Here is a 54,400-nt window from a genome sequence, read left to right as displayed (position 1 = left end):
GGCCAGTCCCAGCTGGGCTGCACCGGCCATCTCGCGTCCATCTGCGGCGCATCAAAAGAGTCCGGGCATGAAAAAACCCGGCCGGGGCCGGGTTTCGGGCTGCTGACTGATGCTCTCAGTGTTGCAGGATCTTGGACAGGAACTGGCGGGCACGTTCGGAGCGGGCATTGATATCGCCGAAGAAGGCGTCCTTCTCGCAGTCCTCCACGATGGCACCCTTGTCCATGAAGATGACGCGATGCGCCACACGACGGGCAAAACCCATTTCGTGGGTTACGCACATCATGGTCATGCCTTCCTGGGCCAGCTCGGTCATCACGTCCAGCACTTCGTTGATCATTTCCGGGTCCAGCGCACTGGTGGGCTCGTCAAACAGCATGGCAATCGGGTCCATCGCCAACGCACGGGCAATGGCCACGCGCTGTTGCTGACCACCGGACAACTGGCCGGGGAACTTGTGCGCATGGGCTTTCAGGCCAACCCGGTCCAGCAGCTTCAGGCCCTTGTCGCGTGCTTCTTCCTGACTGCGGCCCAGTACCTTGACCTGGGCAATGGCCAGGTTTTCGGTAATGGACAAGTGCGGAAACAGCTCGAAGTGCTGGAACACCATGCCGACACGGCTACGCAGCTTGGGCAGATCGGTTTTCGGGTCGCCCACCGAGATGCCGTCGACAATGATTTCACCCTTCTGGAAGGGTTCCAGTGCATTGACGCACTTGATGAGGGTGGACTTGCCGGAACCGGACGGGCCGCACACCACCACCACTTCGCCTTTTTTCACGCCAGTGGTGCAATCGGTCAGCACCTGGAAATCGCCATACCACTTGCTTACATTGTTGATGCTAATCATCGCGCTCATACCGCCAACCTTTTTTGCAGACGCTTCACGCATTGCGACGCGCCAAAACTGATCACGAAGTATACCGCTCCGGCAAACAGCAGGAATTCATGCGGCAAACCCACGATATCGCCCTTGGAACGGGCGGTGTTGAGAAAGTCCATCAAGCCTACCGCATACACCAGCGAGGTGTCCTGGAACAGGATGATACTTTGCTGCAACAGCAGCGGCATCATTTTGCGAAAGGCCTGCGGCAGGATCACCAGCCGCATGGCCTGGCTGTAGGTCATGCCCAGTGCGTAGGCGGCATTGATCTGCCCGCGCGAAATGGACTGGATGCCGGCACGGACAATTTCGGAGAAATACGCCGCCTCGAACATCACGAAGGCCACCAGGCAGGAGGTGAATGCGCCGACCGGGGTCAAATCGCCGGTAATCCAGCTGAGCACCATGGGCACCACCAGGTAGAACCAGGAAATGACCAGCAGCAGGGGGATGGAACGGAAGTAATTGACGTACCACTTGGCCAGCCGCGACAGCAACAGGTTGTCCGACAGACGTGCCAATGCCAGCAGGGTACCCAGCACCACGCCGCCGCCCACTGCCATCACCAGCAGTTTGAGCGTCAGCGCCATGCCATCGGCCAGGCCAGGCAGGGCGGGGATGATCTGACTGAAATCGAGAGCCATTATTTGCTACCTCCCATCATGCCGGGAATGCGTACCCGCTTTTCCACCCAGGCCATGAAGCCCATCAGGCTCATGTTGAGGACAAAGTAGATCAGCGTTGCCAGGGTGAAGGCTTCGAAGATGTTGGCGGAAAACTCGGCGGTCTGCTTGGTTTGCGCCAAGAGCTCCATCAGGCCGATCAGCGACGCCACCGAGGAGTTCTTGAAAATGTTCAGGAACTCGCTGGTGAGCGGCGGAATGATCACGCGGAAAGCCTGCGGCAGCAGCACGAAGCGGTAGGTCTGCGCAGTGGTGAAGCCCATGGCCAGCGCAGCATTGTTCTGGCCGCGCGGCAAGGCCTGAATGCCGGTACGCACCTGTTCGCACACCCGTGCTGCGGTAAACAGCCCCAGGCACACCACCACCGACAGATAAGCCGAAGTTGCCGGGCTGATGCCCTGCTTGAACCACATTTCCAGCGGCGTGGGCAGCAAGTCCGGTACCAGGAAGTACCAGATGAACAGCTGCACCAGCAGCGGTACGTTGCGGAACAGTTCGACATAGGCGGTGGCAATGGCGGGCAACAGCTTGCCCGGCAAGGTGCGCATCACGCCCAGGACCGAACCGAGTGCGAGGGCGATGATCCAGCCGGCCAGCGCCACGGCGATGGTCCAGCCCAGACCGGACACAAACCAGTTCAGGTAGATTTCGCTGCCGACACCGGTGGACTTGAAGAAAATGCCCCAGTCCCAGTGGTAATTCATGTTTTTCTCCTGATGCAAGCAGACGCAAGCGTCCGCTGCCGACAGCCGCATGCCTCCCGGTTGCGGGAAACACTGGCAGTCGGATGAAGTCCCTGCCTGCCCTTGGGCAGACAGCAAAGGCAGATGCACTGCCGCCACCCGTTTTGCCGTTATAGCCGTTGGCAAGGCAGGAGAACAGGCAGCAGCAATTGAGCCGGCATCTGCCGGCTCATCATCTGCACTACAGGAAGGAATCGCTTATTCGGCGGCCTTGTCGGTCGGCTTGGCGATCAGTTCCTTCACCACTTCGGACATCGGGAAGTTCAGGTTCAGGCCCTTGGGCGGAACCGGGCTGGTGAACCACTTGGCGTAGATCTTGTTCACTTCGCCGGACTTGTAGGTGGCCTTGATGGCATCGTCCACCACCTTCTTGAAGGCAGCGTCGTCCTTGCGCAGCATGCAGCCGTAGATTTCGAAGGACTGCGGCTTGCCGGTCACCACCCAGTTGGCGGGGTTCTTGGCCTTGGCCATTTCACCGTACAACAGGGCGTCGTCCATCATGAAGGCAACGGCGCGGCCGGATTCCAGCATCAGGAAGGATTCGCCATGGTCTTTGGCGGAGATGATGTTCATGCCCAGTTGCTTCTCGGCATTCATGGCCTTGAGCAGGCGTTCGGAGGTGGTACCGGCAGTGGTCACCACGTTCTTGCCCTTGAGGTCGGCAAAGTCTTTCACGCCGGAAGTCTTGGCGGTCAGCAGACGGGTGCCGATTTCAAAGATGCCCACCGAGAAGGCCACTTGCTTCTGGCGTTCCACGTTATTGGTGGTGGAGCCACATTCCAGGTCGACGGTACCGTTTTGTACCAGCGGAATACGGGTTTGCGAGGTCACCAGATTGTACTTGACCTGCAGGTTCGGCATTTTCAGCTCTTTCTTCACTTCTTCGACAACCTTGTTGGCAAGGTCTACCGAGTAGCCAACCGGCTTCTGGTTATTGTCGTAGTAGGAGAAAGGGATGGAGGCGTCACGGTTGCCCAGCACGATGACACCGGTTTCCTTGATTTTCTTCAGGGTGCCGGTCAGTTCGGCGGCCATGGCCGGGGTGCTGGCCAGAGCGGCCAGGGTTGCTGCGCAAATGAGACGGGTGCAAAGCTTCATAATCAGTTTCTCCTGGGGTCCTTGATCGATTCACTGCCCTCAGCCATCAGGCCGCAGGCACTGCTGTTATAGGCTGGATTAACCAGCGACAGGAACACGCTTGTGACTGGCGGGTACCTGCGGCAAACCCCCGTTTGCCATCCCGTCAGCCCGTCACGGGCCTCCTGCTTACAGTCACCGCCTCTTGAGATGGGCGGCTCTCCCTGTATTTATCCCCCCGTATCGGTCGGGGGTGAAAAGTTTGCGATTCTGCTGCCAGTGGGCGGCAGAATGCAAGTGGCACTGCAACAAGGGCAGCTGGCAGCAGCCCCTTTGTCAACTTGTTGCGACAGTTCAGTCTGACAGACGGTTCGCCATGCGGACAAAATCTTCCACGCTCAGGTTTTCCGGCCGCAGGCCCGGGTCTATGCCCAGCGCTTCGAAATCGGCCAGTTCCAGCACGCCCTTGAGGTTGTTGCGCAAGGTCTTGCGGCGCTGGGAGAAGGCCTTGGTGACCAGTTCTTCCAGTTGTTGCTCATCCTTGGCCACACCACAGCGGCCCGGAGCCGGAATCATGCGTACCACAGCGGAATCCACCTTCGGTGGCGGCCAGAAGGCGTCCGGCGGCACGTTCAGCACCAGTTCCATTTCAAAGCGGTACTGCAGCATCACTGTCAGGCGACCGAAATCGGCCGTTGAAGGTTCGGCCAGCATGCGGTCCACCACTTCTTTTTGCAACATGAAATGCATGTCGGTGACACGCTGGCCAAAGCTGGCCAGGTGAAACAGCAGCGGGGTGGAAATGTTGTAGGGCAGGTTGCCGACAATCTTGAATGCACCATCGGTGATGGAGCCGAAGTCGAACTTGAGCGCATCGCCTTCGTGGATGGTCAGGCGTTCCGGCGGGAATTCCTTCTTCAGCCGGGCAATGATGTCGCGGTCGATTTCTGCCACGTGCAGATGGGGCAGGCGATCCAGCAGCGGCTTGGTGATGGCCCCCAGGCCGGGGCCGATTTCGATGACCACATCGTCCGGCTGCGGGTTGACCGCATGCACGATGTTTTCAATCACGCTGGCGTCTTGCAGGAAGTTCTGGCCAAAGCGTTTGCGGGGAATATGTTGGCTCATGGAAGCTCTTGATAAGTAATGGCCGAATTGTAAACCCTCAGGCGCAGCCAGCGCCAACCCCTTGTTTCCACTCAGGCCAATGCCACCACGCCCCAGGCCAGCACCAGATAACGCGCGGCCTTGCCCACGGTCAGCCAGCACAGGCTGGCAGTCCACGGCAAACGCAGCCAGCCGGCGGCCAGCGGCAGGGCATCACCAATCACCGGCACCCAGGACAGCACCAGCACCGCCGGGCCAAAGCGGGCAAACCAGCGCTCCAGCCTTGGTGACAGTTCCTTGCGCGGGGCGCGGTAGCCCAGCCACAGACTGGTGGCGCTGCCTGCGGTGTTGGCCACGGTGGCCAGCAGCAGGGCAGGCCACAGCCAGTCCGGCCATTTGTACAGAAAAGCCGCCAGCACCAGTTCGGAATTGCCGGGCAGGATGGTGGCCGAGGTAAACGCGGAAAGCACCAGCCCGCCCAGCGCCAGCCAGACGGCTTGCATCAGATGTCCAGCTCCAGATCAGGCTGGCCGCAGGCCTCAGCTATGGCGCGGCGCAGGGTGGCAAAGAATTCGGCACCGTCACGGGTGGCCAGCCACTGGCCGTCCTTGCAGGCAAAGTGATAGCCACCGCTCTTGGCGGCAATCCACAGTTCCTGATTGGCGGCATGACGGTTCACCACGATCTTGCCGCCATCGTCGAATTCGATTTCCAGCACATTGCCATTGGTGACGAAGTCGGCATCCAGTCCGGCATCATCAATGGCATCTTCGATTCGGCTGAAAATGCGGTCGGTCACATCCAGAAATTCGCTTTCGTTCATGTCGTCTCTTCCTTGAATTGCGGTGTGCTAGACTGCCGATTTTGCCACATCGGACTACATTTCATGCTGCGAACCCTGCTTACCTGTGTTGCGCTGAGTCTTGTCGTGACTGCCTGCGGCTACAAGGGCAACCTGTTTCTTCCCAAACAGCAGCCGGGTCATGCCCAGGCATCCGCTCCGGCGGCACAGGCCCGTCCGGCGCCGTAAAGTCCGGCTTTGCGATTTTTTACCTGTCTGTCTGCCAAAGCGGAAAATGCAGGCACTACACTGCGCGGCCATTGATACCGGCTTTGCCGTTTGCTTGCTATCGTTAGCAGACAAGCTGATTTGTCCACCTGATGAACACATCTAGAATGGGCTGCCCGAAGGACGAAAATCTGCCATGACCCGTTTTGCCCGTCATCTGGAACACCACACCATCGTCAACCCGTTTCCCGGCATCGTGAAGCTGGAAACGGCGTTGGGCCACCGCATCAAGACCCGTATCGGCTCGAATGAAAGCCTGCCCGACCCGGTATCGCCGCTGGCCGGTGAACTGGGCAAGGCCCTGGCGGAAATGGCCAGACTGTATCCGGACCCGTACGCGCATGCCTTGCGCGAGCGCGCGGCAAGACTCAATGGCGTGAGCCCGGATGAAGTGCTGTTCGACACCGGTGCTGACAGCCTGATCCTGCTGGCACTGCGCCTGACCTGCAATCCGGGCGATGCCGTCGTCACCACCGCAGGCACCTATCCCACCTTCCGCTACTTTGCCGAAGGGGTAGGGGCCCGCGTGCTGGAAGTGCCGTATTGCCAGCGCGGTCAGCACTTGCAGCCCGACCTGGCACGGCTGGCGGAAGTAGCCCGCGCCGAGCATGCCTCGGTGCTGTATCTGGCCAACCCGGATAATCCCACCGGCCACTACTGGCAAGCAGAAGACATCCGCACCCTGCGTGCGGCGCTACCGCCGCACACCCTGCTGCTGCTGGACGAAGCCTATGTCGACTTCTGTACCGATGCCGCTGATGCGCCGCCTGCCGGCATCCTGCCGCATACGCTGCGCCTGCGCACCCTGTCCAAGGCCTATGCGCTGGCCGGCCTGCGGGTTGGCTTTGCCATTGCCAGTGCCGACATCATTGCCAAGGCCGACCAGATCCGCCCGCAATACGCGCTGTCCAGCATTGCCCAGGCGGCGGCCCAGATCGTGCTGGACGACCCGGACTACTCGCGCAAGCTGGTGGCGCAAACCATCACCCTGCGCCATCACCTGAGCCATGCACTCTACGACCAGGGCCTGACGCCACTGCCATCGCACACCAATTTTGTCTGCGTGGCCTACCCGGACGCCTTGCAGGCCGAGGCCATCCAGCGTCATCTGCTGCAAAGCGGGGTGGCCATTCACCGCCCGCAACACCCGGCGGTCCGCCACATGCTGCGCATCACCGCGCATCCGCAAGCCACCAGTGCGCGGGTGCTGGCCGCGCTGGCCGGTCAGCTGGACTAGTAGCTGCACTGCCACCTGCCTTGACCGCCCACAGCCACCGCCAGCCGGTGGCTTTTTTGCACCCAGACCCAAGCAGGGTGCGCGACATGCCATCACTTTCTACTGGCTAATTTCATGGTCCTGCTGCGGAACCTTGGTGCCTGCGAGCCATCCATCCACATATCATAAATATTCCAGCAGGAGCACACCCATGCCGTTTACCGCTGAAGAACGCCAGCAACTGCTTGCTCTCAAGGGGGTTGGCCCGACAGTCATCGCCCGCCTGGAACAGATCGGCTTCAGCAGTCTGAGTCAGTTGGCGGACCAGGATGCCGCCGACATCACCTGGCAAGTGGCGCAGGCAATTGGCTCCAGCTGTTGGCATAACAGCCCACAAGCACGGCAGGCCATCACCAGCATCATCACACTGGCGCGGGAACAGCTACCTCGCCCCACCTCCGGAAAGGAAGCAGAATGAAATTTGCCTACACCATTGTTTATGTGGCGGATGTCGCCAGTTCCCTGGCCTTTTTTGAAACAGCCTTCGGCTTCTCGCGCCGCTTTATCACCCCGGAAGGCGACTATGGCGAGCTGGATACCGGCGACACCACCCTGTCTTTCGCCAGCAAGGCGCTGGCCCTGAGCAATCATCCGGCAGGCTTTCGCTTTGCCGATGAAGGTGCACTGCCGGTGGGAGTGGAAATCGCCCTGGCCACCGATGATGTGGCTGCGGCACACCAGGCAGCACTGGCGGCCGGTGCCGAGGAGCTGGCGGCACCACAAGTCAAACCCTGGGACCAGACGGTGTCTTTCCTGCGTTGTCCGGACGGCATGCTGCTGGAGTTGTGCAGCCCGCTACCCCACTGAACAAGAGCCAAACCCGGGCGTCTGCCATCGCTCCGTCAACTGCAGCCAGGCCACCGTCACGCAGTATCTGTCCGTCAAAATGCTTCAATTAAAGTCATGACGCTTGAAACCGGGCTGGCTTTGACGGATTCTCCCTGTCTATATTGACAGCTCGGGGACGAGATGGCGGAGAAATGGCATGAATCTAGAAGATGCCCTACTGCTGCATTTTGAAATGAAACTGCAATTGCGCATGGCCATGCTGGAAGGCAGAAAGCTGGACTGCGCACAGATAGCAGATGACTGCGGCTGCGAACTGGGCCGCTGGTTGCAGGAAGAAGGCCGGATCAACTGCTGTCACTATGCGGCCTACCAGCAGCTGGTGGATAACCACCGCGAATTCCATCGGGAAGCGGCACGGGTGGCAGAACTCATCAACCGGGGAGAGTTTGATGCCGCCAGCGAAGCACTGGCGGTCGGGCCATCACACTACAGCCGCCTGTCGTCTGCAGTGGGCAGCGGCATTGCCGAACTGCGCAAGCGGCTGTTCCAGCAGTTCAGCCACTAGCGGCCATGGTGCTTGGGGCGGCTGACAGAATGGCGTCGTCCCCTGGGGTCAGAACGACTGCAACAGCGCCAGCAGTGCCTCGCCATCCAGTCTGGCCGCCAGATCACCACCTTCCAGCAGGCTGTCGGCCAGTGCGCGTTTTTCCGCATGCAGGGCGACGATTTTCTCTTCGATGGTGTTTTCCGCCACCAGCCGGTACACGGTAACTGGCCGCTGCTGGCCCATGCGGTAGGCGCGGTCGCTGGCCTGGTCTTCCACCGCCGGGTTCCACCACGGGTCCAGATGAATCACATAGTCAGCTGCGGTCAGGTTCAGCCCGGTGCCACCGGCTTTCAGGCTGATCAGAAATACCTCGCCCTCGCCAGCCTGGAAGGCATCCATGCGCGCCTTGCGCTGCTTGCCCGGCGTGGCACCGTCCAGATACTGGTAGGCAATGCCTTGTTCATCCAGCCATTGCCGGGCCAGTGCCAGATGATCGACAAACTGGCTGAACACCAGCACCTTGTGGCCGTTGTCCAGTAGCTCGGTCATCAGCTGGCAGAAAAAGGCAAACTTGCTGGCGGGCAGGGCGGTGTCCGCTTGCAGCAAGGCCGGGTGGCAGCAGAAGCGGCGCAAGCGGGTCAGTTCGGCCAGTACCTGCATGGTCTTCTTTTCCTGACTGTCCACCTCGGCCAGCTTTTGCAAGGCCTGCTGGCGCATGGCTTCGTAGACATGCAGCTCCTGCTCGGACAGCGCAATGCGGCGGGTGATGTCGGTGCGCGGCGGCAGCTCGGTCAGCACCTCGGCCTTGGTGCGGCGTAACAGATAGGGCTGGATCAGCGCCTTGAGGGTGGCGCGAGCTTCTTCATCACCTCCGGCGATAGGCTGGGCAAAACGCTGCTGGAAGCGCTCCTCATTGCCCAGCAAGCCGGGAGTGATGAAGCGGAACAGGCTCCACAATTCGCCCAGATGGTTTTCCACCGGCGTACCGCTGGCGGCCAGGCGGAAATCGGCGCGCAAGCCTTGTGCCGCCTGCGCACGCTTGGTACCCGCATTCTTGATGGCCTGCGCCTCGTCCAGCACCACGCTGGCCCAGTGCACGTCGGCAAAGTCGTCCGCCTGCAATTGCAGCAGGCCGTAACTGGCAATGACCAGATCCTGCGGCCCGACTGTGGATAAGTCGCGCTGCTGTTGATAAGGGCGCAAGCGCAGGCTGGGGGCGAAGCGGGCGGCTTCGGCCAGCCAGTTGAGCGCCACCGAGGTGGGTGCCACCACCAGTTGCGGCCCCAGATGCGCACGGCTGAGCAGCAAGGCCAGCGTCTGCACGGTCTTGCCCAGCCCCATGTCGTCGGCCAGGCAGGCCCCGGCACCGATATGCGCCAGCCGCGACAGCCAGGCAAAGCCTTGCAGCTGATAAGGCCGCAAGCTGGCTTGCAGCGTGGCGGGGACTACGGGCTGATAATCCCGCAGACTGTCCCACCGCGCCTGCAACTGCTGCCAGCCGGCATCGCCGTCAAACTGGCCGATGTCCTCACTCAGCCCGGCCAGCAAGGGGGCGGCCAGCAGGCTGAGGCGCAGGCCATCAGTAATCGCGTGATCGGCAAGCCGGGCCAATTGCTGCAAGCTGGCTTGCAGACTGTCGGAGAGTACCAGCCAGTCCTGCTCGGACAGGCGCAGGTACTGGCCGGGCTGATTGGCCAGCGCTTCCAGCAGCTGGCGCAATTGCAGTACCCGGTCCTCATCCACCTGCACTTCACCCGTCACTTCCAGCCAGCCATTCTTGCGTCTGGTTTTCAACCGCAGCTGCGGCAAGCCGGCCTGGGCCTGGATGCGCATGCGCTGACCTTGCGGCCAGACACATTCCAGCCGCTGCGGAGCCATGGCCTGCAATTGCTGCAACTGCTGTACGACTTGCAAGGCCTGTTGCTGATTGGCCAGTAACCATTGCAGCACACCATCCGGGTCGGGCCTTGCTGCTGCCAGCGCCGGGCAATCCTCCAGCAAGGCCGCCAATGCCTGTTTTTCCTCGCCCAACTGACGCTGAAAGCGGATAGCCTGGCCCTGTTCCAGCGCCACCTGCTGCCATGGCCCGCGCCCCGGCGGATACCAGGCGGCCTGTTCCGCCACCCGGCAGCGCAGTTGCAGGCGCAGTCCCTCGGGCAGCGGAGTGAGCACGGCAAACAAGCGGGGGTCGGCCGGCATGGCGGGCAGGTCGGCACCATCATCCGCCTCCACCAGTTCCACCGGCAGCCACGGCACCATGTCGCCAATGGCTTCCAGCAGCTTTTTGCGCGCCGCCAGCGGCACGGTCAGGCGGTGACCGAGCAAGGCTGCCAGCTGGCGGATTTCCGGCCCCGGCCAGTACACCAGCAGGCTGTTCGGCCCGCTGCGCTGCCACAGGCAATGCTGACAGGCGGCAATGCCGGGCGGGCTCAGTTGCAACACCATCTGCTGTTGCTGGCGCTGTAGCAGCAGGCTGATCTGGCCTGCTTCCAGCGTGACCGGCTGATCCGGCTGTTCTTCCCAGAACAGGGCCGGGTGGCCCAGCAGCAAGGGCAGGGCGGCTTCGCCTTCCAGCTCGGCCAGGCTGCTGCCATCGGCCAGCTGATGGGTGCGTTCAAGCTGGTTTATCACCAGGCGGTCCTGCGCGCTCAGCCAGTCCCATTGCGCGGCCTGATCCAGCAAGCGCCCCAGCGGCAGCACGCGGCCACGGCTCCAGCCCGCGCCTTCTGGCTGCTGGATGCAGGGGGTAAGGCGGATACCGGCTTCATTGGCCAGAATGCGCCAGGCCAGGCGCTGGGGGAAGGTGATATTCATCTGCAAGGAAACGGAAAACAGCGGTTTGTTTGGGCTGGGCTATTGTGCCTGAGACCCGCTGTTGATGGCAGTTTGCCAAGCGGCGCGGACAAACAAAAACCGCCCACCAAGGGTGGACGGTTGGGCTGTCGGGCGCTTGCAAAGCAGCGGCCCTTGCAGATGAGACCTGCGCTCAGATGCGCGCCAGTGCGCGGCGGGCGGCGGCGATGGTCTGTTCGATGATTTCGTCGGTATGGGCGATGGAAACAAAACCGGCTTCGTAGGCCGACGGCGCCAGGTACACGCCTTCGTCCAGCATGGCGTGGAAGAAGCAGTTGAAGCGTTCGCGGTCGGAGGCGGTCACCTGGGCGTAGCTGGTGGGTACGGCATCGCAGAAGTAGATGCCGAACATGCCGCCCACGCTGTCGGTGACCATGCTGACACCTGCCTCTTTGGCGGCCTCGGCCAGGCCTTCGGCCAGACGGGCGGTACGGCGGCTGAGGGTGGCATGGAAGCCCGGTTCCTGGATCAGCTTCAGCGTGGTGAGGCCTGCAGCCACGGCCACCGGGTTACCGGACAGGGTGCCGGCCTGATATACATTACCCAGCGGCGAGATGCAGCCCATGATGTCAGCACGGCCACCAAAGGCCGCCAGCGGCATGCCACCGCCAATCACCTTGCCCAGCGTGGTGAGGTCCGGCTTGACGCCGTGCAGGGCCTGGGCGCAGCCCAGATCAACACGGAAACCGGTCATCACTTCGTCGTAGATCAGCACCGTGCCGTGTTTTTCGGTCAGCGCGCGCAGGGCGTGCACGAATTCTGCCGACGGCTTGATCAGGTTCATGTTGCCGGCAATCGGCTCCAGGATGACGCAGGCGATCTGGTCGCCGATTTCCTTGAAGGTGCGTTCCAGCTGCTCGACGTTGTTGTACTCCAGCACCAGGGTGTGCTTGGTGAAGTCGGCCGGAACACCACCGGAAGAAGGATTACCAAAAGTCAGCAGGCCGGAACCGGCCTTCACCAGCAAGCTGTCGGAGTGGCCGTGGTAGCAGCCTTCAAACTTGACGATGGCGTCACGGCCGGTAAAGCCACGTGCCAGACGGATAGCGCTCATGGTGGCTTCGGTACCGGAAGACACCAGACGTACTTGCTCCACCGAGGGCAGCAGCTTGCAGATTTCCTCGGCAATCTCGATTTCCGCTTCGGTGGGCGCGCCAAAGGACAGGCCATCCACCGCCACATCCTGCACCGCCTTGATCACGGTGGGGTGGGCATGACCGACGATGGCCGGGCCCCAGGAGCCGATGTAGTCGATGTACTGTTTGTCGTCGGCATCCCAGAAGTGTGCGCCCAGCGCCTTTTTCACAAAGCGCGGCGTGCCGCCCACCGAGCCGAAGGCCCGTACCGGCGAATTGACACCACCGGGGATGGTTTTCTTGCCACGTTCAAACAGTTCGAGATTGCGGGACATGCTGTTTCCTTATGACGGGTAGGGCGCAAACCAGCCTGGTTTGCTGCCGGAATCGGGTTTGCCAGTGGTGCAGGGCATGTACCGTGCGGTATCCATGCTGGCGAAAGCGTTATTTTTCCACAGCCGGGCTGGCCAGTGTTGGCATTTCAGCGCTGCGGCCAGCTGTTGTAGGGGTTCTTGGACAGATAGGCATTGGTATAACGCCCGTCTTCGGTGACTTCCGCGCCCACCCAGTCCGGCTTGGCAAACGGGGTGTCTTCCGCCGGCAGCTCAATTTCCGCCAGCACCAGCCCGGCGTTGTCGCCAAAGAACTCGTCCACTTCCCAGACAAAGCCGCCAAACTCGATACGGTGACGCAGCTTGTCCACCACCATCGGGCACATGGCGTCCATGATGGTCCGGGCATCGGTCAGCGGGATGGTGTATTCGAATTCGTGGCGGCTGATGTCGCTGATATTGCCCTTGAGGGTGAGCCAGGCCTGATCACCCACGATACGCACCCGCACGGTGCGTTCCTTTTCTACCGACAGATAACCCTGGCGGTATTGCATGCCTGCGGCCAGGCCGCGCCAGCCATCATTGGCAATGACAAAACGGCGTTCGATTTCCAGTCCCATGCTTGATTTCCAGTTGCGGGCGCATCGCCCGGCTCCGTGTGAGCCAAATAAATTCAGAAAGGTTTGACCACCACCAGGATGACCACCGCACACAGCGCCAGCACCGGAATTTCATTGAAATAGCGGTACCACACATGGCTGTGGCGATTGGCCCCGGCAACAAAGTCGCGGTACAGCTTGCCGCAGTACAGGTGATAGGCAATCAGCAGCGCCACCAGGGTGAGCTTGGCATGCAGCCAGCCCCCGGCAATGCCAAAGCCCAGCCACAGCACCAGGCCCAGTGCCAGCGCCAGCACCGCCAGCGGGGTGGTGAAGCGGTAGAGCTTGCGCGCCATCAGTAGCAGGCGGTCGTATTCGGCGCCCGGTGCAGCCATGGCCAGGTTGACGAAGATGCGTGGCAGGTAAAACAGCCCGGCAAACCACGAGGTGACAAAAATGATGTGAAAAGCCTTCAGATACAGGTAAGCCAATTCAGACTCCATTCAGGCGATTGCCGGAGGCTGTTTCACGTGAAACAGCGTGCTCAACCGCGTTTTGCTTGCAGATACAAAGGCATGACTTGCGGGATGTGCGCCTGCAAGTCGCTGATGCGCGTGGGCCCGGACGGGTGGGTGGAGAGGAATTCCGGCCCGCTGCCGCCACCGGCGCTCATCATCTTGTTCCATACATTCACTGCGGCATTGGGGTTGTAACCGGCGCGCGCCATCAGCTCCAGGCCAATGATGTCGGCTTCGGATTCCATGGTGCGGCTGTGCGGCTTGCTCAGCGTGACATCCGTCACCATGCCGGCCAGGTTGAGCTGGCTCTGGCTGAGCCCGGCCAGCGAACCCACTACCGACAGGCCCATCTGCTGGGCATAGGCCTGGCTCAGGGTTTCCCGGCTGTGTTCGCGCAACGCATGGGCGATTTCATGGCCGATCACCGCTGCCATTTCGTCATCCGTCAGCTGCAAGCGTGTCACCAGGCCGGAATACACCATGATCTTGCCGCCGGCCATGGCGTAGGCGTTCAGCTCCGGCGTCTGCGCCACATTGACTTCCCACTTCCAGCTGGCGGCATCCGGACGAAACACCGGCGTCTGGGCAATCAGCCGCTGCGCCACCCGTTTTACCCGGGCAGTCAGTACTTTGTCGGTATTGAGTTTGCCCGCGCTGCGTGCCTGGCTGAGCTGGCCTGCGTAGGATTTGGCCGAGGACTGCTCCACCTCCTGCGCGCTCAGCCACATGCTCTGGCTGCGGTTGATGCCCACCACACCGCTATTGGTGGTGTTGACCTGGGCACAGCCCACCAGTGCCAGCAGTAGCGCCGCGTGGGAAAAGACTTTTCTGCAAACTTGATTCATGCCACATTCCTTGCCACGGCCTTGGGCCGTGAGTGCATGCGTGCCGCCAGCTCAGATTTCCACCATTTCGAAATCGTCCTTGCGGGCATCGCAATCGGGACAGGTCCAGTTGGGCGGGACATCTTCCCACGGAGTTCCCGGCGCGATGCCGTCTTCCGGCCGCCCGGCTTCTTCGTCGTAGATGAAACCGCAAATCAGACACATCCAGGTGCGCATACGTTTATTCCAAGCTCGGTTAAAATAGGCATTCTAATTGCTGCCGCACGATCTGACCAAAGAGGTTACCGCCTTGTCCACATTGCCCCCTCCACCAGCAGTACTCACCCTGGCTGGTTCCGACCCTTCCGGCGGCGCCGGTATCCAGGCCGACATTCTCACCCTGGCCAGCCTGGGTTGCCACCCCTTGTCCGTGATTACCGCCATTACCGTGCAGGACACGGTGGGCGTGGACGACTTCATGGTGCTGGATGCCGACATGGTGAACGACCAGGCGCGCTTCCTGCTGGAAGACATCCCGGTGCTGGTGTTCAAGATCGGCATGCTGGGCAGCGTGGAAAACGTGGCCGTGGTGGCACAGCTGATTGCCGACTATCCGGACGTGCCGGTGGTGCTGGACCCGGTGCTGCGCAGCGGTGGCGGCCACGAACTGGCCGATGACGACCTGATTGCCGCCATGCGCGACTTGCTGATTCCGCAGGTATCCATCATCACCCCCAACAGCATGGAAGCCCGCCGGCTGGCGATGAACGACCCGGACGAGGACGAGGAACTGAGCCTGGACGAGTGTGCCAAACGGCTGCTGGCACTGGGCTGCCCGCATGTATTGATTACCGGCACGCACGAAAATACCAAAGAAGTCATAAACAGTCTGTACAGTCCCAATGGCGTGGTGCGTGCCGACCGCTGGGAGCGGCTGCCGGGCAGCTATCATGGCTCGGGCTGCACCTTGGCCTCGGCCATTGCCGGCATGCTGGCCACCGGGCTGATGCTGCCCGAAGCGGTGCGCGAAGCACAGGAATATACCTATCAAAGCCTGGTGGCGGGTTTCCGTCCCGGCATGGGCCAATACATCCCGGACCGGATGTTCTGGGCCCGCGAAGAAGAAGGAGCAGAGGGTGACAGTGATTAAGGGCTTGTATGCGGTATCGCCGGAGGCAGAAGACAGCGAGCAATTGCTGGCCAAGGTCAGCCGCGTGCTGGATAACGGCGTGGCCATCCTGCAATACCGCAACAAGAGCGACAACACCGTGCGCCGCCTGCGTCAGGCCAGCTTGCTGGCCAGCCTGTGCAAGAGCCGCCAGGTGCTGTTCCTGATCAATGACGACGTCACCCTGGCACGCGCGGTACAGGCCGATGGCGTGCACCTGGGCAAGACCGATGGCTCGGTGGCCGACGCCCGTGCCGTACTGGGCGCGGATGCCATCATCGGCGTGTCCTGCTACAACGACATCCGCCTGGCCGAACAGGCCGCGCGCGACGGTGCCAGCTATGTGGCTTTTGGCGCGGTGTTTCCTTCCCGTACCAAACCGCATGCCGTGGCAGCACCGCTGTCGCTGTTTGCCGAAGCAAAAAAGCTGGGCCTGCCTTCGGTCGCCATTGGCGGCATCACCCCGGAAAATGCGGCTGAAGTGGTGGCAGCCGGTGCCAGTGCCATTGCAGTGATTGGCGGCCTGTTCGACGCCCCCGACCCCGCCGCCGCCGCCCGTCAGATGGCGGCCTTGTTCGACTGAAGCCGTTCTCTGCTGTCAGCCCCCTCAAACCGCAGTCCAAGCAGCCGTCAGGAGTGATGATGATTGATTTTGCTTTCGCACCGGCCTCCGCGGCCGATTTCGATGCCTTGCTGGCACTGCGTCTGCGGGCCTTGCGGGTGAGTCTGGAAGCACTGGGACGTTACGATCCGGTGCGGGCCCGCCAGCGCTTTGCCGATCATTTCCAGCCGGAATACTGCCGTCACATCGTGGTGAATGGCCAGCGTGTCGGCTGTGTTTCGCTCAAGCCAGCCGAAGATGGCCTGCTGATCGACCAGTTCTATCTGCAACCGGCCTGGCATGGCCGTGGGCTGGGCAGCCAGGTATTGCAGGCCTTGCTGGCCGAAGCCGACGAGCAGGGCCTGCCGGTGCAGGTGGAAGTGCTGAAAGGCAGCCGCGCCAATGGTTTTTACCAGCGGCAGGGCTTTGTGCTGCAAGCGGACGGACAGTACGACAATTATTACCAGCGTCCGGCCTGTGTGGCGGCCTGAATCATTTCGCCAGCATTAGTACCCACCTCCCGGCCACCAGCCGGGAGGCTTATCTGACATCTCCACCCAGGGTCTTGAACAGCGCCACCAGGTTTTCTGCCTGTGCCTGACGCGATGCCAGCCAGGCTTCGCGCTGCTGTGCCTCGGCCTGTTGTTGTGCCAAGACCTCGGTTTGCGCTGCTTCACCCACCCGGAAGCGCTGGCGGGCAATCTCCAGCTGCCGCCCGGCAAGCTGCAACCCGGCATGCAGCGCCTGTTGCCGCAGAGCCTCCTGCTGGTAGCGCAGCAAGGCGGTTTCGGTGTCAGCCAGCGCCGCCAGCACCTTTTGCCGATACACCGCCAGCGCCGCATCCCGCGCCGCTTCACGCGCTGTCACCTGGTTTTTCAGCCGTCCACCGGTAAACAGGGGCAGGCTCAGTTGCGGGCCGACATTCCAGAAGCGACTGGCGGCGGCAGTGAGACTGCCTTCGTGGATGGAATCCCAGCCGCCACTGCCCACCAGCACCAGCCGCGGATATTGTTCGGCCACCGCCACGCCGATATCGGCCGTGGCCGCCGCCAGTTCGCGCTCAGCCTGACGGATATCCGCCCGCCGCCGCAACAAGTCAGCCGGCATGCCCACCGGTGCCTGCGCCAGCGTGGCAGGAATGGGCCGTTCCGCTGCCAGCGTGGCCAGCAACTGGGACTGGGACTGGGACTGGTCCAGCAATACGCTGAGGGCGGCCACGGCGGCACCTTGTGCGGTTTGCAGGGCTGGCAGCGCCGCTTGCAGGCTGGCTACAGCCGCACTGGTCTGGTTCAGCTCGCTGTCGGAAATTTCCCCAGCCTGACGTTGCAGCGCAATCAAGCGCAGGTTTTCCCGCGCCGCTGCCAGCTGGCTTTCCAGATTGCGCTGGCGTGCCACCCAGCCACGGTAATCAATCACATTGCGCGCCACCTCCGCCGCCACCCGCAGCGCCACATCGGCCTGCTGTTCCTGCATGCTGTCCAGCCGGGCGCTGGCAGCTTCGCGGCTGCGCGCGGTATGGCCGAACAGGTCGATTTCCCAGCTGGCATCCAGTTGCAGGCGCTGGTCGTTAAAGCCGGTGCGCGGATTGGCAAACGGGATGTTGGCAAAATTTTCGCTATTGCGGCTGAACTGGTCGCGCCCGCTGCGCGCACCGGCATTCAGTTGCGGCCACAGCGCACTGTCCACCACACCCAGGTTGGCCCGTGCCTGGCGCACGCGGGCATCTGCCTGGGCCAGATCCGGGCTGGACTGCAAGGCCTGCTCCACCAGTTGGCTGAGCGCGGCGTCGTCAAACACCGTCCACCAGCGCTGCAACTGCGGCTGGCTGCTGCCTGCCTGATATTGGTACTGCGCCGGCAAGGTGGTTTGCGGCGCGTGGTAATCCGGGCCGACAGCACAGGCAGTAAGTGCCAGCAGGGGGCAGAGCAAAGGGAAGAGGATACGGTGTGACATCAGTGACTCCTCTGCAGGAACATCCGGTAGGCCAGCAACAGGGTACCGGCGGCAATGGCCAGCAAGGGCCACAGGTGTGGCCAGGCCTCCGCCAGGCCATAGCCCTTCAGGAAGATGCCCTTGACGATGACGATGAAGTGGGTAAGCGGGTCCACCGCGCTGACCATGCGCAGCGGCAGCGGCATGTTTTCCACCGGGGCCATGTAGCCGGACAGGATGACCGCGGGCGACATGAAGGCAAACGAGCCAAGAAAAGCCTGCTGCTGATTGCTGCTGAGGGCGGAAATCAGCAGGCCGAAACCCACCAGCGACAGCCCGTAGCACAGCATGGAGACAATCAGCAGCCCCACCGTGCCGCTGAACGGCACCTGATACACCCATACTGCGGCCACGGCAATGATGCAGCCCTGCACCAGCGCAACCAGCATGCCGGGCAGCGCCTTGCCGGCCATGATGTAGGCCGGGGTCAGCGGCGACACCAGCAGCTGTTCGAAGGTGCCTTCTTCACGCTCGCGGGCCAGCGACAGTGCAGTCACCATCAGGCAGCCGATGGTGGTGATGATGGCCACCAGGCTGGGCAGCACGAACCAGCGGTATTCCAGATTGGGGTTGTACAGGTTTTGCACCAGTAGCCGCGCCGGTGCGGCTTGCCGGCTGCGCTCGGCGGCGAACTGCTGCACCACTTGCAGCGCGTAGCCATAGGCAATCTGCGCGCTGTTGCTGCGTCGGCCATCAATGATGGCCTGCACCGTCACCCCCTGGCCACTGGCCAGCCGGCGCGAGAAATCCTGCGGCAGGCTGATGGCCAACAAGGCCTGCTGGCCATCTATCACCTGCTGCATGTCTTGCTGGCTGTGCAGCATCAGCACTTGTGGAAAGGCCTGGGTAGCAGCCAGCCGCTGCACCAGCTCGATGGAAGCGGCACCGCCATCCTGATTGAACACAGCCAGTGTGCTGTTTTTCACTTCCAGCGTGGCGGCAAACGGAAACAGCAGCAGTTGCAGCAGCACCGGGGCAATCAGCAGGCGGCGGCTTTGCGGCGTGCGCAGCAGCGCCTGCATTTCCTTGCGGATGAGGGTGAGCAGACGTTGCCACATCTCAGTTGCCATCCAGTCGGCGCGGTGTCCGCCAGGCAGTCAGGCCCAGCCAGAAGGCGGCGGACAGCAGCAGAAACAGCAGGTTGATCAGCAATACCGGCCAGATTTCGCCAGCCTGGAACAGTGTCTGCAAGGCGCTGACAAAATAACGTGCCGGAATCAGGTAAGTCACCGCCTGTACCGCCAGCGGCATGCTGCGGATTTCAAAAACAAAGCCGGACAGCATGATGGCGGGCAGGAAGGCCGCGGTCAGCGCAAACTGCGCGGCAATGAACTGGTTGCGCGTGGTGGTGGACAGCAACAGACCCAGCCCCAGCGCGCTACCCAGGAACAGGCTGGTAACCACAAACAGCACCCATAGCGAACCGCGCAGCGGCACGCCCATCACCAGCGTGGCCACCAGCACGCACATGCTCATGGCGGCCATGCCCAGCAGGTAATAGGGGATGATTTTGGACAGCAGCAGCTCGGCGCGTGTGACAGGGGTGGACAGCAGCGCCTCCATGGTGCCGCGTTCCCACTCGCGCGCCACCACCAGCGAGGTGAGCAGCGCGCCGATGATGGTCATGATGACCGAGATGGAACCGGGCACCAGGTAGTTGCGGCTGACTGTGGTGGGGTTGAACCAGTAACGCGGCTGTACGGTCAGCGTGGCCGCTGGCGGCTGGCCGCTCTGGCGCTGGTTCAGCCACAGCTGGAATACCCCTTGCACATAGCTGGCAACAAAATTGGCGGTATTGGGCTCGGCCCCGTCGGTCAGCAACTGGATGGCGGCAGCACCCTGACCCTGCCTGACCCTGGCGGAAAAATCACTGCGCACAATCACCACCCCGCGCACCTCGCCCAGCTGCAATTGCTGACGCATGGCGGACTCGGAGGTGGACAGGCTGGCGGCGATATAGGGCGAGGCTTGCAGCGTTTGCACCAGACGGCTGGCTTCTGCGCCGCCATCCTGCTGCACGATGCCCAGACGCACCCGGTTGGCATCCAGATTGATGCCGTAGCCGTAGATGAACAGCAGCAGCACCGGCAGCACAAAGGCAATCAGGATGCTGCTGGGGTCACGCACGATCTGGTAGCTTTCCTTGCGGCACAGCGCAGCAAGGCGACGCAGGCTGATGCTCATGTGGCCTCCCGCAAGCGGTCGTCACGTTCCACCAGCGCGATGAAGGCGTCTTCCATGGCGGGGTCAGGCAAATCAGCGCTGATCACCATGGCCTTGAGTTCATCCGGCGTGCCACTGGCGATCATGCGGCCGCGATACACCAGGCCGATGCGATCGCAATATTCGGCTTCGTCCATGAAGTGGGTGGTCACCATCACCGTGACGCCCTTGTCCACCAGGCTGTTGATATGGCTCCAGAATTCGCGGCGGCTGACCGGGTCTACCCCCGACGTCGGTTCGTCCAGAAACAGCAAGGGCGGCTGATGCATCAGCGCGCAGGCCAGCGCCAGCCGCTGCTTGAAACCCAGCGGCAGTTCCCCGGCATTCATGGCCAGAAACGGCTGCAAGGCAAATACCCGCACCATGTCGGCCACTGCCGCACGCTGGCGCGCACCGGACAGGCCATAGATGCCGGAGAAAAACTCGAGGTTCTGCGCCACGCTGAGGTTGCTGTACAGGGCAAATTTCTGCGCCATGTAACCGATTTGCTGCCGCGCCTGGCTGGCGGATTTTTTCAGGTCCAGCCCCATCACCCGCGCAGCACCGCTGCTTACCGGCAACAGGCCGCACATCATCTTGAAGGTGGTGGATTTGCCTGCGCCATTGGGGCCGAGCAGGCCGAAGATTTCGCCACGGCGGATGCGGAAATCCACATGGTCGGTGGCGACAAAATCACCAAAGCGGCGGGTGAGCTGTTCCGCCACGATGACGGCGTCGGCATCCACCCCGTCCGGCAATCGCGCTGGCGGCATGTGTTCGGCCAGTGGTGAATCGCCCCCCGGCCCGCCACCCAGCAAATCGATGAAGGCATCTTCCAGCCGTGGTTTGACTGGCTGCAGGCTGGCATCCGGCCCGGCATCCAGACTGGCAAGATCCGGCAGCTCGCCTGCCGTGCGCAACACCAGCCGCACCGCATGGCCTTGCAGCGCACCGTCTATCACTTGCGGGCAACGTAGTGCGCGGCGCAATACCTGACGACGGTTGCCCGCAATGCCCTGCAACAGCAGGCTGCGGCCCTGCATGCTGTCCATCAGCGCCTGCGGACTGCCGCTGTATTGCAGGCGGCCTTCGTGCATCAGCAGTACTTCACCGCACAGCTCGGCCTCGTCCAGATACGAGGTACTCCACAGCACCGCCATGCCGCCATCGGCCAGACTGCTGACCATGCGCCACAGCTCGCGGCGCGAGATGGGGTCCACCCCGACACAGGGTTCGTCCAGCAACAGGATGCGCGGCGAACCCAGCAGGGTACAGGCCAGGCCCAGTTTCTGTTTCATGCCGCCGGACAATTTGCCGGCCAGCCGGTCAGTAAAGCGGGCCAGATCGGTAAAGGCCAGCAGGCGCTGAAAACTTTCTTCCCGCGCCGCGCCGGTTACCCCGCGCAAATCGGCATACAAGGTGAGGTTTTCCAGCACGGTAAGGTCTTCGTACAGGCCGAATTTTTGCGGCATATAGCCCAGTTGTGTACGCAGTGCGTCACCCGCCGTTACCGGGTCCAGCCCTTCCACCTGCAAGCTGCCGCTGTCAGGCTTGAGCAGGCCGGCCATCAGCCGCAGCAGGGTGGTCTTGCCGGCACCATCCGGCCCCACCAGCCCGGTGATGATGCCGCGGCGGATGTCGGCATCCAGCGCATGCAGGGCCGGGCGACCAGCAAAGGCATGGCCCAGCGCGCGCAGGCGGATGGCGATATCGCTGTCTGCCGTATTCATGGCCGGGCCAGCTTCACCGTCACCGGCATGCCCTGACGCAAGGCGGCATCCGGCTGGGAGATGATGACGCGCAGGCGGTAAACCTGGGCGGTACGCAGATCAGCCGTTTCCACATTCTTGGGGGTGAATTCCGCCGTGGGCGAGACAAAGCCCACCACGGCGGCATAGGGCTGGCTGCGGCCATCGCGATAAACCCACACCTTGCGTCCCGGCTGGGTCTGGCCCAGCTGGGTTTCGCCTACATAGGCCCGCACCCACACCTGCCGGGTGAGCGACAGGGTCAAGGTGCTGGCTCCGGCGGCCAGCATGCTGCCCGGCTCCAGCACGCGGGTGAGGATGATGCCGTCCGACGGTGCACTCAGCACGGTATCGGCCAGTTGCAACTTGGCGCTGGCCAGCTGGGCCTCGGCCCGTTTCACATTGGCGTCCACTTCGGCCACTTCCTGCGGCCGGTAGCCCTTGCTCAGTGCCTGGTATTGCTGTTGCGCGGCCTGATACTGCGCTTGTGCCTGCTCGCGAGCGGAGCGGGCGGCATCCAGCGCCTTCACCGCTGCGGCACCGCTGCCGGCCAGTTCCTGTTGTCGCTGCCAGGCAGCATTGGCATCGGTCAGCACGGCCTGGCGGGCATCCAGCGTGGCGCGGGCCTGTGCCACATCTTCCGCCCGATACCCCTGGTGCATCAGCGACTGCCGGGCCTTGAGTGCAGAGAGTGCCGCTTCGGCATCGGCCACGGCATTGCGTTGCGGGGCATCGTCCAGCCGGGCCAGAATCTGCCCGGCCTTCACCGTTGCGCCTTCGTCCACCAGCACTTGCTGCAGGCGGCCACCCACGCGGAAAGACAAATTCACCTCGCGGATATCCACATTGCCGGACAGCACCAGCTCAGCACCATTCTTGCCCTGCTGCCAGTGCCAGATGCCTGCGGCCAGCAGCCCCAACACCAGCAGTCCCGCCACCATGCGTTTCTTGTTCATTGCGCCAGCTCCCTGGCACTGAGGCCTTTCAGGGCCCAGTGCAATCTTTGCTGCAAATGTTCCGGTTCCAGCGCATAGCTGGCCAAACCCTGCTCCAGCAGCGTGGGCAGGATGTGCTTGCCGCTGCTCAGCTGTTGCAACAACACCGGAAAACCCAGTGCCGACATCAGATACATCAGCTGGTGCAAGGGTGGTGCCTGACACAGCTGACCGGCCTGCTGCGCCTCGCTCAGGCATTGCAATAACAACTGTGGATGACGCGGTGCCAGATTGCGGATGAATTCCACCGCGGCCACCTCGCCTGCGCCGGCATCCAGCAGCAACTGGCTGATCACCCCGCCCTCGGCTTTGGCAAAAGCCACCAGCTGCAGCAGCATGGCCGACAGGCGGCTCAAGGGTTCGCCCTGCTGCTGCAGGCTGTCCTGCAATTGCCGGTACAAGGGTGCGTACCACAGCTCCAGCAGGGTGCTGACATAGTGCTGGCGGTTACCAAAGTGATAGACAAAACCACCGGGATTGACCCCGGCCTGCTGGCAGATGCCCCGTACGGTCAACTGGCGCAGGCCATGCTGACGCAGGTGCTGCAAGCCATGTTGCAGCAGCAGGCTACGGGTGGGATGAGAAGCTGTTTCGCTGTTCATGCTGCCAATTTATACATGTGTATAAAAATGGCAAAGCAATATTCGGTATTGATTGATGCAGGACAGGAAATGGCTGGCCCGCCGTGGCGGGCAGGCAACAGCGGCCCATTGGCGGGCCGCTGTATCAGGCAGGCAGATGCGCCTGCAGTAACTGGACTATGCGCTGGCTGGCACCACGGTGCGCCGCGGTAAACGCCAGCGCAGCGCTGTGCATCTGCTGACGACGGGCATCGTCCTGCAACAAGCCCAGCACCTGCTGCACCAGGGCCGCAGCGTCTGCCACTTGCCAGGCAGCGCCAGCCTCCAGCGCCAATTCACTGGCCTGGGCAAAGTTGAACATGGACGGGCCAAACAAGACCGGCAGGCCGAGGCTGGCGGGCTCGATCAGGTTCTGCCCACCCAATGGCAGCAGACTGCCACCGACAAAAGCCACATCGGCACAGCCATAGTAGGCAAACAGCTCGCCCATGCTGTCGCCCAGCCACACGCGGGTAGCGGCAGCAATCTTGCTGTTGTCACTGCGCCGTTGCACGGCAAAGCCCATGTCCTGTGCCAGCGCGGCCACGCTGTCGAAGCGTTCCGGGTGACGCGGCACCAGCAGCAGCAGGGTATTGCCCACCTCGGCCTGTTGCCAGGCCTGCAGGATCAGTTGTTCCTCGCCATCGCGCGTACTGGCGCAAATGAATACCGGACGGTTGCCTGTACGCTGGCGAAACTGCGCTGCCAGTTCGGCCATGGCGGCTGGCGGAGTGAAATCATACTTGGTATTGCCACAGACTTGCGGGGAAACAGCGCCCAATTGCTGCAAACGTTCGGCATCCTGCAGGCTTTGCGCAGCAATGGCCGTCAAATCACGCAAGGCCGGGCCAATCAGCCCCTGAATGCGGCGATAGCCGCGCAGCGATTTTTCCGACAACCGCGCATTGGCCAGAAAAACCGGCACACCTTGCTGGCGCGCCGCATGTAGCAGATTGGGCCACAGCTCGGTTTCCATCAGCACGCCAAAGCGTGGCTGCCACACGGCCAGAAAATCCCGCACCGCACCGGGATAGTCGTAGGGCAGATAACGCACTTCGGCATCAGGGTAGAGCTGGCAGGCGGTATCGCGCCCGGTGGGAGTCATCTGGGTAAGCAGCAGCGGCGCATCCGGCCAGTGCTGGCGAATGGCCTGGATCAGCGGCAGGGCGGCACGGGTTTCGCCCACCGATACCGCGTGAATCCAGATGGCCCCGGTCGTCCGCGGCTGAGTCGCCTCGCCGAAACGTTCGTCCCAGTGCTGCAGATAGGCCGGTGCCTTGCGTGCACGCTTTTCCAGATAACGGCGAATCAGCGGCGTGGCAGCCCACCACAGCATGGAATACAAGCCGCGCCGCCAGTTCATTGCATGTCCTTGCGCGCCAGCAATGCCTGATACACCGCTTCCACCGTCGGGCACTGGCCGATATTGCCCAGATTGGTCGCCCAGGCGGTTTCCACCACGCCGGTCTTGCTTGGGTCGGTATCGGTATATATGGCCACCAGCGGCACATTCAGCGCATTGGCCAGATGACACAGGCCGGTATCCACGCCGATGACAGCGCGGGCATGGCCGAGCAAGCCACAGGCTTCAATCAGGTTCATGCGTGGTGCCACCACGGCCTGCGGCATGGCCGCGGCCAGGCGCTCAGCCCTTTGCTGTTCGGCAGCATTGCCCCAGGGAATGATCAGTTGCAGACCATGCTGTGCTGCAAGTTTTTCACCCAGCGCAATCCAATGTTGTTCCGGCCATTCCTTGGATGCACGGCTGGTGGCATGCAGTAGCACCGCGTATTCGCCTTGCGGCAACCAGTCTGGACGGGCTGCCGCCGGTACGCCAAAACGCGGGCTGCCTTCCGGCTGGTAGCCAAACACCTTGGCCAGCAGCAAACGGCAGCGTTCCACCGCAGACAAGGACCAGTCCACCCGGTGGGTCTTGTCGTACAACAGGCAGGCCAAGGGTTCGCGAATGCTGTGACGGTCGTAACCGGCCAGCGGGCCACGGCTGAGCTTGGCTGGAATGGCACTTTTCAACAGGCCCTGGCAATCCACCACCAGATCCCACTGTGTGGCTTGCAGCTGTTGATAAACCGCCTTCATTTCCGCCCGGGTTTCCGCCGCAAACAGGCGCTTGCGCCAGCGACGCCATGCCATGGGAATAACCTGCTCCACCGCCGGGTGCAAACGCGGGATGTCGGCAAAGTTTTCTTCGGCCAGCCAGCTGATACGAAGGTTGGGGTAGTGCGTTTTCAGCTCGGTAATGGCAGGCCAGGTGTGGATAAGGTCGCCCATCGACGAGGTACGCACGATCAGTACGTTCATCATGGCGCGCATTGTAACCGAAGCTTGCGCCAAACCGTTGTGATTAAGCTGGCTGAATCCACAGGCAAGTATTGTGGATAAACGCCTGTGAATAAAAATGTGCTGATTTATCCACAATCTGCCACCGTGTGGCCAGCCTGATTAATCCCAGTGCCATCAACAAGGCAAACTACTGACAGAACATGGGTTTTTCCGGGTTATCAACAGAAACGCTCTCCTCTCATTAGTCTCTTCATAATAAAATTCCGTTTAAGATAAATAAGGGAAGCAGCACAAAAATGCCTGCTCACAGGGTGGCATGGGCATGCGGCTGACAGCATGTGGATAAACAGGGTTTTCAGACTGGACGACAAGTTATCCACAAACCGTCATGGACAGCACAATGCGCTGTTCAACACCTTTTGCAGTAGCCTAAATCATTGAACAGACTGGTAAAAACAAGGTTATCCACAACAAATGACCTTCTTCTACCAGTTTCTTCCATATACATATGGGAATAACAAGAAAAGATGCGAGAGCCGCTCAGCGTTGTACTCATCACCAAAAATGCAGCTGCACAACTGGAAAAAACACTGGCCAGCGTGCAATGGGCAGACGAAATCGTGGTGGTGGATTCAGGCAGTACAGATGAAACCGTGGCGATAGCTTCTGCCTATAAGGCAAAAGTTATCCACCAGGACTGGCTGGGATTCGGTCCGCAGAAGCAATTTGCCGTACAGGCTGCCAGCCATGACTGGGTATTGTGTCTGGATGCAGACGAATGGCCATCAGCAGAATTGACCAATCAAATCAAACAGATACTGAACAATCCACAGGCAGCTGCCTACCGTTTTGCCCGCAGCAACCGTTTCATGGGTCGTTTTCTGAAGCATGGAGAAGGTTATCCGGACTGGAGCTTGCGGCTGTTTGACCGACGTCAGGCACGCTGGTCGGATGATGTGGTGCATGAGTACGTGCAGTGCGATGGCGCTGTGGAAAAACTGTCCGGCGACCTGATGCATGAATCGGGCGAGGACATTGCGCTTTACCTTACCAAGCAGAATCGCTACACCAGTTTGCAAGCCGAAATGCTGTATAAGCGCGGGAAAAAGGCGGGATGGAGCAAGCTGGTGTTCAGCCCGCTGTTGCGCTTTACCAAGTTTTACCTGGTACGCCGTGGTTTTCTGGATGGTTTGCCCGGACTTGTCCACATCAGCATTGGTTGCTTCAACAGCTATATCAAATACGCCAAGCTCAATGAGCTGCACCGGCTGGGCAAAAAATACTGAATCACCGCCTGTCAGGTGCAGTTACATGACCATGCCGGGGCATGAACACGGTTTTAAGCCGTTCTGAGCGTTCAGACCAGTAACGAGCTGCTGACAGCGCAGGAAGGCGGCAAACGGCCTTTCTGCGCTGTTGAAGCAGGAAACTGCATGGCACGGGGCATCGATGAGGGGAAAAACATGCAAATTCGTGCGGCCCAGCCTGCCGATCAGGCTGCATTACTGCAATTGATCATGAGCCATGGCCCGAATGACTGGAACTACCTGCCGCAACAGGGGGTGGAGCAGACACTGTCCGGCCTGGCCAGCGGAACCGTACAAGGCTTGCTGGCAGAACAGCAGGGCCAGTTGCTGGCGGTGATGCTGTTTGACCGTTCTGATGCCTACCCGGCACATCGTCCGGCTGACATCGCAGCCAGCGAGGCTGCTTTTCTGATTGAAGCGGTGGTAAGCCGTGATGCGGCCGGTCAGGGCCTGGGCAGCCGTTTGTTGCTGATGGTATGCGAGGTATTGCGCCAGCAAGGCTGTCGCTGGCTGTGTGCGGACAGGCATCAGCAAAATGCCGGCTCGGCCGGCATGATGCAGAAGGCGGGTTTACAGGAATTGCAGAGTTTTGCCGACCCGGAACGACGCTGGAGCGGCTCGCGCATGAGTACGGTGTGTGGCAGGCGCTTGTAGCCCCGCCTGCGCCATATTACGAGCCGTGCTCAGTACAACTTGCAGTTGATGCCGAGTACCGCTTGCCAGCCCGCGCTGTGGCTGGCCTGTTGATCTGCCATCCAGCGTGAACCTGCACCTACATCCAGCGACCAGCGCGGGTTGAACGGGTGGTTCAGCATCAGCAGCAGATTGCTTTGTTCCAGATGCCAGCCACCACCAATGGCCTGGTGCCCCAGGCTTTGTGCCCGTTGTGTGTTGGCCAGGCTGGCCCAGCCCAGCAGGCTGATGCGCTGGTTGCGCCAGTTGCCCAGGGTGAGGTCCAGATTCATCAGCAGCATCTTGCCCGGACTGCTATTACCCAGCCTGTCGGCATAGCCGATGGATACCGAGCCATCCTGCGGCAGATCCACACCATAACGCAGCACACCCATCCAGTGGCTGGAATTGGCCCCCAGCTCCCACTGGCTTTCATTGGCGGCGGCCAGCGTCATCCAGCCGCCCGGCGCGGGCAGGCCCAGCCCGGCTTCACCTTGTTGCACGAACAGGCTGCCATAGGCGGTATCGTGGCGTAGCGACAACGAGGGTTGCAGCTTGCTGCCGGTGCCGGCATCCGTCTGGTACAGGTTGCCGTCCAGGCTCAGCGTCATGCTGTGTACGGGTTCGTCGGCAAATACCGACTGGCAGCAAAGCAGGGCGGGCAACAACATCAACACGGCAGGGCAACGCATGCAGGCTCCGGGGCTGGAAAGATGGGGATTGAAGGGGATTGCAAGTGCTCAGAGCATACGCTCCCGCCCGGGTGCTGCAAACCGCAGTGCATGCAATGACAGGGGCAGAAGGGAGCTGGACAAGGCAGGATGACATGTCCGCATGACTGCATGCTGCTTGTTTTGTTACCAGAGCCTTTCCATGCTGGAAAATCCGCTACAAGTGGATGAATTCACAAGGATAAGCGCGGACTGGCAGGCAAACAGCCAGCAGGAAATTTTATGCAAAATAAGTTAATTTTAATATTTTGCTGAAATTTTGATATTAAGTGGAACTACATCGATATTCCGGCAATCTGTCATGTATTGAAACTGGAATGGAGGGCTGAGCCATGCTTCATCATTCACCCCTGATTGCCACCATTGTCGGCAGTCTGGTATTTGCCTTCATGCTGGGCACGCTGGCCTTCCGCTTGCGTTTGCCGCCGCTGATCGGCTATCTGTGTGCCGGCATCGTGGCCGGTCCGTTCACCCCGGGTTTTACTGCGGACAGCCAGATCGCACCACAATTGGCGGAGATGGGCGTGATTTTGCTGATGTTCGGTGTGGGTTTGCATTTTTCGGTCCGAGACTTGCTGGCGGTAAAAACCATTGCGCTGCCCGGTGCCATCGGGCAGATCCTGCTGGCCACCGTACTGGGGCTGGGCATGTCCCAGCTGCTGGGCTGGCCTGTGGGGGAGGGCGTGGTGTTTGGCCTGGCGCTGTCCACCGCCAGCACGGTGGTATTGCTCAAGGCCTTGCAGGAAAAGAATCTGGAACAGACTGACGATGGCAAGATCGCCATTGGCTGGCTGGTGGTGGAAGACCTGGTGATGGTGCTGACGCTGGTGTTGCTGCCCATCTTTGCCGGTGTGCTGGGTGGCAAGGGCGCGGATACGGTGATCAGTGGCAGCGCGGTGCTGTGGACCATCCTGCTGACGCTGGGCAAGGTGGCGGCCTTTGTCGCGCTGATGCTGGTGTTTGGCCGACGTTTTTTGCCGTGGATGCTGGAGCGCATTGTCTACACCGGCAGCCGCGAACTGTTTCGCCTCGCCGTGTTGTCCACCGCACTGGGTGTGGCCTACGGCGCCTCCTTGCTGTTTGATGTGTCGTTTGCGCTGGGCGCATTCTTTGCCGGCATGGTGCTGGCCGAATCGCCACTGAGCCACCGTGCGGCCGAAGAATCACTGCCGCTGCGCGACGCTTTCTCCGTGCTGTTTTTTGTCTCGGTCGGCATGCTGCTCAACCCGTCGGTGTTGCTGCATAACTTCTGGGAAGTGCTGGGAACACTGCTGATCATCGTGGTGGGCAAATCGCTGGGCGCTTACGGCATCGTGCGCCTGTTTGGCCGTAGCCCGGCCACGGCGCTTACCATTGCCGCCAGCCTGGCGCAGATTGGCGAGTTTTCTTTCATTCTGGCCGGGCTGGGTATTGCGCTGGGTCTGATGAACGAACACAGCCATTCGCTGATTCTGGCCGGGGCCATTCTGTCCATTCTGCTCAATCCGCTGTTGTTCTTGTGGACCGAGCGCTACCGCAAGCGTCTGGAACCGCAGCCCGGTCAATAAAAAACCGCCCTCGGGCGGTTTTTCACTTTCTCAGTTGTCGTTCTGCTCCAGGCGGCTGGAGGGCAGCCGGCTGACGAGGATTTTGTCCACCCGGGTCTTGTCCATGTCCATCACTTCAAAACTGAAGCCTTGCCAGTCAAAGCGGTCTGCCGCTGATGGTACCCGGCCCAGCTGGAACATCATCACGCCGCCCAGCGTGTGGATATTGCCGGTGTCTTCTCCCGGCAGTGACTGATCAACCTCAAAATACTGGCGGAAGCTGTCCAGCGTCACCATGCCGTCCACCAGATAGCTGCCATCCTCGCGCCGCACGATCTCGTCGTCTTCGCCATCGGCATGGATGGAAGGCAAATCGCCCACCACCGTTTCCAGCACATCATTCATGGTGACCAGGCCTTCCAGTTCGCCGTATTCGTCCACCACCAGTGCCAGATGGGTGTGGGCCAGACGGAACTGTTCCATCAGTTGCATCAGCGTTACCGTGGCCGGAACGTAGAGCGGTATTTGCAGGTCGGCAATGAAATCCACGCTTTGCCCGGCCAGTACCCGGTCCAGCATGCGTTTGGTGTCCAGAATGCCCAGCACATGTTCCATGCCGCCCTTGCACACCGGGAAATGGCTGTAAGCGTGCGATATCAGCAACTGGCGGTTGTCGTGTTGCTGGTCTTCGATATCAATGGAAACGATATCCTTGCGCGGGGTCATCACCGCGGCAACCTTGCGATCGTCCAGCCGGAAGATGTTTTCCACCAGCTCCTGCTCGGCACGGTCGAAAATGCCTTCGTCCGCACCCTGTTCCATCAGCACCCGGATTTCTTCTTCGGTAATGGAGGGTTCATTGCTCTTGCGCGCGCCGATCAGTCGCAGCAGGGTGTCGGTCAGCCGTGACAGCAGGCGTACCAGCGGGGCAGCCAGGCGCGAGAGCAGCAGCATGGGCGGGGCCAGGGTGCTGGCGATGCCTTCCGGGTTCAGCATGGCCAGCCGCTTGGGTACCAGCTCGCCAAACACCAGCGACAAGGCGGTGATGGCGGCCACCATCAGTGCCACGGACAGCGGCTTGTTATAGGCATGCAGCTGCGGCAGGTTCATCTCCAGCCAGTCCTGCAAATGTTCGGACAGCGCCGCTTCACCGTACACGCCGGAGAAAATGCTGATGCTGGTGATGCCGATCTGCACCGTTGACAGGAAACGGGTGGGTTCCTCTGCCAGACGCAGTGCCGAGCGCGCCCCGCGACGCCCTTCTTCTGCCCATTGCTGCAGGCGGATCTTGCGCGAAGAAACAATCGCAATTTCAGACATGGCAAAGGCGCCATTCAGCACAATCAGTACAAACAGAAAGAAAATATCCACGATGGGCGGCGGGGAGAAAGATGACCCTTGCTAGCTTAGGGCAATGCTGACTGGCTGAAAAGCCGGGTTTTGCGCTGCAAGGTTGTGCTGGGCAACCCTGCAGCCATTCCGTATCAGAACAGGCTGTTCTGGCTGCTGGCGGGCATCCAGCGGATGGTGTCGCGGCCATGGGCGGCCAGCCAGGCATTGACCTGCGAGAAATGCCGACAGCCGTGAAAGCCGCGGCTGGCGGATAGCGGCGAGGGATGTGCTGCAGTCAGCACCAGGTGGCGGCCGGTATCAATCCGATCGGCCTTGGTCTGTGCCCAGTTGCCCCATAGCAAGAATACACAGCCGGGGTTTTGCTGGTTGACCGCATCAATCAGCGCGTCGGTGATGGCCTGCCAGCCCAGCTTGCCATGGCTGCCTGCCTTGTCCATTTCCACGGTCAGCACGCTGTTGAGCAACAGTACGCCCTGTTCGGCCCAGTGGGTCAGGTCGCCACTGGCCGGCATGCCGCCACCCAGGTCTGCCACCAGTTCCTTGTAAATATTGCGCAGGCTGGGCGGAATACGCACGCCGGGCGGAACCGAAAAGGACAGGCCCATCGCTTCTCCTGCTCCGTGGTAAGGGTCCTGCCCCAGAATCACCACCTTGATGTCAGCCGGCGCCATGGTGCGCAGGCTGTTGAAAATGAGCGGCTGTGGCGGAAACAGCGTTTTGCCCTGACTGGCTTGCTGTTGCAGTTGCTGGTCGATCTGGCGCAGGTGGGCAAAGATGTCCGGCGTATTGAGGACGGCTTCCCAGGCCGGGTGTACCGGGGCCAGGGCCGGAGCAAGATAGGGGAGGGATTGCTGACTCAAAACGGATTCCATTTTGTCGGTTGATTGCCGGTTTGGATGTGGCAAACGGCGGCCGGTTCCAAAACAAAAGCCATTCCCGCTGGCAGGAATGGCTTGCTTGTGCTGCGATCTGTTGCTGCTGTCTGTAGCGGACTGTCCGGCTCAGTAATGCGCCATGCCCGGGTCTACATCATTGGCCCAGGCTTCCACGCCGCCTTGCAGGCTCAGCACCTGTTCGAAACCGGCATTGGCCAGATACAGGCCAACCTGGAAGCTGCGTACGCCATGATGGCAGACGGTGACAATAGGCTGGTCATCCGGCAGTTCGCTCATGCGCAGCGGAATCAGGTTCATCGGGATGTGCAGCGAACCGGCAATGCTGGCCAGCTGCACTTCCCAGTCCTCGCGCACATCCAGCAACAACGGCTGTGCTGCCGTGCTGTCGGCACGCCAGGCGGCCAGGTCGCGGGCGGAGATTTCGCGAATCATCAGAATACGAAACGTTCAGGCTCGATGGCTTCAGCCTTGGCCAGATGGGAAATACAGGTTTCGAACAGATTGGTTTCGCTGAAGCCGCTTTCGCTGACGCGCTTGATCAGCTTGCAGCTCATGGCCGGCAGGTCACCCACCACCACAATCATGCGGCCACCGACGGCCAGCTGGGCTTTCAGGGTTTCCGGCACCACCGGCAGCGAACCACCTACCACGATCACGTCGAACGGGGCTTGTTCCTTCAGGCCATCCAGGCCGTTGCCTTCCACCAGGGTGACATTGCCGATGCCGGCTTTTTTCAGGTTGGCGGCAGCCGCTTCGCGGGTGGCGGCATTAATCTCGACGCTATATACGTGGCGGCCCAGCTTGGCCAAGAGGGCGGTCAGGTAACCGGCGCCGGTGCCGACTTCCAGAATCTTGTCTTGCGGCTGTACGGCGACATCCTGTGCCAGACGTGCTTCCAGCTTCGGTTGCAGCATCTTGCCGCCATTGGGCAGCGGCAGTTCGGTGTCGACAAAGGCCAGCTGGCGCTTGTCGGCAGCGACGAAATCTTCGCGTTTCACGTGAAACAGCAGGTCCAGAATCTTGGGGTCAAGTACGTCCCACGGACGAATCTGCTGCTCGACCATGTTGAAACGGGCATTTTCAAAATCCATCAGCTTACTCCGAAGGGCTGGCTGCCAGCAGCAGTCAATCGGTATCCCGAAAAACCGGCCGCCCGGACAGCGTGTCATGACGATAACTTGCGATTATCCCACATTTACCTTACCTTCACAGCATCGCTAGGGGTCCTGTGCGCTGTGTTGTGGTGTCCATATCCAGTCTGATTGTGGAATGTTGCCGCTTCATGTTGCACGGGTGAGAAATACCCTTGGAACCTGACCCGGTTAATCCCGGCGTAGGGAAGCGTCATCTGCTTGGTTCTCACCCCTTCCTTGCAGCCGGTCTTGCCGGATTTCGCTCCTTGCGCCGTTTCATCGCATGGAGGAAACCCGATGAACGCGCCCACCAAACTCAACGAAGCGATGACGGTAGATACTGCCGCCATCCAGCCGTTGCCCAATTCCCGCAAGATTTACGTGCAAGGCAGCCGTGCCGACATCCGCGTGCCGATGCGCGAAATCAGCCAGAGCGACACTCCCACCCAGTTTGGCGGCGAGCAAAACCCGCCCATCTATGTGTATGACACCAGCGGTATCTATTCCGACCCGGCCGCCAACATCGACATCCAGAGTGGCCTGCCTGCCTTGCGCGCTGCCTGGATTGCCGAACGAGCCGACACCGAGCAGCTGGCCGGCCTGTCCAGTGAATATGGTCGTGCCCGCGAGGCCGACAGCAAGCTGGACGACCTGCGCTTCAACCTGACCCGCAAGCCGCGCCGCGCTTTGCCGGGCAAGAATGTCAGCCAGATGCACTATGCGCGTCAGGGCATCATCACCCCGGAGATGGAATATGTCGCCATCCGCGAAAGCCTGAACCGCAAGGCCTATATCGAGAGCCTGCAAGCGGCGGGTGGCAAGAACGCCAAGCTGCTGGAACTGATGACCCGTCAGCACGCCGGTCACAGCTATGGCGCTGCGCTGCCGGAGGAAATCACCCCGGAATTCGTGCGTCAGGAAGTGGCTGCCGGCCGCGCCATCATTCCGTGCAACATCAACCACCCGGAATCCGAGCCGATGATCATTGGCCGTAACTTCCTGGTGAAAATCAACGGCAATATCGGCAATAGTGCGGTAACGTCGTCGATTTCCGAAGAAGTGGACAAGATGACCTGGGGCATCCGCTGGGGTGCCGACACCATCATGGATTTGTCCACCGGCAAGAACATCCACGAAACCCGCGAGTGGATTCTGCGCAACTCGCCGGTTCCCATCGGCACCGTGCCCATCTACCAGGCGCTGGAAAAGGTGAATGGCAAGGCCGAGGACCTGACCTGGGAAATCTTCAAGGACACGCTGATCGAGCAGGCCGAGCAGGGGGTGGACTACTTCACCATCCACGCCGGTGTGCTGCTGCGCTATGTGCCGCTGACTGCCAACCGCATGACCGGCATCGTGTCGCGCGGTGGTTCCATCATGGCCAAGTGGTGTCTGGCGCATCATCAGGAAAACTTCCTGTACACCCATTTCGAAGAGATTTGCGAAATCATGAAGGCCTACGACGTGGCCTTTAGCCTGGGCGACGGCCTGCGTCCGGGCTGCGTGTGGGATGCCAACGATGCCGCCCAACTGGGGGAACTGAAAACCCTGGGCGAGCTGACGCAGATTGCCTGGAAACATGATGTGCAGGTGATGATCGAAGGCCCCGGCCATGTGCCGATGCAGCTGATCAAGGAAAACATGGACAAGGAACTGGAGTGGTGCCACGAAGCGCCGTTCTACACCCTGGGCCCGCTGACCACCGACATCGCACCGGGTTACGACCACATCACTTCCGCCATTGGCGCGGCGCAGATCGGCTGGTATGGCACTGCCATGCTGTGCTACGTCACCCAGAAGGAACACCTGGGCCTGCCCAACAAGGATGACGTCAAGGAAGGCATCATCACCTACAAGCTGGCCGCCCATGCCGCCGACCTGGCCAAGGGCCACCCCGGCGCGCAGATTCGCGATAACGCCTTGTCCAAGGCGCGTTTCGAATTCCGCTGGGAAGACCAGTTCAATCTGGGCCTGGACCCGGACAAGGCGCGCAGCTTCCACGACGAAACCCTGCCCAAGGACAGTGCCAAGGTGGCGCACTTCTGTTCCATGTGCGGCCCGCATTTCTGCAGCATGAAAATCACCCAGGATGTGCGCGAATTTGCCGCCCAGCAGGGCATCAGCGATGAAGCTGCGCTGCAGAAGGGCATGGAAGTGAAGTCGGTGGAGTTTGTGAAGGGTGGGGCCAAGCTGTACGACAAGATCTGATCCTGTTCATCACCTGACTTATCCACAGGTCTGGAAAAAACGGCAGCTGCGGCTGCCGTTTTTTGTGTCCGGGTTTTATCCACAACCATCGGCGATGCGCGCAGCCTGCTGCTGGTGTTCAGTCTGCATTGCAAGAAAGAGTCGGGATTGCTGGACATGCTGATGTGCAGAATCAAAGGCATTGAATTTCAATGACTTGATGAAGGAAGGCTGACTGTGGATAAATGATAGCTCTGCATCTTGCTGTGGATAAGCAGCTTGCTACTTGGCAAAGTGGTTCCATCCATCTTATGTTCACTGGCTCTGCTCAAGGAGCCATAAGCCGTGCAGCATAATGGCTTATCCACAGGAGAGTGCCATGACCCAAGCCGTTTCCATCCGCCCGCTTGCCGCCGACGATTTTGCTGCCTGGCTGCCCTTGTGGCAGGGCTATCTGGATTTTTATCACAGCAGCCAGAGCAAAGCGGATACCGCCATTACCTGGCAGCGCTTTCTCGATGCGGCCGAACCGATGCAGGCCTGGCTGGCCTGGCAGGGTGAGCAGGCGGTAGGTTTGGTACATACGGTACTGCATCGCAGTAGCTGGACGCCGGGCAATTACTGTTATCTGCAGGATTTGTATGTACAACCTGATGTGCGCGGCACGGGGGCCGGACGGGCGCTGATCGAGCAGGTGTATGCCTATGCGGCAGATGCCGGCTGCAGCCGGGTGTACTGGCTCACCCATGAAAGCAATGCCACGGCGCGCCAGCTATACGACCGGCTGGCAGAAAACCTGGGCTTCATCCAGTACCGCAAACAGGTGGGCTGAGGCTGGAGTGCGGGCGGCGATGCGATTATGCTGATGGCCTCACCACCAAGGACATGGTCATGATCAACGTCAGTATTCTCTATCCGTATAGCGCAACTGCCCGTTTCGATTTCGACTACTACCTGCAACAGCACATGCCGCTGGCCAGCAAGCTGCTGGCTCCGGCCTTGCTGGACATGCGGGTGGAGAAGGGCATCAGCGGCAGCGAGCCGGGCAGTACCCCCAGTTTCACCGCGCTGTGCCAGTTGCAGTTTGAATCGGTGGAATCGTTTCTGGGTGCTTTCATGCCGATCGCAGCGCAATTGCAGGGCGATATCGCCAATTACACCGATATCACGCCGCAGATCCAGTACAGCGAAATCCTGCTGGGCTAGTTTGTTTCAAGATAAGCGGCCAGTTCGCCCGGGCCCTGCTGCAACACCAGCTGTGGTGTGCCATGCCAGGCGGCCAGTTTGTGCAGCATGGCGGCCAGATCGCGGCATAGCTGTGCGGTGGGCCTGATGCCGGGTTCCAGATACAGATTCCTGATTTCAAACACGCCTTGCTGTCTGTGGGCCTTGGCATCCATGCGTCCCACCAGCCGGCCACGGTTGAGCAGCGGCAGCACGAAATAGCCAAAGCGGCGCTTGGCGGCCGGGGTATAGCATTCAATACGGTAATCGAAGCCGAACAATTCGCTGGCGCGCTTGCGGTCCCACACTACCGGGTCAAACGGTGACAGCGCGGCGCTATGGCTGGATTTGAGCTTCCCTGCCGCAGCCTGTTGCAGTTCGGCCTGCAGGCTGTGATGGACGAAAACATCGTGCTGCCAGCCTTCAATACGGGCGGGAATCAGCTCGCCCTCATCCGCCAGCTGGTGTAGCAAAGCGTCGTACTTGCCCCGACGCAGCCGGTAGTAATCCGCCACCCAGCCCGCCTTGACCACACCCAGCGCCCGGCAGCTGTTGCGCACCATGTCGCGCTGTGCTGTGTCCTGGCTTGGCAGGTCGCGCGCATCGTCCCAGTCCGGCATCACCCGTTCTGCCACATCGTAAACGCGCTGAAAGCTGCGTCGCTCCTTCACCATCAACTGTCCCAGCGTGAACAGCACTTCCAGATGGCGTTTTTCCGGCTTCCAGTCCCACCAGCCATCTCCTTTGCCGTCACTGCGTTTGAAATCGGCAGAGCGCACCGGGCCGTGGGTGCGGATTGTCTGCAGCAGAGCGTCTACCGCCGGCTGGTGTTGTTCCAGCCAGCGCTGCGGGTATTTCCAGCCCATTTGCGTTGGGTCCAGCATGCGGTGGCGCAGCAGGCGGTAATCCTCGCGTGGCACAAAGCAGGCTTCGTGCGCCCAGTATTCGAACAGCTTGCCCGCTGCCAGGCAGTCATCCAGCCAGACAGGGTCGTACTGCCCCAGCCGGCTGAACAGCACCAGATAGGGGCTGCGCGCCACCACGCTGATGGTATCTATCTGCAGCAAGGCCATGCGGCGGATGGCGGCCAGCACATCAGCAGACGTGGCTTTGCGCCGTGCTGGCTGTAACAGCCCCTGGGCAGCCAGATGCAGAAGTCGTGCCTGGGCGAGTGAAAGATGCAGGGTCATGAGGGGCGGCGTAAGTGGTGGGTGAACACACTATATCAAGGCGGTGCGGGTGATGGGGCCCGTGCTGTTGGTGCTTTGCCATCTGTCGGTAGCAGGCAACAACCCTTGCGCTGCATGGGTGCAGTCTGCATTTGTGCATTGCATGCCGGTGTGAAATGGGGCCATCCTGCACCTCTGCACTGGAGCAAGAGGAAAACAAGATCATGGATACCGGCAAGCATCAGCTGGAACAACTATTCGCCCAGCTTGGGCTGGATAACGACGTCACCGCCATCAAGGTGTTTCTGGCCCGCCACTGGCTGGAGCCAGGCCAGGCATTACCCGAGGCAGCGTTCTGGAACCCGGCGCAGGCCGACTTTTTGCGTCAGGCGCTGGCCAGCGACGCCGAATGGGCCGAGGCGGTGGACGAACTGGCGGTATTGCTGAGCCAGAAATAAACCCTGGCAATTCAATCAAAGCGGGCAGTGGCCAGACGGCGACTGCCCGCTTTTGCATGCGGCCCGCGGTGTCAGCTTCAGCGGGACAGGGCAAGTTGTACCGCACCGGCTGGTGGCTGCTGCTGACGCAGCGGCTGGCCGGCTTGCGGCAGGGTGAAATAGCTGATGGCGGCTTGCAGTTCGTGTGCCATTTGCTCCATGGCACTCGCAGAACTGGCGGTCTGATTGGCCGCGGTACTGGTTTCTTCCGACATCTGTGCCACTTGCTCCACATTGCTGGCAATGCCGCTACCGGCTGCCTGCTGCTCGGCCAGTGCCACCGAAATGGCACTTACCGACTGCTTGATGCTGTTCACATTGTCGTTGATGCGGCTGACCGTATCCCTTGCCTGACCGGCCTGACGCAGCCCGGCTTCCATGCGTTCCACCGTGGCGTGCACATTGTTGATCACCAGTTCGCTGCTCTCCAGCATTTCGCGGATCATGCTGCTGATTTCGGTGGTGGACTGGCCGGTGCGCTCCGATAGCTTGCGCACTTCGTCGGCCACCACGGCAAAACCACGGCCCTGCTCGCCGGCGCGGGCGGCTTCGATGGCGGCATTGAGCGCCAAGAGGTTGGTCTGGTCGGCCACATCGCGGATCATCGCCACCACATTGGAAATCTTTTGCGAGCGGTCGCCCATCAGGTCGGCCTGTTGCTGCGATTGTTGCGCCAGCTCGGCCACCGACTGGATGGTGCCCAGTGTTTCCACAATCACCTGTTCACCCGCTTCTGCCAGTTCACCGGACATGCGGGCATCCTTGGCCACATCCTGGGAATTGTCGCTGACCGAGCAAATGCTGACCGACAACTGTTCCACCGAGGCGGACATGGACGAGGCGGCCCGGGTTTGCTCTTCGGCACTGACCGCCACCTGTTCGGATGCGCTGGCCAGTTCGCTGGCATGCACGGTGAGCTTGCCGGTGATGCCGTCGATATGGCGTACCAGGCGGATCAGCTCTGTCTGCATGTGGGCCATGGACGTCACGATGCTGCCCTGTCTGGCTTGATCCGTTTGCAGCTTTTCCGCCAGGTTGCCCTGGGCAATGCGGCTGGCCAGCGCCACCACATCACGCGGCTCTCCGCCCAGTTCCGCCAGCAGGCGGCGGATGATGATGGTGGCCACCACTGCGCCTGCAACAATGCCGGCGCACATCAGCAGCAAGGACAGGATGGAGAACTCGCGGGCGTGTTGTCGGGATTTGGCAAAGTTTTCCGCCGCCACGCGCAGTTGCAGGTCGATCAGCGCATCGATGCGGCTGGAGATGGGGTCAATGGCAGGGTAGAGGCTCTTGTCGACAAATTGCTGCAGTGCGGTCTGGTCGTGGCCTTGCACGATCTGGCGCAATTGCCGGATCTGTCCGTCGGCATTGTGCATGGCGGCTTCTGCGGCATCAGCCAGGCTTTTTTCTTCGTCGGTCAGGTAGGTGGCCCGATAGCTGCCCCATTGCTGTTTCAGGGTTGCCTGTGCGGCATCCAGCCCGTGCAGGAAGTCGCTGTCGCTCATGCTGCCGGCGCGCAGTTTGTGGGCGGCATCGACGATATTGACCGCATAGCTGTCACCAGCCTGTTTCAGCTGCTTCAGGCATACCACCCTGTCGTTGTAGGTGGTGGCAAAGTCGGCAAGGATATTCTGCTGGGTCAGCCAGCCAAAGCTGCCGACGCCCAGCGTAACCAGTTGCAGCAACAAGATGAGGGCAAACAGTTTTTGCCCTATGGTGAGTCGGTCCAGCATGGTGAATCCCCTGAAAGCACCGTGGCGCGGTGAGTGGTGTTATTGTGGTATTTAGTTTTAGCGTCCATTCTCATGTCATGCCAAGCGCTGTTTTGACTTTAAGTAAGCGCACTTAGTAAGCCTGCGCAGCATGTCATCAGCCTGTCATTTCCCTTGCATGTTTCCTCAACATGGCTCCCGCCTTGCAATATGTTGCTGCTATCTATAAGCCACTGATTACGTTATAATTCCGCCCCTTCCTGCCACTGGTATTGCTTGCAGGAAAGCCCTTTTTACAAGTCAGGAATCGTCATGAGTCTGTTGTCGCACCAGATCGAGCTGCTGTCCCCCGCCAAAACTGCCGAAATCGGCCGTGAAGCCATCCTGCATGGCGCGGATGCGGTGTATATCGGCGGCCCCGGTTTCGGTGCCCGGCACAATGCCAGCAACAGCCTGGAAGACATTGCCAGCCTGACGCAGTTTGCCCACCGCTACCATGCGCGCATTTTTGCCACGCTCAACACCATCCTGCATGACGCCGAGCTGGAAGCCGCGCGCAAGCTGATCTGGCAGCTATACGACGCCGGGGTGGATGCGCTGATCATCCAGGACATGGGCATCCTGCAGATGGACCTGCCCCCCATCCAGCTGCATGCCTCCACCCAGTGCGATATCCGCGATGCCGACAAGGCACGTTTTCTGGCCGATGCCGGCCTGTCACAACTGGTGCTGGCACGGGAACTGAGCATTCCCGACATCAAGCGCATTGCCGCCCGCGTGGGCGATGCCGCCACCATCGAATACTTCATCCACGGCGCGTTGTGCGTGGCCTTCTCCGGCCAGTGCTACATCAGCCATGCCGACACTGGCCGCAGCGCCAACCGTGGCGACTGTTCGCAAGCCTGTCGCCTGCCTTACACCCTGACTGACAAGGACGGTGGTGTAGTGGCCTTCGACAAGCACTTGCTGTCGATGAAGGACAATAACCAGAGCAAGAACCTGGAAGCGCTGCTGGATGCCGGTGTGCGTTCGCTCAAGATCGAAGGCCGCTACAAGGACGTGAGTTATGTGAAGAACATCACCGCGCACTACCGTCTGCTGCTGGATGAAATCATCGAACGTCGCCCGGAACTGGCGCGCGCCTCCAGCGGCAGCAGCGAAATCTTCTTCGCACCGGACCCGGACAAGACCTTCCACCGTGGCAGCACCGACTACTTTGCCACCGGCCGCAAGATTGACATCGGCGCCTTTGATTCGCCCAAATTCGTTGGTGTGGCGCTGGGTGTGGTGCACAAGGTGGGGCCGGACTGGCTGGAGATTGCCACCCCGGAAACCATGAGCAATGGCGACGGCATCAACTTCATGAAAAAGCGTGAAGTGGTGGGCATGCAGCTCAATACCGTGAAGCAGATCGGCCATGTGCCGGGCGGCGACCTGCTGTGGCGTTGCCAGCCGAATGATCCGGCTTTGCTGCAAGGGCTCAAGCCGGGAACCGACCTGTGCCGCAACCGCGACCACGCCTGGGAGCTGGCCCTGCTGAAGAAGTCCGCCGAACGCAAGGTAGGCGTGTGGCTGACCCTTGACGAACAGGCCGACGGCCTGCGCCTGACCGTGACCGATGAGGATGGCTGTAGTGCCAGCGTCAGCGCGCTGCTGGCACTGGAACCGGCCAAGGATGCCGCCAAGGCGGAAAGTGGCCTGCGTGACAACCTGGCCAAGCTGGGCAATACCATGTTCGTGGCCAATGATGTGGCACTCAACCTGAGCCAGCCGTGGTTTGTACCCGCGTCCGCCATCAATGCCTTGCGCCGCGAGGCCATCGAGCAGCTGGAACAGGCCCGCCTGAGCGCCTGGGTGCGTCCGCCGCGCAAGCTGGCGGTGGAGCCCCCGGTGGAATATCCGGAAAAGACGCTGAGCTATCTGGCCAATGTCTACAACCAGCTGGCCTGGCAGTTCTACCGCAAGCACGGTGTGGAGGTGATCGACGCCGCCTACGAGGCGCATCAGGAAGAGGGCGAAGTCAGCCTGATGATTACCAAGCACTGCCTGCGCTTCTCCTACAATCTGTGCCCCAAGCAGGCCAAGGGCGTGAAGGGGGTGATGGGTCAGGTGCGCGCCGAGCCGATGACGCTGAAATCCGGCAATGAAACCTACACACTGAAGTTTGAGTGCCGCCCCTGTGAAATGCATGTGATGGGCAAGATGAAAAAGCACATCCTGAAAGCACCGGCCCCCAGCGAAGTGCCGTATACCGCACCGCTGACTTTCTTCAAGCAACGTCCGCAATAAGGCAGGCAAGATGGCGGATATCGAAAGACTGGAAACCTGGGTCAAGTACAAGAATGGCCTGTGCAGCGATTGCATGGGCAGTTGCTGCTCGATGCCGGTGGAAGTGCGCCTGCCGGACCTGGTACGCATGGGCGTGGTGGACGAATTCGAGCTGGAAGAGCCGATCAAGAACATTGCCAAGCGGCTGGAAAAGCAGCGGGTTATCCAGCATTTCAATTTCAAGCACGGCATTTTCACCCTGGCGCGGCGTGCCAATGGTGATTGCCAGTATCTGGACCAGCAAACCCGTTTGTGCACCATCTACGAGCGGCGACCCAATACCTGCCGTAACCATCCCAAGGTCGGCCCCAAGCCGGGCTTTTGCGCTTATACCCGTAATCCCAAGGCCGCCCGCCCGGTACAGGCGGTGAAGCTATCTGGCTGATGTGGCAGCGGTTTCACGTGAAACCGCGCTCGTTTCCAAGCAAAGGACAGACATGAATCCGGTTTTTGCCCTGATGGCCTTTGCCATCGGTGTGGTGGTGCCCTTGCAGGCTGCGGTCAACAATCAGCTCAAACTGTTGCTGGGCGGCAGTACGGTGCTGGCGGCGATGATTTCCTTTGCGGTCGGCACCATCAGCCTGGCCTTGCTGGCTGTGTTCAGCGGGCAGAAATTCAGCGGCCTGAGCCAGCTGGCACGCGGCGAGTGGTGGATGTTCATCGGCGGCCTGCTGGGCGCGTTTTTCGTATTCGGCACCACCTTGCTGGCACCCCGGCTGGGTGTGGCGGCCATGCTGTCGCTGATCATTGCCGGGCAGGTGTGCGCGTCCTTGCTGTTCGACCGCTTTGGCTGGCTGGCCATGCCGCTGCGTGACATCAACCTGCCGCGACTGGCGGGCGCGGCGCTGGTGGTGGCTGGTGTGCTGCTGGTGAACTTTGGCGACAAATGGTTCAGCCGCTGATGTGCTGAGCCGGTGTGAAATGGGAAAGGGGCTGGTCTGACAGACCAGCCCCTTTGTCTTTTACTGCCAGATCAGGGCAGACGCGGTGGCGGATAGTAGGGCGAGCTGTAACGCTGCTGACCGGGAACCTGATTGCCCTTGGCATACATGCACTGGCTGTAAGCCAGGTTGTAGCGATACTGGGCATCGTGGCCGCTGTAGCGTGCCTCACCACTACCGGCTGCCGTGCCGGCAATCAGCCCCGCGCCGGCGCCGACACCGGCACCCTGATGGCCACCCATCAGCGCACCTGCGGCAGCGCCGACAACCGTGCCCAGCGCCATATTGCCGGCCATGGCACTGGTGGAGGCATCGGCGCTGCTGCCGCCGCTGCTTGCCTCCGCATACTGGCGGCATTGCTGTTCTTCCTGGGCAAACACATCAAAGGGTTTGCCGGGGGCAGGCATCACCGCCACTGTCGGACCAAGCGGCACGGTACTGCATGCCGTCAGCCCGATTGCCGTCAATGGCAACCACAGCAGTTTGTTCATGATCTTGCTTCCTGGATTATTTGGGTGGCTGCGCCGGGACAGTCTTCCAGCCACCGGGACATTCGCTGACATAGGGGTAGTACTGCCTGGCCGCCTTGCAGTAGTACCAGACCTGGGCTGGTGGAGGGCTGGGTATTTCCTGCACCGGGGCAGGTGCCGGAGGCACTGGCGGTACCGCCGGGGCAGCCACCACCACGGCAGGCGGATAGGGCGCCGGATAGGGGTAGACCGGTGCGTCATACCAGTACCACACGCCACCGGCTATCCACCACCAGCCCAGTTGGCCGTGGTAATAGCCGTGATGCCAGTAGCCGTCATGCCAATGGTTGATCAGCGGTGGGCCTTCATAAAAGCGCGGGTGTGCTTGCGCGACCGGGATGCCGCTGATGGCACAGCCCAGCAGCAAGGCCAGGCTTGTCATGCGCGCTAGCGTTGTCATATTGCTTTCCTCATGCGCAAGGCTGGCGGGCAGACCAGCTGCCGTACACGCTACCGGGGCTGGTCTGTTCCATCCGCGCGTTTTCAGTTGTTCGGCATGGGGGCGGATGCCGGACGGTGATGCGGCATGCGGCGCTGCATGCCTTCATGCATGCGCCGGGCTTCCTGGTCGAACAGCTTTTGCTGTTCCGGGCTCAGCTTCTGGTACAGCGCCTTGGTGGCAGCGGCATGCTGCTGCATCATGTCCAGGTGTTGTTGCATCATCTTGATACGGCCATCCAGCTGCTCGGGCAGGGTGGCATCCGGTTTGGCTGGCGGCATGGCAGGCATGGCGGCCGGTTTCAGGGCATCGACATAGCTTTTCCAGCTGGCTTCCTGGGCCGGCTGGATTTTCAGCCTGTCATGCAGCATGTGCAGATGTTGTTCCATCATGGCCTGACGTTTGGCCGGGTCCATCTGCCACATGTGTGCGGACATGTCCTTGCCGCCCATCGGACAATCATTGCCCATGGCATGAACGGTGGTGGCAGCTGCGCCGCCCAGGAGGCCGACAATCAACAGCGATTTGATCAGTTTCATGATGCGTTTCCTCGTGCAGGTCATTGTTGACGTTTGCAGTATCAGACACAGATGTCAGCCAAATATTGCCTACCATCAGCCAATTGTTAGCAATGATGAAACATGCAAATTCGTGTCAAGCAGCAGTCTGCTGGCTGTTTGTCGCGGGCGGGGCTACACTGCGTCGGTTTCTCTGGCAGCAGCGTGTTTGCTGTCCATAACAGGATGATAGGCATGAGTGAAAAACAGTCCGCCGACCCGATGCACGGCATGACGCTGGAAAAGATACTGCAGGCGCTGGTGGAACATTTTGGCTGGCCGGAACTGGGGCGGCGCATCGCCATCCGTTGTTTCAATCACGAGCCCAGCATCAAGTCCAGCCTGGTTTTCCTGCGCCGCACGCCGTGGGCGCGCAGCCAGGTGGAAGCCTTGTTTGTCGAAATGAAAACCCGCCCGTCCAGCACGGCCGGCAAGGACATGCGGCCCAGGCTGTTTTCGGCGCGACAGAAGTGATGACGGCATGGCAGCTTGAAAATGAGGCGAAGCTGCCCCAATTGCAGTAGATGGCGGTGCCGCTACCGTAATGGCACCTTGTTGCGCGTTCTGTTGATCAGGAGATGGGATGAAACTCTACTACTCGCCGGGAGCCTGCTCCCTGTCGCCACATATCGTGCTGCATGCCAGCGGTCTGCCGTTTTCGGTGGAAAAGGTGAATCTGCGCGTTAACCCGCACCTGACCGCCAGCGGTGTCGAGTTTGCCAGTATCAATGCCAAGGGCTATGTACCGGCCTTGCAGCTGGAAGACGGCACGGTGCTGAGTGAAGGGGTGGCCATTGTGCAGTACCTTGCCGATCTGGTGCCGGAACGCAAACTGGCTCCGGCCAATGGCACACTGGCGCGCTACCGTCTGCAAGAATGGCTGAACTACACCGCCACCGAGATTCACAAGAGTTTCTCTCCGCTGTTCTATCCGGGCAGCGATGAGGTGAAGAATGCCGCCTGGGACAAGCTGCGTGGCCGCTTTGGCGTGATTGAAGCCCAGCTGGCAAAAACGCCTTATCTGCTGGGCGATGACTTCAGCGTGGCGGATGCCTACCTGTTTACCTGCCTGAACTGGGCGCACATGGTGCATCGTTCGCTGGAAGACTTCCCGGCCATCAGCGCCTTCATGAACCGGGTTCATGCACTACCAGCGGTACAGGCTGCGCTGAAGGACGAAGGCCTGCTGCGCTGAACCCACGGTAGCAAACCCAGGTACGCCCGCAATTTGCTGCGGGCGTTTTGTTTTGATATGGCAGTGCGGTTTCACGTGAAACCGTCATTGCAGGAGCAAGCGTATGGCACAACCGCCTCTGATAGAAACCGCCGCACTGGAAGCCGCCTTGCAGCGTTTTGCCGACGAACGCGACTGGCAGCGCTTTCACACCCCGCGCAACCTGATGCTGGCCCTGACCGGGGAGGTGGGTGAGCTGGCGGAAATCTTCCAGTGGCTGACCGACGAGGAAGTGGCACGACTGGCAGACGACCCGGCCCGCTTCACCCATTTGCAGGAAGAGGTGGCCGATGTGCTGCTGTATCTGGTGCGGCTGGCCAGCGTGCTGAAGCTGGATATCAATGCTGCCGTGCGTGACAAATTGCAAAAGAACGCCATCAAGTACCCGGCACCGGCGGCAGATGCCCCAGCGGCTTGATGTCGGGCAAGCTTGCTGCATTGGATTTTTGCCTGTGACAGCAATGCACGACTAAGCTTGGCAACAATAAAAAGCAGGTGCAGGAGACAGTAAATGCAGCAGGACATCATGCAACTGGCCAGTGCCATCCGGCAGGCTGGGCATATCGTGGTACTGAGTGGTGCCGGCATGAGCACCGAATCGGGCATTCCGGACTTCCGCTCGGCCAAGGGCTTGTGGCAGCAGGGCATGCAGCTGGAGGAGCTGGTGTCCATCGATTACTTCCGTGCCGACCCCGAAGCCTTCTGGCATAGCTTCAAGCAGTTGTTCCACACCAAGCTGCTGGGCAATTACCAGCCCAATGCCGGACACCGGTTTCTGGCCTGGCTGGAAGAAACCGGCAAGCAGGTGTCGATACTGACGCAGAATATCGACGGCCTGCACGGCGTGGCGGGCAGCCGTCATGTTTCCGAGTTGCACGGCACCTTGCGCATGGCCAGCTGCCCGTCCTGCGGGCGACAGCAAGGGCTGGAATACATCAATCACCATGTGCTGCCGCTGTGTACTTACTGCATGGACGTGCTCAAGCCGGACGTGGTGCTGTATGGCGAGCCGGTACCGCTGATCGAGCATGCTTTTGACGTGGCCGTGTCGGCGGATCTGCTGCTGGTGCTGGGTTCGTCACTGGAAGTTTCCCCGGTCAACCATATCCCGCTGGAAGCCGCCCATGCCGGGGTGATGACGGCACTGATCAACTACACGCCCACCCGCATGGACCGGGTGTTCGACCTGACCATACAGGCAGGTATTGGCGATACCTGCCAGCAACTGCGCAGCCTGTTGCCATAAGCCATTCTCACGGCCAGACCGTGCTGGCTGGCATTTTGTCGGCGCTCATTCTATTTTTAAGTGTTTTCTACCAACAGCTTAAATAGGATAGCCATGACAGACATCAACTGGACTCACTGGGGTGATCTGGCGGTACAAGCCGGCATCAATATCGTTTCGGCCATCGTGCTGTGGGTGGTGGGCCGCTGGTTCATCGGCCTGGCAGGCCGCCTGATGGATGAACAGCTGGTGGCGCGCAAACTGGACCCCACCTTGCGCCGTTACGCGCATTCCTTCCTGTCCGTCAGCCTGACCGTGGTCTTGGTGATTGCCATGCTGGGCTTCTTTGGCGTACAGACGGCCAGCTTTGCCGCCATCATCGGCGCTGCCGGCGTGGCAATTGGCCTCGCCTGGAGTGGCTTGCTGGCCAATTTTGCCGCCGGCATCTTCCTGGTGGTGTTGCGTCCCTTCAAGGTGGGCGATGTGGTGAGTGTGGCCGGTATCAGCGGCACGGTGCGTGAGGTGGGGCTGTTTTCCACCATCATCGACACCCCCGACAATGTGATGACCCTGATCGGCAACAACAAGATTTTTTCCGACAATATCCAGAATTTCAGCGCCAACCACTATCGCCGGGTGGATCTGAAAGCCCAGCTGGCCGGCAGTGCCGATCATGGCCAGGCCATCAGCCTGCTGCGGGAAAAGATTGCCGCCATTCCCAATGTGCTGGCCGAGCCTGCGCCCACGGTTGCCCTGCTTGAATTCACCAACCTGGGCCCGGTACTGGCTGTGCGTCCCTATTGCCAGCCTGCCGACTACTGGCAGGTGTATTTCGACAGCAACCGGGTAATTCGCGAAGCGCTGGCCGAGGCCGGTTTCCCCAGCCCCGAGCACGCGATGGTGGTGCGTCAGGGTTGAATATGATTCCGGGCTTCTGATGATTGACAAACACTTCTCGCTTTCTGAACAGAAAGCGAGGCACACCTTCTTCAATTGGCCGGGAAAGGGCGGGGGAAAGGGAACAGATGGGAAGGCTGCGGAAGTCATCACTCCGTCGGAAGACCCGGCTTTGCCGGGGCCGGTGCAATTGCACCAGATAACCTTGTTGGCAGCCTGAAGCCCTGAAGATTCAGGGCTTTTTTGCATTCACAGAAAACGCAGCGGGTCGATGCGCCACTTGGTGGGCGATTCATGGCTGACGATCTTGTCTGCCCCGCCGGCCCCCATGCAGCGCGACAGGTCCACCACCTCCGGCGGGATGTAGGTATTGCTCTTGGTGCTGAAAAACACCTTCACCTTGGGCGATACCAGATTATTGTCATTCTGTTCGATTACCACGCCAAGTTTGCCGCTTTCCAGCCGCACCAGGGTGCCGATGGGATAAATGCCGATACAGCGCATGAAGGCCTGCACCAGCACCGGGTTGAAGTGGAACTTGGACCACTCGAAAATCTTGCGCAGGGCGTCGGTCGGCGACATGCCCTTGTGGTAGCAGCGGTCCGAAGTCAGCGCATCGTACACATCGACAATGGCTGCCATCTGCCCCAGCTGGGAGATTTCCTCGCCTTTCAGTCCTTCGGGGTAGCCGCTGCCATCGTGCCGTTCGTGGTGCTGGGCGGCTACTTTCACCGCGGTATCGGAGATGCCCTGGGTAGAGAGCAGGATTTGCTTGCTCTCCACCACATGGCATTTCATTACCGCAAATTCCTGTTCGGTCAGCTTGCCCGGCTTGTTGAGAATGCTGTCCGGTACTTTCATCTTGCCGATATCGTGCAGCATGCCGCCAATGCCGGCATGGTGAATCACCTCACGGCTCATGTTCATTGCATTGCAAAAGCTCACCATCAGGGCGCCGACGCTGACCGAATGCTGGAAGGTGTAATTGTCCTTGTCCTTGATGCGGCACAGCGACAGCAGCGCACCGCCGTTGCGCAGGATGGAGGAGGTCATTTTTTCGATGGACGGCTCCACCATTTCCAGCTGCACCTGCTTGCCCAGGCGCACATCCTGCAAGATGCTGCGCACGATCAGGTTGGCTTCGTTGTGAATCAGCTGTGCACGGCCGTATTCGGCTGCGGCATCCACCCGGCGTTCGGTTGGCACTTCGCGGCTGGCCAGGTCGATGATTTCCTGTTCCAGCTTGTGTTTGACTTCGGAAATGGTGGGGGCATGAGGCAGGTCCAGCCCTTTGCCGGTATCGATGTAGACTTCGTGGATACCCGCATCGGCAATCTTGCGGATTGCGGCTTCATCCTTGACCAGAAAACGTTTCAGCAGAAACGGGTGAGACATCCAGTCGCAGTTCAGGTCGTGAATGTACATGCCAACCTTGAGGTCGGACACGTCGATGCACTTGATCATTTCGTGTGCTCTAAACTTGTTGGCAGCGGGAGGCTGTTGCTTGGTGTTCCGTAAATCGCGGAAAGATGTTTTCCGTTATTGTAAATTATCTGTGTCCGATTGACAGTTGGCTTGCATCTGCTTTGTGGTATGGTGGCCCGTTTTCCTGCCCCTGTACCCCCTGTTTCCATGCAATGCCGTCTCCATTGCGGTGCCTGCTGCATCGCGCCATCCATTTCCTCTCCCATTCCGGGCATGCCTTCGGGCAAGCCTGCCGGCGTACGTTGCATCCAGTTGAGCGCGGACAATCTGTGCCTGCTGTTCGGTCATCCGGAGCGGCCCGCCGTTTGCGCCGGCCTCCAGCCATCTGCTGAAATGTGCGGAGAAAGCAACAGCCAGGCCATGCACTGGCTGACCGAACTGGAAGCCAGAACCGCGCCCTAATTCTTTGTTATCAATATGTAAATCAATTTGTCATTAATAAGGCAGGGCCGTGCTATGCCGATGTGATTTATAGGTTTATGATCACAAATTACGGCAGCAAAGATGGTTTTACCCCATTATGCTAGAGGGTATGCGACTAAAAACATGCAGCTAAACAGCCAGCGCAACCATCACAACTGGATTCGGGGAAACGAGTATGGCGACGGAAAAGTGGGGTCATCTGAGTACACGCATCATCGTGGTGGCTGCGGCAGCCATCGCGGTGGGTTTTGCGGTGATGATAGGCCTGATTGCATGGCAAAGTTATTCGGCAGCCGTTGATGTGGGCTACAAGCTGGCTTCCGAGCAGGCCAGCAGTTACGCCAAGGATGCCGAAGGCGATTTCAATCAGGGCTTCACCCTGCCACATCATCTGGCCGACAGCATTCTGGGGATCAAGCGGGTGGCCGCGCCAGACCGCAAGCTGGCTGACAACATGATCCAGCAATTGCTGGATGGTGCCCCGCACTCGGTTGGCCTGTGGATGTTGTGGGAACCGAATGCCTTTGATGGCAACGATAATGCCTTCCGCCTGGACTGGCCGCGCCATGACCCCACCGGGCGCTATCAGCCTTACATCACCAAGAATGCCCAGGGCAAGGCGCAGATGGACGTGATGATGTCCGCCGACCGGGTAAAGGAATTTCCCAAGTTCAAGGACCACCCGGAAACCTATCAGCCGGACTACGAAAAATCGGGCTGGGGTGATTTCTACTTCGTGCCCAAACAGCGTGGCCGCGACACCATTACCGAGCCTTACCCTTATGAAGTACAGGGCAAGATGGTGCTGGAAAGCTCGCTGGCCGTGGTGATGAAGGATGCCGCCGGCAAGATGCTCGGCGTATCGGCCACCGACGTGGCACTGGACCAGCTGCAAAAGCGCTTTGGCGCCATCCACCCGTTTGAAACCGGCTATGTGCGCATGGTGTCCGAAGGCGGGCTGTACGTGGTGTCCGACAAGCCCGATCTCCTGGGTAAGCCCGTGCCCAAGGAAGATGCGCTGGCCAGCCATCTGGATCAGATCAAGAAGGGCGAGTCCTTTATTTTTGAGCATGGCGGCTTCACCCATTTCTTCCAGCCAGTCAAAGTAGGCGATACCGGCCAGTTCTGGACGCTGGGTGTTTCCATCCCCACGGCAGCCATTACTGCCGATGCGAAAAGGCAATCGCTGACGGCCATCCTGATTGGCGTGGTGGCGCTGGTGGTGATCCTGCTGGTATTGACCGCCGTGGTCCGCACCCTGACCCGGCCGCTCAACAAACTGGCCGACACCATGGACCAGCTGGCCTCCGGCCGTGGCGACCTGACCGTGCGCATGCAGATTGCCAACCGCGATGAAATCGGACGTACTGCCGATGCCTTCAACCGCTTCATCGACAGCCTGCGCGAGATGTTCATCGAAGTGCGCCAGCAAAGCCACGAAGTCAGCGTTGCTGCTGCCAGCCTGGCCGAATCCGCCAGCCAGGTGCAGCAGGCGTCCGCCAGCCAGACCGATGCCGCCAGTGCCACCGCGGCCGGGGTCGAGCAGGTTACCGTGAGCGTGCACCATATTGCCGATACCGCCGAAGAAGCCGAGCACACCGCGCGTGAAACCGGCGAGCTGACCACGCAAAGCGTGGCTACGGTCACCCGCATCACCGGCGAGATCGAGCGCATGACAAGCAGCATGCAAGCGCTGGCCGAACGCATGAACGGGCTGGGCGAACGCTCCGAAGAAGTCAGCACCATCGTACGGGTGATCAAGGACATCGCAGACCAGACCAATCTGTTGGCGCTGAACGCAGCCATTGAAGCCGCACGTGCTGGCGAAATGGGCCGCGGCTTTGCCGTGGTGGCCGACGAGGTGCGTAACCTGGCGGGCCGTACTGCCGAAGCCACGGTGCAGATCTCCCGCATCGTCAATGCCATCAGCAGCGAAACGCGCGACGCAGTGGCAGATGTGAAAAACAGCCGCGATCAGGTCAGCCAGAGCGTGGAGATTGCCGCCGAAGCCAATGCGGCGATGAATACCGTGCTGGGTCGCAGCCAGGTTCTGGTGGCCAGCATTGTGGACATTGCCGCTTCCACCCGTGAGCAATCCTCGGCCAGCCAGGAAATTGCCCAGAACGTGGAACGCATCAGCGCCATGGCACAAAGCAATGCCGATGTGGTGCAGCAGGTGTCCGATTCGGTGACGCAATTGCGCGAGCTGTCCGCCAACCTGGAAAGCCTGGTCAGCCACTTCAAGCTCTAGTTGCTGATTGCCGGCCGATGATGACAACGCCACCTTCCGGGGTGGCGTTTTGTTTGAGCGCTGAATTGGCCGATTAACATGCCTGGGGTCATGGAATTGGCAAAATGCGACACCGCTCTTATCAAGCGCAAGGTTTGGGATTAGAATCGCGGGGTTTGTTCGGAGGAGCCGTCTTGTCGCCATTTGCAGTTGTTGTCACCCGCCTCACCACCACCCGCGACGGTGGCGCAAAAGCGTTGCTGCAAGGCCTGACTGTTCCCGAACCCCGGCTATTCCAGAAAAAAAGCTCCTGATTGCTCAGGGGCTTTTTTTTTATGGGCAAAACAACATTCGCAGAATTCGCAGAACCAAGGACCCCTATCATGGCAAACCCGCTCTATCGGAAACACATCATTTCCATCCCGGATTTCTCACGCGAGGAGCTTGAACTCGTGGTTGAAACGGCGGGCAAGCTCAAACGCAATCCGCGCAACGACCTGCTGCAAGGCAAGCTGGTGGGCAGCTGTTTCTTCGAGCCGTCCACCCGTACCCGGCTGTCCTTCGAAACCGCGGTACAGCGCCTGGGTGGCGATATCATCGGCTTTGCCGACGGTGGCAATACCAGCGCCAAGAAGGGTGAAACCCTGGCCGACTCCATCAAGATCATCAGCTCCTATGCCGATGCCGTGGTGATGCGCCACCCCAAGGAAGGCGCGGCGCGACTGGCCAGCGAGTTCTCCAGCGTACCGGTGATCAACGGTGGCGACGGCTCCAACCAGCACCCCACGCAAACCCTGCTGGACCTGTTCACCATCCGTGAAACCCAGGGCACGCTGGAAAACCTCACCATCGCCTTTGTCGGCGACCTGAAATACGGCCGCACCGTGCATTCGCTGACCCAGGCACTGTCGCTGTTTGGCGCGCGCTTCTACTTTGTTGCGCCGGAACAGCTGGCCATGCCGGACTACATCTGCGAAGAGCTGGACGAAAAGGGCATTGAATACACCCTGGTGGACAGCCTGGACGATGTGATTCCGCTGGTGGACATCATGTACATGACCCGCGTGCAGCGCGAGCGCTTTGACGAAGCCGAGTTCAAGAAAATCCAGGGCCAGTTCGTGCTGCGTGCCGACATGCTGAAGACCGCGCGTACCAATATGAAGGTGATGCACCCGCTGCCGCGTGTGGATGAAATCACCGTGGATGTGGATGCCACCCCGCATGCCTATTACTTCGAGCAGGCCAAGAACGGTGTGTATGCCCGTCAGGCGCTGCTGTCGCTGGTACTGAACGAAACCGTCTAAATCAGGGAAGGAAACATCATGCAATACACCCGTACCGTCGAAGCCCTGAAACAAGGCACCGTCATCGACCACATCCCGGCCGGGCAGGGCGTCAACATCCTGCGTCTGTTCAAGCTGGCCGAAACCGGCGAGCGCATTACCGTTGGCCTGAACCTGTCCTCGCGCCACATGGGTGCCAAGGACATCATCAAGGTGGAAAACGTGGCGCTGACCGAAGAGCAGGCCAACGAACTGGCCCTGTTTGCCCCCAAGGCCACGGTGAACGTGATCGACAACTTCGAAGTGGTGAAGAAGCACAAGCTGGAATTGCCGGAAAGCATCGAAGGCATTTTTGCCTGCCCCAACTCCAATTGCATCTCGCATGCCGAACCGGTGAAGAGCTTTTTCTCGGTAC

59 protein-coding genes and 1 riboswitch (1 of these 60 running past the window's edge) are annotated in these 54,400 nt (G+C 60.5%); of the genes, 27 read left to right on the top strand and 32 right to left on the bottom strand.

All coding sequences use genetic code 11. The features are described from left to right. Positions 1-115 precede the first annotated feature (115 nt). The 7 genes from ACE3SE_RS07325 to cyaY all read right to left on the bottom strand — a co-directional run bounded on the left by ACE3SE_RS07325 (position 116) and on the right by cyaY (position 5,316). Positions 116-850, bottom strand: a complete 735-nt coding sequence (locus tag ACE3SE_RS07325; RefSeq protein WP_045845900.1) for an amino acid ABC transporter ATP-binding protein — start codon at positions 848-850, stop codon at positions 116-118. Positions 851-855: 5 nt separating this feature from the next. After that, complete coding sequence (locus ACE3SE_RS07320; protein WP_045845901.1) at positions 856-1,527, bottom strand: ABC transporter permease subunit; 672 nt, start codon at positions 1,525-1,527, stop codon at positions 856-858. Continuing rightward, positions 1,527-2,270: an amino acid ABC transporter permease gene (locus ACE3SE_RS07315; RefSeq protein ID WP_045845902.1), complete on the bottom strand. Its 744-nt coding sequence runs from the start codon at positions 2,268-2,270 to the stop codon at positions 1,527-1,529. The genes ACE3SE_RS07320 and ACE3SE_RS07315 overlap by 1 nt, the downstream gene beginning before the upstream one ends. A 237-nt stretch (positions 2,271-2,507) precedes the next feature. Further along, positions 2,508-3,407 carry a glutamate/aspartate ABC transporter substrate-binding protein gene (locus ACE3SE_RS07310; protein WP_045845903.1) on the bottom strand — a complete coding sequence of 300 codons (900 nt, stop codon included), beginning with the start codon at positions 3,405-3,407 and terminating at the stop codon, positions 2,508-2,510. Between the two features lie 333 nt (positions 3,408-3,740). Beyond that, positions 3,741-4,514, bottom strand: a complete 774-nt coding sequence (rsmA, locus tag ACE3SE_RS07305; RefSeq protein WP_045845904.1) for a 16S rRNA (adenine(1518)-N(6)/adenine(1519)-N(6))-dimethyltransferase RsmA — start codon at positions 4,512-4,514, stop codon at positions 3,741-3,743. A gap of 71 nt (positions 4,515-4,585) precedes the next feature. Further along, entirely contained in the window at positions 4,586-4,996 is a 411-nt protein-coding gene (locus ACE3SE_RS07300) for a YqaA family protein (RefSeq protein ID WP_045845905.1), read from the bottom strand. Next, complete coding sequence (cyaY, locus tag ACE3SE_RS07295; protein ID WP_062788982.1) at positions 4,996-5,316, bottom strand: iron donor protein CyaY; 321 nt, start codon at positions 5,314-5,316, stop codon at positions 4,996-4,998. Before cyaY ends, ACE3SE_RS07300 begins: the two co-directional genes overlap by 1 nt. 63 nt (positions 5,317-5,379) lie before the next feature. Here cyaY and lptM point away from each other — a divergent pair, with 63 nt between their 5' ends. The 5 genes from lptM (at position 5,380) to ACE3SE_RS07270 (ending at position 8,192) form a co-directional block, all read left to right on the top strand. Continuing rightward, the gene (gene lptM, locus ACE3SE_RS07290) at positions 5,380-5,523 is read left to right on the top strand and encodes an LPS translocon maturation chaperone LptM (RefSeq protein WP_162531908.1); all 144 of its coding nucleotides are present in this window, start codon (positions 5,380-5,382) and stop codon (positions 5,521-5,523) included. A gap of 175 nt (positions 5,524-5,698) precedes the next feature. After that, positions 5,699-6,799 (top strand): pyridoxal phosphate-dependent aminotransferase, encoded by a 1,101-nt coding sequence (locus ACE3SE_RS07285; protein WP_045845907.1) that lies wholly within the window; start codon positions 5,699-5,701, stop codon positions 6,797-6,799. A 190-nt stretch (positions 6,800-6,989) separates the two neighbouring features. Beyond that, entirely contained in the window at positions 6,990-7,256 is a 267-nt protein-coding gene (locus ACE3SE_RS07280; RefSeq protein ID WP_374554380.1) for a recombinase RecA, read from the top strand. After that, positions 7,253-7,645: a VOC family protein gene (locus ACE3SE_RS07275; protein ID WP_374554379.1), complete on the top strand. Its 393-nt coding sequence runs from the start codon at positions 7,253-7,255 to the stop codon at positions 7,643-7,645. Before ACE3SE_RS07280 ends, ACE3SE_RS07275 begins: the two co-directional genes overlap by 4 nt. A 178-nt stretch (positions 7,646-7,823) precedes the next feature. Beyond that, positions 7,824-8,192 (top strand): CZB domain-containing protein, encoded by a 369-nt coding sequence (locus ACE3SE_RS07270; protein WP_062788980.1) that lies wholly within the window; start codon positions 7,824-7,826, stop codon positions 8,190-8,192. Between the two features lie 48 nt (positions 8,193-8,240). On the opposite strand, the gene ACE3SE_RS07265 is transcribed toward ACE3SE_RS07270, so the two are convergent. The 6 genes from ACE3SE_RS07265 to ACE3SE_RS07240 form a co-directional block, all read right to left on the bottom strand. Continuing rightward, the gene (locus tag ACE3SE_RS07265) at positions 8,241-10,988 is read right to left on the bottom strand and encodes a DEAD/DEAH box helicase (protein ID WP_374554378.1); all 2,748 of its coding nucleotides are present in this window, start codon (positions 10,986-10,988) and stop codon (positions 8,241-8,243) included. Between the two features lie 172 nt (positions 10,989-11,160). Next, positions 11,161-12,438 carry a glutamate-1-semialdehyde 2,1-aminomutase gene (gene hemL / locus ACE3SE_RS07260; protein WP_374554377.1) on the bottom strand — a complete coding sequence of 426 codons (1,278 nt, stop codon included), beginning with the start codon at positions 12,436-12,438 and terminating at the stop codon, positions 11,161-11,163. 146 nt (positions 12,439-12,584) lie between these two features. After that, entirely contained in the window at positions 12,585-13,055 is a 471-nt protein-coding gene (locus ACE3SE_RS07255; RefSeq protein ID WP_374554376.1) for a CYTH domain-containing protein, read from the bottom strand. 53 nt (positions 13,056-13,108) lie between these two features. After that, on the bottom strand, positions 13,109-13,537 hold the full coding sequence (locus tag ACE3SE_RS07250; RefSeq protein WP_045845913.1) for a CopD family protein: 429 nt from the start codon (positions 13,535-13,537) through the stop codon (positions 13,109-13,111). A 41-nt stretch (positions 13,538-13,578) separates the two neighbouring features. Next, the gene (locus tag ACE3SE_RS07245) at positions 13,579-14,397 is read right to left on the bottom strand and encodes a M48 family metallopeptidase (RefSeq protein ID WP_374554375.1); all 819 of its coding nucleotides are present in this window, start codon (positions 14,395-14,397) and stop codon (positions 13,579-13,581) included. A gap of 51 nt (positions 14,398-14,448) precedes the next feature. Continuing rightward, entirely contained in the window at positions 14,449-14,613 is a 165-nt protein-coding gene (locus tag ACE3SE_RS07240; RefSeq protein ID WP_045845915.1) for a rubredoxin, read from the bottom strand. Between the two features lie 37 nt (positions 14,614-14,650). Here ACE3SE_RS07240 and thiD point away from each other — a divergent pair, with 37 nt between their 5' ends. Genes thiD through ACE3SE_RS07225 form a run of 3 tightly spaced genes read left to right on the top strand, consistent with a single transcriptional unit; the run spans position 14,651 to position 16,636 of the window. Beyond that, on the top strand, positions 14,651-15,526 hold the full coding sequence (gene thiD / locus ACE3SE_RS07235; RefSeq protein WP_242673585.1) for a hydroxymethylpyrimidine/phosphomethylpyrimidine kinase: 876 nt from the start codon (positions 14,651-14,653) through the stop codon (positions 15,524-15,526). Next, entirely contained in the window at positions 15,513-16,127 is a 615-nt protein-coding gene (thiE, locus tag ACE3SE_RS07230; RefSeq protein WP_045845916.1) for a thiamine phosphate synthase, read from the top strand. The genes thiD and thiE overlap by 14 nt, the downstream gene beginning before the upstream one ends. 56 nt (positions 16,128-16,183) lie before the next feature. Then, on the top strand, positions 16,184-16,636 hold the full coding sequence (locus ACE3SE_RS07225) for a GNAT family N-acetyltransferase (protein WP_062788974.1): 453 nt from the start codon (positions 16,184-16,186) through the stop codon (positions 16,634-16,636). A 49-nt stretch (positions 16,637-16,685) separates the two neighbouring features. Here the strand turns inward: ACE3SE_RS07225 and ACE3SE_RS07220 are convergent, their stop codons facing one another. The 8 genes from ACE3SE_RS07220 to waaC all read right to left on the bottom strand — a co-directional run bounded on the left by ACE3SE_RS07220 (position 16,686) and on the right by waaC (position 26,021). After that, positions 16,686-18,098: an efflux transporter outer membrane subunit gene (locus tag ACE3SE_RS07220; RefSeq protein ID WP_374554374.1), complete on the bottom strand. Its 1,413-nt coding sequence runs from the start codon at positions 18,096-18,098 to the stop codon at positions 16,686-16,688. Further along, positions 18,098-19,195: an ABC transporter permease gene (locus tag ACE3SE_RS07215; RefSeq protein ID WP_374554373.1), complete on the bottom strand. Its 1,098-nt coding sequence runs from the start codon at positions 19,193-19,195 to the stop codon at positions 18,098-18,100. The genes ACE3SE_RS07220 and ACE3SE_RS07215 overlap by 1 nt, the downstream gene beginning before the upstream one ends. A 1-nt stretch (position 19,196) precedes the next feature. Then, a complete protein-coding gene (locus tag ACE3SE_RS07210; protein WP_374554372.1) occupies positions 19,197-20,321 on the bottom strand; it encodes an ABC transporter permease in 1,125 nt (374 codons plus the stop codon). Next, the gene (locus ACE3SE_RS07205; RefSeq protein ID WP_374554371.1) at positions 20,318-22,069 is read right to left on the bottom strand and encodes an ATP-binding cassette domain-containing protein; all 1,752 of its coding nucleotides are present in this window, start codon (positions 22,067-22,069) and stop codon (positions 20,318-20,320) included. Before ACE3SE_RS07205 ends, ACE3SE_RS07210 begins: the two co-directional genes overlap by 4 nt. Further along, the gene (hlyD, locus tag ACE3SE_RS07200; protein ID WP_374554370.1) at positions 22,066-23,043 is read right to left on the bottom strand and encodes a secretion protein HlyD; all 978 of its coding nucleotides are present in this window, start codon (positions 23,041-23,043) and stop codon (positions 22,066-22,068) included. Before hlyD ends, ACE3SE_RS07205 begins: the two co-directional genes overlap by 4 nt. Continuing rightward, entirely contained in the window at positions 23,040-23,684 is a 645-nt protein-coding gene (locus ACE3SE_RS07195; protein ID WP_062788968.1) for a TetR/AcrR family transcriptional regulator, read from the bottom strand. Before ACE3SE_RS07195 ends, hlyD begins: the two co-directional genes overlap by 4 nt. 124 nt (positions 23,685-23,808) lie before the next feature. After that, positions 23,809-25,065, bottom strand: a complete 1,257-nt coding sequence (gene waaA, locus ACE3SE_RS07190) for a lipid IV(A) 3-deoxy-D-manno-octulosonic acid transferase (RefSeq protein ID WP_374554369.1) — start codon at positions 25,063-25,065, stop codon at positions 23,809-23,811. Next, positions 25,062-26,021 (bottom strand): lipopolysaccharide heptosyltransferase I, encoded by a 960-nt coding sequence (waaC, locus tag ACE3SE_RS07185; protein WP_374554393.1) that lies wholly within the window; start codon positions 26,019-26,021, stop codon positions 25,062-25,064. Before waaC ends, waaA begins: the two co-directional genes overlap by 4 nt. A gap of 509 nt (positions 26,022-26,530) precedes the next feature. On the opposite strand from waaC, the gene ACE3SE_RS07180 reads away from it, so the two are divergent. Together ACE3SE_RS07180 and ACE3SE_RS07175 are read left to right on the top strand one after the other, a co-directional pair. Then, complete coding sequence (locus ACE3SE_RS07180; RefSeq protein ID WP_374554368.1) at positions 26,531-27,289, top strand: glycosyltransferase family 2 protein; 759 nt, start codon at positions 26,531-26,533, stop codon at positions 27,287-27,289. 177 nt (positions 27,290-27,466) lie between these two features. Continuing rightward, a complete protein-coding gene (locus ACE3SE_RS07175) occupies positions 27,467-27,964 on the top strand; it encodes a GNAT family N-acetyltransferase (RefSeq protein ID WP_374554367.1) in 498 nt (165 codons plus the stop codon). A 29-nt stretch (positions 27,965-27,993) separates the two neighbouring features. Here the strand turns inward: ACE3SE_RS07175 and ACE3SE_RS07170 are convergent, their stop codons facing one another. Beyond that, complete coding sequence (locus tag ACE3SE_RS07170; RefSeq protein WP_374554366.1) at positions 27,994-28,674, bottom strand: hypothetical protein; 681 nt, start codon at positions 28,672-28,674, stop codon at positions 27,994-27,996. Between the two features lie 371 nt (positions 28,675-29,045). Here ACE3SE_RS07170 and ACE3SE_RS07165 point away from each other — a divergent pair, with 371 nt between their 5' ends. Further along, entirely contained in the window at positions 29,046-30,260 is a 1,215-nt protein-coding gene (locus ACE3SE_RS07165) for a cation:proton antiporter domain-containing protein (protein WP_052693845.1), read from the top strand. Positions 30,261-30,290: 30 nt separating this feature from the next. Here ACE3SE_RS07165 and ACE3SE_RS07160 read toward each other — a convergent pair whose 3' ends face one another. The 4 genes from ACE3SE_RS07160 to ACE3SE_RS07145 form a co-directional block, all read right to left on the bottom strand. Further along, positions 30,291-31,610, bottom strand: coding sequence for a hemolysin family protein (locus tag ACE3SE_RS07160; protein ID WP_082086355.1), 1,320 nt, complete (start codon positions 31,608-31,610; stop codon positions 30,291-30,293). Between the two features lie 113 nt (positions 31,611-31,723). Continuing rightward, complete coding sequence (ung, locus tag ACE3SE_RS07155; RefSeq protein WP_374554365.1) at positions 31,724-32,452, bottom strand: uracil-DNA glycosylase; 729 nt, start codon at positions 32,450-32,452, stop codon at positions 31,724-31,726. A 141-nt stretch (positions 32,453-32,593) separates the two neighbouring features. After that, positions 32,594-32,923 (bottom strand): rhodanese-like domain-containing protein, encoded by a 330-nt coding sequence (locus tag ACE3SE_RS07150; protein WP_370302995.1) that lies wholly within the window; start codon positions 32,921-32,923, stop codon positions 32,594-32,596. After that, positions 32,920-33,579 (bottom strand): protein-L-isoaspartate O-methyltransferase family protein, encoded by a 660-nt coding sequence (locus ACE3SE_RS07145; RefSeq protein WP_374554364.1) that lies wholly within the window; start codon positions 33,577-33,579, stop codon positions 32,920-32,922. Before ACE3SE_RS07145 ends, ACE3SE_RS07150 begins: the two co-directional genes overlap by 4 nt. Before the next feature lie 118 nt (positions 33,580-33,697). Then, positions 33,698-33,845, top strand: a riboswitch (TPP riboswitch). A 73-nt stretch (positions 33,846-33,918) separates the two neighbouring features. On the opposite strand from ACE3SE_RS07145, the gene thiC reads away from it, so the two are divergent. The 3 genes from thiC (at position 33,919) to ACE3SE_RS07130 (ending at position 37,014) form a co-directional block, all read left to right on the top strand. Further along, complete coding sequence (thiC, locus tag ACE3SE_RS07140; RefSeq protein WP_374554363.1) at positions 33,919-35,829, top strand: phosphomethylpyrimidine synthase ThiC; 1,911 nt, start codon at positions 33,919-33,921, stop codon at positions 35,827-35,829. A gap of 358 nt (positions 35,830-36,187) precedes the next feature. Beyond that, positions 36,188-36,640: a GNAT family N-acetyltransferase gene (locus ACE3SE_RS07135; RefSeq protein ID WP_045845933.1), complete on the top strand. Its 453-nt coding sequence runs from the start codon at positions 36,188-36,190 to the stop codon at positions 36,638-36,640. A gap of 59 nt (positions 36,641-36,699) precedes the next feature. Next, positions 36,700-37,014 (top strand): EthD family reductase, encoded by a 315-nt coding sequence (locus ACE3SE_RS07130; protein WP_374554362.1) that lies wholly within the window; start codon positions 36,700-36,702, stop codon positions 37,012-37,014. Here ACE3SE_RS07130 and ACE3SE_RS07125 read toward each other — a convergent pair. Continuing rightward, the gene (locus tag ACE3SE_RS07125; protein ID WP_374554361.1) at positions 37,011-38,222 is read right to left on the bottom strand and encodes a winged helix-turn-helix domain-containing protein; all 1,212 of its coding nucleotides are present in this window, start codon (positions 38,220-38,222) and stop codon (positions 37,011-37,013) included. The two genes, ACE3SE_RS07130 and ACE3SE_RS07125, sit on opposite strands and share 4 nt — an antisense overlap. Before the next feature lie 203 nt (positions 38,223-38,425). Here ACE3SE_RS07125 and ACE3SE_RS07120 point away from each other — a divergent pair, with 203 nt between their 5' ends. Continuing rightward, a complete protein-coding gene (locus tag ACE3SE_RS07120) occupies positions 38,426-38,659 on the top strand; it encodes a DUF2789 domain-containing protein (protein ID WP_045846003.1) in 234 nt (77 codons plus the stop codon). A 77-nt stretch (positions 38,660-38,736) separates the two neighbouring features. On the opposite strand, the gene ACE3SE_RS07115 is transcribed toward ACE3SE_RS07120, so the two are convergent. Then, on the bottom strand, positions 38,737-40,434 hold the full coding sequence (locus ACE3SE_RS07115) for a methyl-accepting chemotaxis protein (RefSeq protein ID WP_374554360.1): 1,698 nt from the start codon (positions 40,432-40,434) through the stop codon (positions 38,737-38,739). A gap of 291 nt (positions 40,435-40,725) precedes the next feature. Between ACE3SE_RS07115 and ACE3SE_RS07110 the strand changes: the two genes are divergently transcribed. The 3 genes from ACE3SE_RS07110 to ACE3SE_RS07100 are packed head-to-tail and all read left to right on the top strand — an operon-like array spanning position 40,726 to position 43,643. Further along, on the top strand, positions 40,726-42,702 hold the full coding sequence (locus ACE3SE_RS07110) for a peptidase U32 family protein (RefSeq protein ID WP_374554359.1): 1,977 nt from the start codon (positions 40,726-40,728) through the stop codon (positions 42,700-42,702). A 10-nt stretch (positions 42,703-42,712) separates the two neighbouring features. Continuing rightward, on the top strand, positions 42,713-43,126 hold the full coding sequence (locus ACE3SE_RS07105) for a YkgJ family cysteine cluster protein (RefSeq protein ID WP_045845938.1): 414 nt from the start codon (positions 42,713-42,715) through the stop codon (positions 43,124-43,126). Positions 43,127-43,178: 52 nt separating this feature from the next. Beyond that, a complete protein-coding gene (locus tag ACE3SE_RS07100; protein ID WP_062788961.1) occupies positions 43,179-43,643 on the top strand; it encodes a DMT family transporter in 465 nt (154 codons plus the stop codon). Between the two features lie 71 nt (positions 43,644-43,714). Here the strand turns inward: ACE3SE_RS07100 and ACE3SE_RS07095 are convergent, their stop codons facing one another. The 3 genes from ACE3SE_RS07095 to ACE3SE_RS07085 form a co-directional block, all read right to left on the bottom strand. Then, a complete protein-coding gene (locus tag ACE3SE_RS07095) occupies positions 43,715-44,173 on the bottom strand; it encodes a glycine zipper family protein (protein ID WP_374554358.1) in 459 nt (152 codons plus the stop codon). A 16-nt stretch (positions 44,174-44,189) separates the two neighbouring features. Continuing rightward, positions 44,190-44,612, bottom strand: a complete 423-nt coding sequence (locus tag ACE3SE_RS07090) for a hypothetical protein (protein WP_156156908.1) — start codon at positions 44,610-44,612, stop codon at positions 44,190-44,192. 83 nt (positions 44,613-44,695) lie between these two features. Further along, complete coding sequence (locus ACE3SE_RS07085; RefSeq protein WP_165494123.1) at positions 44,696-45,190, bottom strand: Spy/CpxP family protein refolding chaperone; 495 nt, start codon at positions 45,188-45,190, stop codon at positions 44,696-44,698. A 213-nt stretch (positions 45,191-45,403) separates the two neighbouring features. Between ACE3SE_RS07085 and ACE3SE_RS07080 the strand changes: the two genes are divergently transcribed. The 5 genes from ACE3SE_RS07080 to ACE3SE_RS07060 all read left to right on the top strand — a co-directional run bounded on the left by ACE3SE_RS07080 (position 45,404) and on the right by ACE3SE_RS07060 (position 48,585). Then, on the top strand, positions 45,404-45,682 hold the full coding sequence (locus ACE3SE_RS07080; RefSeq protein ID WP_131356831.1) for a VF530 family protein: 279 nt from the start codon (positions 45,404-45,406) through the stop codon (positions 45,680-45,682). 109 nt (positions 45,683-45,791) lie between these two features. After that, positions 45,792-46,403, top strand: coding sequence for a glutathione transferase GstA (gene gstA / locus ACE3SE_RS07075; RefSeq protein WP_131356833.1), 612 nt, complete (start codon positions 45,792-45,794; stop codon positions 46,401-46,403). A 103-nt stretch (positions 46,404-46,506) separates the two neighbouring features. Then, complete coding sequence (locus ACE3SE_RS07070; protein ID WP_045845943.1) at positions 46,507-46,860, top strand: nucleotide pyrophosphohydrolase; 354 nt, start codon at positions 46,507-46,509, stop codon at positions 46,858-46,860. A 93-nt stretch (positions 46,861-46,953) separates the two neighbouring features. Continuing rightward, a complete protein-coding gene (locus ACE3SE_RS07065; protein ID WP_374554357.1) occupies positions 46,954-47,688 on the top strand; it encodes an NAD-dependent protein deacylase in 735 nt (244 codons plus the stop codon). 93 nt (positions 47,689-47,781) lie between these two features. Beyond that, the gene (locus ACE3SE_RS07060) at positions 47,782-48,585 is read left to right on the top strand and encodes a mechanosensitive ion channel family protein (protein ID WP_374554356.1); all 804 of its coding nucleotides are present in this window, start codon (positions 47,782-47,784) and stop codon (positions 48,583-48,585) included. A gap of 228 nt (positions 48,586-48,813) precedes the next feature. Here the strand turns inward: ACE3SE_RS07060 and ACE3SE_RS07055 are convergent, their stop codons facing one another. Beyond that, positions 48,814-50,028, bottom strand: coding sequence for an HD-GYP domain-containing protein (locus tag ACE3SE_RS07055; RefSeq protein WP_374554355.1), 1,215 nt, complete (start codon positions 50,026-50,028; stop codon positions 48,814-48,816). 168 nt (positions 50,029-50,196) lie between these two features. Here ACE3SE_RS07055 and ACE3SE_RS07050 point away from each other — a divergent pair, with 168 nt between their 5' ends. The 4 genes from ACE3SE_RS07050 to pyrI all read left to right on the top strand — a co-directional run. Continuing rightward, positions 50,197-50,451: a YkgJ family cysteine cluster protein gene (locus ACE3SE_RS07050; RefSeq protein WP_131356848.1), complete on the top strand. Its 255-nt coding sequence runs from the start codon at positions 50,197-50,199 to the stop codon at positions 50,449-50,451. 196 nt (positions 50,452-50,647) lie between these two features. Next, positions 50,648-52,723: a methyl-accepting chemotaxis protein gene (locus tag ACE3SE_RS07045; RefSeq protein ID WP_374554354.1), complete on the top strand. Its 2,076-nt coding sequence runs from the start codon at positions 50,648-50,650 to the stop codon at positions 52,721-52,723. Positions 52,724-53,085: 362 nt separating this feature from the next. After that, entirely contained in the window at positions 53,086-54,006 is a 921-nt protein-coding gene (pyrB, locus tag ACE3SE_RS07040) for an aspartate carbamoyltransferase (RefSeq protein ID WP_045845949.1), read from the top strand. 18 nt (positions 54,007-54,024) lie between these two features. Then, positions 54,025-54,400, top strand: the 5' portion of a protein-coding gene (pyrI, locus tag ACE3SE_RS07035; protein WP_045845950.1) for an aspartate carbamoyltransferase regulatory subunit. 83 nt of this gene lie beyond the right edge of the window; only the first 376 of its 459 coding nucleotides appear in the window; the start codon lies at positions 54,025-54,027; its stop codon lies beyond the right edge, outside the window.

Source organism: Aquitalea pelogenes (assembly GCF_041914625.1).
Classification (GTDB): domain Bacteria; phylum Pseudomonadota; class Gammaproteobacteria; order Burkholderiales; family Chromobacteriaceae; genus Aquitalea; species Aquitalea pelogenes.
This window is presented reverse-complemented; position numbering and strand designations above follow the sequence as displayed.

Bases quoted from the DNA above. Each gene is read 5' to 3' on its own strand.
- ACE3SE_RS07325 (WP_045845900.1), bottom strand. From the start codon at position 850: ATGATTAGCATCAACAATGTAAGCAAGTGGTATGGCGATTTCCAGGTG.
- ACE3SE_RS07320 (WP_045845901.1), bottom strand. From the start codon at position 1,527: ATGGCTCTCGATTTCAGTCAGATCATCCCCGCCCTGCCTGGCCTGGCC.
- ACE3SE_RS07315 (WP_045845902.1), bottom strand. From the start codon at position 2,270: ATGAATTACCACTGGGACTGGGGCATTTTCTTCAAGTCCACCGGTGTC.
- ACE3SE_RS07310 (WP_045845903.1), bottom strand. From the start codon at position 3,407: ATGAAGCTTTGCACCCGTCTCATTTGCGCAGCAACCCTGGCCGCTCTG.
- rsmA (WP_045845904.1), bottom strand. From the start codon at position 4,514: ATGAGCCAACATATTCCCCGCAAACGCTTTGGCCAGAACTTCCTGCAA.
- ACE3SE_RS07300 (WP_045845905.1), bottom strand. From the start codon at position 4,996: ATGCAAGCCGTCTGGCTGGCGCTGGGCGGGCTGGTGCTTTCCGCGTTT.
- cyaY (WP_062788982.1), bottom strand. From the start codon at position 5,316: ATGAACGAAAGCGAATTTCTGGATGTGACCGACCGCATTTTCAGCCGA.
- lptM (WP_162531908.1), top strand. From the start codon at position 5,380: ATGCTGCGAACCCTGCTTACCTGTGTTGCGCTGAGTCTTGTCGTGACT.
- ACE3SE_RS07285 (WP_045845907.1), top strand. From the start codon at position 5,699: ATGACCCGTTTTGCCCGTCATCTGGAACACCACACCATCGTCAACCCG.
- ACE3SE_RS07280 (WP_374554380.1), top strand. From the start codon at position 6,990: ATGCCGTTTACCGCTGAAGAACGCCAGCAACTGCTTGCTCTCAAGGGG.
- ACE3SE_RS07275 (WP_374554379.1), top strand. From the start codon at position 7,253: ATGAAATTTGCCTACACCATTGTTTATGTGGCGGATGTCGCCAGTTCC.
- ACE3SE_RS07270 (WP_062788980.1), top strand. From the start codon at position 7,824: ATGAATCTAGAAGATGCCCTACTGCTGCATTTTGAAATGAAACTGCAA.
- ACE3SE_RS07265 (WP_374554378.1), bottom strand. From the start codon at position 10,988: ATGAATATCACCTTCCCCCAGCGCCTGGCCTGGCGCATTCTGGCCAAT.
- hemL (WP_374554377.1), bottom strand. From the start codon at position 12,438: ATGTCCCGCAATCTCGAACTGTTTGAACGTGGCAAGAAAACCATCCCC.
- ACE3SE_RS07255 (WP_374554376.1), bottom strand. From the start codon at position 13,055: ATGGGACTGGAAATCGAACGCCGTTTTGTCATTGCCAATGATGGCTGG.
- ACE3SE_RS07250 (WP_045845913.1), bottom strand. From the start codon at position 13,537: ATGGAGTCTGAATTGGCTTACCTGTATCTGAAGGCTTTTCACATCATT.
- ACE3SE_RS07245 (WP_374554375.1), bottom strand. From the start codon at position 14,397: ATGAATCAAGTTTGCAGAAAAGTCTTTTCCCACGCGGCGCTACTGCTG.
- ACE3SE_RS07240 (WP_045845915.1), bottom strand. From the start codon at position 14,613: ATGCGCACCTGGATGTGTCTGATTTGCGGTTTCATCTACGACGAAGAA.
- ACE3SE_RS07225 (WP_062788974.1), top strand. From the start codon at position 16,184: ATGATGATTGATTTTGCTTTCGCACCGGCCTCCGCGGCCGATTTCGAT.
- ACE3SE_RS07220 (WP_374554374.1), bottom strand. From the start codon at position 18,098: ATGTCACACCGTATCCTCTTCCCTTTGCTCTGCCCCCTGCTGGCACTT.
- ACE3SE_RS07215 (WP_374554373.1), bottom strand. From the start codon at position 19,195: ATGTGGCAACGTCTGCTCACCCTCATCCGCAAGGAAATGCAGGCGCTG.
- ACE3SE_RS07210 (WP_374554372.1), bottom strand. From the start codon at position 20,321: ATGAGCATCAGCCTGCGTCGCCTTGCTGCGCTGTGCCGCAAGGAAAGC.
- ACE3SE_RS07205 (WP_374554371.1), bottom strand. From the start codon at position 22,069: ATGAATACGGCAGACAGCGATATCGCCATCCGCCTGCGCGCGCTGGGC.
- hlyD (WP_374554370.1), bottom strand. From the start codon at position 23,043: ATGAACAAGAAACGCATGGTGGCGGGACTGCTGGTGTTGGGGCTGCTG.
- ACE3SE_RS07195 (WP_062788968.1), bottom strand. From the start codon at position 23,684: ATGAACAGCGAAACAGCTTCTCATCCCACCCGTAGCCTGCTGCTGCAA.
- waaA (WP_374554369.1), bottom strand. From the start codon at position 25,065: ATGAACTGGCGGCGCGGCTTGTATTCCATGCTGTGGTGGGCTGCCACG.
- waaC (WP_374554393.1), bottom strand. From the start codon at position 26,021: ATGAACGTACTGATCGTGCGTACCTCGTCGATGGGCGACCTTATCCAC.
- ACE3SE_RS07180 (WP_374554368.1), top strand. From the start codon at position 26,531: ATGCGAGAGCCGCTCAGCGTTGTACTCATCACCAAAAATGCAGCTGCA.
- ACE3SE_RS07175 (WP_374554367.1), top strand. From the start codon at position 27,467: ATGCAAATTCGTGCGGCCCAGCCTGCCGATCAGGCTGCATTACTGCAA.
- ACE3SE_RS07170 (WP_374554366.1), bottom strand. From the start codon at position 28,674: ATGCGTTGCCCTGCCGTGTTGATGTTGTTGCCCGCCCTGCTTTGCTGC.
- ACE3SE_RS07165 (WP_052693845.1), top strand. From the start codon at position 29,046: ATGCTTCATCATTCACCCCTGATTGCCACCATTGTCGGCAGTCTGGTA.
- ACE3SE_RS07145 (WP_374554364.1), bottom strand. From the start codon at position 33,579: ATGGATTTTGAAAATGCCCGTTTCAACATGGTCGAGCAGCAGATTCGT.
- thiC (WP_374554363.1), top strand. From the start codon at position 33,919: ATGAACGCGCCCACCAAACTCAACGAAGCGATGACGGTAGATACTGCC.
- ACE3SE_RS07135 (WP_045845933.1), top strand. From the start codon at position 36,188: ATGACCCAAGCCGTTTCCATCCGCCCGCTTGCCGCCGACGATTTTGCT.
- ACE3SE_RS07130 (WP_374554362.1), top strand. From the start codon at position 36,700: ATGATCAACGTCAGTATTCTCTATCCGTATAGCGCAACTGCCCGTTTC.
- ACE3SE_RS07125 (WP_374554361.1), bottom strand. From the start codon at position 38,222: ATGACCCTGCATCTTTCACTCGCCCAGGCACGACTTCTGCATCTGGCT.
- ACE3SE_RS07120 (WP_045846003.1), top strand. From the start codon at position 38,426: ATGGATACCGGCAAGCATCAGCTGGAACAACTATTCGCCCAGCTTGGG.
- ACE3SE_RS07115 (WP_374554360.1), bottom strand. From the start codon at position 40,434: ATGCTGGACCGACTCACCATAGGGCAAAAACTGTTTGCCCTCATCTTG.
- ACE3SE_RS07110 (WP_374554359.1), top strand. From the start codon at position 40,726: ATGAGTCTGTTGTCGCACCAGATCGAGCTGCTGTCCCCCGCCAAAACT.
- ACE3SE_RS07105 (WP_045845938.1), top strand. From the start codon at position 42,713: ATGGCGGATATCGAAAGACTGGAAACCTGGGTCAAGTACAAGAATGGC.
- ACE3SE_RS07100 (WP_062788961.1), top strand. From the start codon at position 43,179: ATGAATCCGGTTTTTGCCCTGATGGCCTTTGCCATCGGTGTGGTGGTG.
- ACE3SE_RS07095 (WP_374554358.1), bottom strand. From the start codon at position 44,173: ATGAACAAACTGCTGTGGTTGCCATTGACGGCAATCGGGCTGACGGCA.
- ACE3SE_RS07090 (WP_156156908.1), bottom strand. From the start codon at position 44,612: ATGACAACGCTAGCGCGCATGACAAGCCTGGCCTTGCTGCTGGGCTGT.
- ACE3SE_RS07085 (WP_165494123.1), bottom strand. From the start codon at position 45,190: ATGAAACTGATCAAATCGCTGTTGATTGTCGGCCTCCTGGGCGGCGCA.
- ACE3SE_RS07080 (WP_131356831.1), top strand. From the start codon at position 45,404: ATGAGTGAAAAACAGTCCGCCGACCCGATGCACGGCATGACGCTGGAA.
- gstA (WP_131356833.1), top strand. From the start codon at position 45,792: ATGAAACTCTACTACTCGCCGGGAGCCTGCTCCCTGTCGCCACATATC.
- ACE3SE_RS07070 (WP_045845943.1), top strand. From the start codon at position 46,507: ATGGCACAACCGCCTCTGATAGAAACCGCCGCACTGGAAGCCGCCTTG.
- ACE3SE_RS07065 (WP_374554357.1), top strand. From the start codon at position 46,954: ATGCAGCAGGACATCATGCAACTGGCCAGTGCCATCCGGCAGGCTGGG.
- ACE3SE_RS07060 (WP_374554356.1), top strand. From the start codon at position 47,782: ATGACAGACATCAACTGGACTCACTGGGGTGATCTGGCGGTACAAGCC.
- ACE3SE_RS07055 (WP_374554355.1), bottom strand. From the start codon at position 50,028: ATGATCAAGTGCATCGACGTGTCCGACCTCAAGGTTGGCATGTACATT.
- ACE3SE_RS07050 (WP_131356848.1), top strand. From the start codon at position 50,197: ATGCAATGCCGTCTCCATTGCGGTGCCTGCTGCATCGCGCCATCCATT.
- ACE3SE_RS07045 (WP_374554354.1), top strand. From the start codon at position 50,648: ATGGCGACGGAAAAGTGGGGTCATCTGAGTACACGCATCATCGTGGTG.
- pyrB (WP_045845949.1), top strand. From the start codon at position 53,086: ATGGCAAACCCGCTCTATCGGAAACACATCATTTCCATCCCGGATTTC.